The sequence below is a fragment of the Moraxella sp. K1664 genome (genome assembly GCF_039693965.1).
In the GTDB taxonomy this organism is placed as follows: Bacteria; Pseudomonadota; Gammaproteobacteria; order Pseudomonadales; family Moraxellaceae; genus Moraxella.
In genome coordinates, this window is sequence record NZ_CP155576.1 from 574,680 (window position 1) to 632,350 (window position 57,671).

Sequence of the window (57,671 nt, forward strand, 5' to 3'; positions counted from 1 at the left end):
CAGACTTTCACGATGAACAAGGTAATTTTCAAGCTCTTTTTGCCATTTGATTTTCATCTGCTCTGGCACTTGGGCATAGCCATACCCCGGCAAATCCACGATACGGCTATGCTCTGAGCCGACATTAAAAAAGTTAATCATCTGCGTGCGTCCAGGGGTTTTGGACGAGCGGGCGAGCTGTTTTTGGTGGGTAATGGTGTTAATGGCGGACGATTTGCCTGCGTTAGACCGCCCTGCAAACGCCACTTCAAAGCCTGTATCAGGCGGGCAGAGTTTCAATGTGGGGGCAGAGAGCGAAAAGGCGGTTTGGCGAATGATTTTTTGGTAGTCGGTGGTGGTCATGATGTCAAATATAATTGCTAAAATGATAAAATAGTGTATCATGAAAACCATAAAATAGCGATAATAAAGGCGTAGATGTGTCTTTAAAACCCATAATTAAAGGCTTGCAAATCATCATTGGGCTAGTTGTTGCTAGCCTATTCTGGTGGCAGATGTGGCAAGGCAGTCCCTACAAAATACCTTATACTTATAAGAATTGGGACGAGTTGCAACAACGTTATATGATATTGATGACGGATATTTTGGCGGACGAGATGCAACCTGACGACATACAGATTTATAACCGTCGAGGCGGTACTGTTTACCGTCAAGCCATTTATCATCATTATGACCAAGCAATGATTGACCGCATGGCACAAAATGCCATTAAGCAAGGGTGGGAGCCTATGCCGAGCGATTTTTATCAAAATGCAGTATTTCATGCGTGCAAAGATGAAATTGGTTTGGTGATGTTATCAGATACCAAACTTTATGTTCAGACGTATTGGTATAAGACAGGAATTTGTGAACGATTATTCATAAAAACCCAGTACGATAATAACTCTCAATCCCAATAGTTACCAAATATCCCTTGCAACTTGGCAAAAAACTTGCATAATAAAAGCATCAGAGAAAACAGTTATTCTCACATTTATCCCAAATTATCCTTAATGGGAGTTATTATGTCAAAATTATTACAAATAGCCATTGCCAGCCTTGCCCTAGTCGCCACAGGTGTAAGCCATGCCGATGTCGCCACCACTTATCAAAAAACCTGTGCCACCTGCCATGATAGCGGTGCCTTAAACGCCCCCAAAAAAGGCGACAAAGCCACATGGGACAAGCTAAAAGCCCAAAAAGGCATGGACACCTTGGTCAAAAACACCAAAAAAGGCATGCCCCAAATGCCTGCCAAGGGCTTGTGCCAGTCGTGTAGCGATGATGAGTTTCGGGCATTGATTGAGTATATGGCAAAATAATGGCGTATGGCAAATCCAAAATGTGGTAGTGATTGGCATGGGCTTGCTTAAAAAACAAACAATTTTTACCCAAAACAGACAAATATTGCCAAAATTTTTATCTTTTTAAAAAAAATATTGCCAAAACCACAATTTTTGTAGGAAAATTTAGCGAAGTCTTGCTATAATAAGCAAGATTTACCAATTTGACTTTTAAAAGCCAAATAAAAATATACAAAACCCAAGACACGGGGACTGCCCCGAAGTTAGTAGGAAATTGTTATGAAAGCCATGAATTTGTCAGCCAAAGCCATGCTAGCTAAAACGTTGCTTGCCACAGGGTTTGGTTTTATCGCCCTAAATGCCCATGCCGTGGCTGTTCCTGAGTTTAATATTGAAGCAGGTAAAGCCATTGTTGAAGCCAACTGTGCCGCTTGCCACGGTGCGGACGGCGTTTCGGTTGCCCCTGCTCAGCCAAACTTAGGCGGTCAAAATATCAAATATCTATACAAGCAATTGGTGGATTTTAAAACAGGTGCCAGAAAAAATGGCATCATGGAAGCACAGTTGGTTGGTTTTACCCAACAAGACCTAGCCAACGTGGCAGGCTACTATGCCAGTCAAGCTCCGTGGCTACCCGGCTATGGCAACAAAGCCACAAATGCTGCCGCCCAAAAGCTCTATCTAGGTGGCGATAAGAGCCGTGGCATTATCCCTTGTGCAGGGTGCCATGACCCTAAGGGTGCAGGCAATGATTGGGCGGCATTCCCACGCATTGGCGGTCAGCACGCAACTTATATCTCAACTCAGCTAAAACTGTTCCGTGCCGCCGGTCGTGAAGACGAAGGGCTACTTGCCGAGCAAGTGCGTACCAACGACTCTGCCAAAAAAGACGAAAAAGGCATGATGCAAATCGTGGCAGCCAAGCTGTCTGACAAAGACATCAAAATGTTGTCCGAATTTATCAGTGCCGTTCACTGATTTGTCGGTTTTAGACCTGTATTTTACAAAACCCCTTGATTGGGGTTTTGTCGTTCATTAAATTTTTATCACACCCCAACCGTCCAGAGTTTACTATGTTATCTCGTTATACTGTGTTTTTTGTGGCATCTGCCCTGCCACTGTTGTTCGCTCATCAGATTGCCCCGAGCATGGCTCATGAGTTGGACTTTTGGCTGTTGTGGGTGGTGGCGATGCTTGTGGTGGGCTTGCCGGTGTTATTTGCCGAATTTGCCTTATCTGCTCGCAGTGGCGATAATGTATGGCTTGGCATGCAAAAGCTCACTCGTGAAGCTGATGCCAAGATGACATGGCGAGCCTTTGCAGGGTTGTCGGTATTGGTGGCACTGCTTATTAGTGCAACGATGACCGCACGCATTGGGGCAGGACTTCATCAGCACCTACCCCAACTTAATCTTAGTGTGCCAAGCATTGGGCTTAGTGCAGGGGCGATGATTATTGCCTTGATTTTAAGTCTGTTAAAGACTCGTCCACTCATGATTGGCGTGGCATTGGTGATTGTCGGTGGGCTTATCTCGCTCTTTGATGGTGGTCTAGCTAGCGGTGTGAGCGTGCCGACCATGACCGCTGTGTCATTGTCCGAGTGGGCAAGAGCGGTGTCTTTGGCACTGCTCTCGGTGGGCGTGGGTACAGGGTTATATTGGTTTACCGGTGGTAGGCTTGCCGAGCAGACGATGAGCCAAACCCACAAAAAACCCCTAACAGGACTGATATTACCGATTTGGCTTACCCAACTTATCTTTGGGGCGTTTGCCCTGCTGGTGGGTAGTGCTTTTGTTACACCCAACGCCTTTGTGGTGTCTAGTATCGGTATGCTCCTGATTTCGGCGTTTTTGTTGTATTATGCCATTGGACAATTAAAAGTGCGGTTTGGGCTAATTAATGGCGTGGCAATGGGGGTATCACTGGCGATGATACTCTCTGCCCTGCCTGTGGGTGTGGGGCTAAACATATTGCTACTGGTGAGCTTGGTGGCGGTGGTCGTGCTGTCAGCATTTTCAGGTTTTGCCATGAAAATCAGTCATTTACGCAAAACCTTTAATTTTAAAAGTGAAGGGCGTTATAACATCTGGCGAGTGCTGGTGCGTATCGGCGTACCACTTGCCATTCTCCTAGCGGTCATCGGTTGGGTGATGTCATGGCTATCCTAAGGATAAGTTTGGCATATGCCGACAAGGACAATCAGTATTATCAAGAATTAGAAGTACCCACGCACACCACGATATATCAAGCCTTACAATCATCAGGGTGGCTAGATTTACCCCATTTGGCAGAATTTGCCCTGTGGTGTCATGCCAACCGTGAGCATGAACCCAATCATAAAGCGTGGTATGTGGGTATTTATAGCCAAAAAAAACGCCTAGATACGGTGTTATCAGACGGCGATAGGATTGAGATTTATCGCCCTTTATCCTATGACCCGATGTCCAGACGCAAAACCAAATCCAAAGTCCGCCTAAAAAAGCTCGGCTATCGTCCGTTATAGCATTGTTGAATGACGATATTTTAAAAACCACACCAAAAATCAGGCAAAACACCCTGCTTTGCCTGATTTTTATCTGATGGTACAATAATTAATTACTGATTTCTTCTTGGCAGTGATTCACGCCCTGCGATACGCACCACACGCCCATTTTCAAAAAAGATAGACAGGTAATGACTGGCGTTTTTGATGTCTTTTTTGTCGGCACGCTTGCCGTCTGTGCCTGCGGTGTAGTCATACAGATAGTCAAAGCGGTTCGGGTTTAGCGTGTCTCTCATGGCAGGGCTACCCAGCAGATAAGTCACTTGGTCAGCGGTCATGCCCACTTGCACCTGCGATGCCTGAGCGGACGTGATGGGCGTGCCTTGGGGCAAATCAATGGTATACACACGAAACACCGAACAGCCTGACAATGCCAATGTGCCAATCAGTGCCAACGCCATGAATTTAGGGACAAATGTTTGCGATAGGGTCATCATATACTCTCATCTTTATAAATAATCGCCATATTAAACGCAAGTGCAAAAATATGCAAGTTTTTTATGACGCCCTACCCCCAAAAGCCGACTACCCAAAGTTTACAAAATATGCTATGCTCACGATGATTTTACCGCCTGTTGATGTCATCATGTCCGACTTTTTACACGATTTTGCCACCATTGACCCGTCCACCCCTTGGTTTGCCCCTTATGTGTCCATTCATCAGGCATTTGCTGGCCACCCTGCCCTGCCCCTTTTTGAGTGGTTAAACGGCTATTTTGCCGACAATGATATTCGCCTAAAAAATCACCAAGGCTACCCCCTAGCCTTTACCCACCAAAACGACCTAGAACACGGCACAGCATACGAAACCCACATCGGGCAACACCACAAAATCCCAACCCGTGATAATCTACACGACTGGTTTGGGGCGTGCGTGTGGTCGGTTTTTCCCCATACCAAATCGCTATTGAACGCCAAACATCTCGCCCACATGGACGACAACCACACCGCCAACGGACGTAACCGTGTGCGAGATACCATTACCGTATTTGATGAAAATGGGGCGATACTGGTGGTCGCCGATGATGAGATTGGCACCGCCATTGGGCAAGCCTTGGTGGGTTTTGATTGGCAAACGTGCTTGGTGGATAACCGTGAATATTGGGCGGATTGTCATCATGACAATAACAAAAAAGCCAAAGTTTTTATATTCGGTCATGCGTTATTAGAACAATTGATTAATCCCTTTAAATCCTTATGTAGCCATACCGTGATTATCAAAGTCCATTCATCATTTTTTACAAAACCGCTCAATGAACAATTAGCCATGTTGGATAATCAATTATCACATTATTTAAATGACTTTTTAAAAGATGATATTACCCCACGCCAATTAAATCCCTTACCGATATTGGGCGTGCCGTATTTTTGGGATAATGCCGACCCTGCCTTTTATGATGACCCTTTTGTATTTAGAAAAGGGCGGAGAAAATAGTTTTTTAAAATAAATTTAAAATAAAATCACTCCATAAAACCCAATCATTTATCACACTCATATAACCATATTGGAAAAACCATGTATAAAATTGCCTTGATTTTACATTTATTCGGAGCCAGCATTTGGGTGGGTGGGCATTTATACCTGCTTATCCGCCTAATGCCTAATTTTATCCGTCACAATGACGTGGCAGGATTTTTAGCCTTTGAAAAAAGCTATGAACCTTTGGGCATGACCGCCCTAGCTGTGCAAGTGGTGACAGGCTTTTATATGCTAACGACCCTGCTACCCCCAGCACTTTGGGGGCAAAACATGGGCATGCTGACCGCACTCATTCATGGCAAATTAACATGGCTTGGTTTGACGATATTGACCGCCTTGCACGCCCGTTTTAGAGTGGTTAAAAAGCTAGAAAATGGCACGCACGATAATAATACCCTAAAAGTTATGGGTATTCATGTGGGGCTGATTTGTCTGTGGAGCGTGGCATTTGTCATCAATGGGGCATTTTTCCGTTTTGGATGATATTTTTATAAACAATAATCATTTATAAAATCACGCCCCGTCTTATCTCACATCTTTTTGACATAATCATGACAATCAACCAGTTATCCTTATATTTCCTTAATATTTCTCAAAAATTTCTGTAAATTTATCAAAGTTTAGCGTATAATAGATAAGATTTTCATGCCTAATTTGGGCAAGAGAACGATTGTTAGGACGTGTTAAACGTGATGATGTTACGGTCATGAACAGTGATTTGTTTTGATTTGTCAAGTCTTATTCATCCACATTTTAATTAACACGCCCTAAACGTTCATCAAAACAGGTAGCCAGTCGCCACTGTAACTACAAGCATTAACGTGTTGTTAAGGAGTTTAAGGTCAGCGTTAAAGCTCTCGTGTGTACCAACAGGAGTCTGGTATGGTCATTTCACTCAGAGTGAGTATCCGCTTATGATTACCATAAAAAAGGGGTTGGATTTGCCTATCACGGGCGAGCCAACCAAAGAGATTAGCGAACACACACCTACTCATGTCGCCCTTATCGGTTATGATTACATCGGTATGCGTCCGACCATGCACGTCAAGGAAGGCGATACGGTCGCCAAAGGACAGGTGGTGTTTGAAGACAAAAAGCGTCTGGGGGTCAAATATACCGCCCCTGCATCGGGCAAGGTCATCGCCATCAACCGTGGCGAGCGACGTGTGTTTGAGAGCCTGGTCATCGAAGTCGCCCAAGGCGATGAGATTGGCTTTAAAGCCCACGCCAAAGACAGCCTTGCCAAGCTATCTCGTGAAGAAGTGGTCGCCCAGCTTAACGACGCTGGCGAATGGACAGCGTTTCGCACCCGTCCGTTTAGCCGTACCCCCGAGCTTGACAGCACGCCGTCAGCGATTTTTGTCACCGCAACCGACACCAACCCCTTATGTGCCGACCCTGCCGATATCATCAATGCCAATATTGATGATTTTAACAGCGGTCTTGTCGTCATCTCTATCCTATCGCCAAAGACGCTTGTCTGTCATGGCAAAACCGCCCCAACCAAAGCCACCAATGTCGCAGGCAGTGTTGAATACCACGGTTTTGACGGCGTTCACCCTGCTGGCAACGCAGGCACGCACATTCACTTTTTGCACCCCTTGGCTCGTGGCGTAACCGTGTGGACGATTGGCTATCAAGACGTGATTGCCATCGGCAAGCTCTTTACCACAGGTAAAATTCACACCGAACGCACCATCAGCCTAGCTGGCACGGTCGTCAAAAACCCACGCCTTATCAAGACTCATCGTGGGGCGGATTTGAACGCCTTGACCAATGGCGAGCTTAACGGCAATGACAACCGCATCATCTCAGGGTCGGTGCTGTCAGGTCGCAAGGCAAGCGGTGCGGTGGCGTATCTGGGTCGTTTTCACAATCAAGTCTCGGTGCTAGTCGAAGGTCGTGAACGCCCTGCCATGCACTTTTTTACCTTAGGTGCGAACCGTTTTTCAACGTTACCGATTTATATCTCTCAGTTTGTCAAAGGCAAAAAATACGCCTTTACCACCACAACCAACGGCTCACCCCGTGCCATGGTGCCAATCGGTTCATTTGAAACCGTCATGCCCCAAGACTACCTACCCACTCAGCTACTTCGCTCACTCATCGTTGGCGACATTGTAGAAGCGGTGGAGCTTGGTGCGTTGGAGCTTGACGAAGAAGATTTGGCACTTTGCACCTTTGTATCGCCCGGTAAATATGAGTTTGGCGATATTTTGCGTGATAACTTGACCCGTATTGAGCAGGAAGGCTAAACGATGAAATTTATTCACAATATCTTTGACCGTATGGAGCCGTCCTTTACCAAAGGTGGCAAATACGAAAAATATTATGCTGTTTTTGAGATGTTTGACACATTTTTTCGTCAGCCAAGCTCACAAACATACAGTGCGTCCCATGTCCGTGACGGTATCGACCTAAAACGCATGATGATTACCGTGTGGCTCTGTACTTTCCCTGCCATGTTTTGGGGGATGTACAATGTCGGCTTTCAAGCCCTAAATGCCATACAGCATTTTGGCATTGACCCGACAGGCTGGCGTACTGTCATCACAGGCATGGTAGGCTATGACCCGAACAGCATCCTAGCATGTATGGTCTATGGTGCCATGCAGTTTTTGCCCATTTATATCGTCACCTTTGCGGTCGGTATCTTGTGGGAGATTATCTTTGCCGTGGTGCGTGGACACGAAGTAAACGAAGGTTTCTTTGTAACGTCTGTGCTGTTCGCTCTATCGCTACCACCTGATATTCCACTGTGGCAAGTTGCCCTAGGTATCAGCTTTGGTGTGGTCGTGGCAAAAGAAGTCTTTGGCGGTACAGGCAAGAACTTTCTCAACCCCGCCTTGGCAGGTCGTGCGTTCTTGTACTTTGCCTACCCTGCCTACATCTCAGGCGATGCGGTGTGGACGGCTGTCAAAGGTCTAAATAACGTGGACGGTTATAGCGGTGCTACCCCACTAGGTCAAGCTGCCGCAGGTGTGCCGTCTAATGCCTTTGCAGACGCTTATGGTCAGACCATCTCTTGGGGTCAAGCCTTTTTGGGCAACATGCAAGGCTCTATCGGCGAAGTCTCAACCCTTGCCATCCTTATCGGTGGTGCGGTACTGATGTACACCAGAATCGCCAGCTGGCGTGTGGTTGCCGGTGCTGTCATCGGTCTTGTGGTGACTGCCTTTATCTTTAACATGATTGGCTCTGAGACCAACCCAATGATGAGCCTAGCTCCACATTGGCATTTGGTCATCGGTGGCTTTATGTTCGGTGCGGTCTTTATGGCAACTGACCCTGTCTCTGCCGCCCACACCAATACAGGTCGCTGGTGCTATGGTCTGCTTATCGGCTTCATGACGGTGGTTATCCGTGTGATAAACCCTGCCTTCCCAGAAGGTATCATGCTTGCCATCTTGTTTGCCAACCTATTTGCACCGCTATTTGACTACTTTGTCAAACAAGCCAACATCAAACGTCAAACAGCACGGAGACTAGCTCATGTCAGCCAAAAATAGTAATGTTACAACCCTTGTAACCGCTTTGGTGCTGTGCCTTGTCTGTTCGGTCATGGTGTCAGCCGTTGCGGTGGGTCTAAAACCCAAACAAATCGCCAACAGCACGCTTGATTTTAACAAAAACGTGCTCATCGCCACAGGTAAATTCAACCCTGCTACCGACAATAACAGTGTGGTGGCAGAGCGTTTTTCTGATTTTGAAGTTAGGATGGTCAATCTTGATACGGGCACTTTTGCCACCGATGAAGAACTGACAGAGGCAGGCATCACAGACATCGCAAGCTATGATGTCGCCAAAGCCGCTCGCACCCCCGCCCTTAGCACGCCCCTAGCAGATGACATCGCTGCCATCGGTGGCAAGCCTAAGTTTGGCAAAGTGTATCTGTCCAAAGATGCCAGCGGTCAGATTGACATGATTGTCCTGCCGTTTCATGGGGCGGGTCTGTGGGGTCAAATCTATGGACTGCTTACCCTAGACAGCGACTTTAACACCATCAAAGGCGTGAACTTCTACGAGCATAAAGAAACCCCCGGTCTGGGTTCTCGCATCACCGAAGAGCCATGGCGTGCTCAATGGGTGGACAAAAAAGTTCACAACGACAACGGCGATGTCATCATGGGTGTTGCCAAGGCAGGTACTGCCAGACCTGAGCAAGTGGACGGCATCAGTGGTGCAACCCTAACAGGTCGTGGCGTGCATAACATGGTTCAGTTTTGGCTGGGCAAAGATGGCTATCAGCCGTTTTTGGAAAACCTAAAAGCTGGCAAAGCTGACGGTACAGGAGCATAATCATGGCGGATACTCAGAAAATTTTAACCACGCCGATTTTTAATAACAACCCCATCGCACTACAAATCTTGGGCATTTGTTCGGCATTGGCGGTAACGACCAATGTCAAAAACGCCCTTGTCATGTGTATTGCTTTGACCTTGGTTACGGCGTTTTCTAGCTTTTTTATCTCAACCATTCGTAACAAAATCCCATCATCGATTCGTATCATCGTACAGATGGTGGTGATTGCATCACTGGTTATCGTGGTGGATCAAGTCCTAAAAGCCGTCGCTTATGACACCGCCAAATCGTTAGGTGCGTTCATCGGACTCATCATCACCAACTGTATCGTCATGGGTCGTGCCGAAGCCTACGCCATGAGCAACCCACCCATTCCGAGCTTTATCGATGGTATCGGTAACGGTCTGGGCTACTCTGCGGTATTGATTTTTGTGGCAAGTATCCGTGAGATTATCGGTAACGGCAGTTGGTTTGATATCCAAATCCTAGAAAAAGCCACTGATGGTGGTTGGTACATCCCGAACGGCTTGTTACTACTGCCCCCGTCATCATTCTTTGTCATCGCTCTGTTCATCGCCATCGTGCGTTTTTGGAAGCCCGAGCAACAAGAGCCTGCGGAGTTTGTCATCGCACAAAATTCCAAGGGGGAATCACACTAATGGAACATTACATCAGTTTATTCATCACGTCCGTATTCATCGAAAACATGGCACTTGCCTTTTTCTTGGGTATGTGTACGTTCATCGCCGTTTCCAAAAAAGTCTCAACATCCATCGGGCTGGGCATTGCGGTTATCGTTGTGATGACCATCTGTGTCCCGCTAAACAACCTACTCTACCAATTCCTGCTAAAAGACGGGGCATTGGCGTGGGCAGGCATGCCAAACACCGATTTGTCTTTCTTGGGGCTACTTAGCTACATCGCTCTGATTGCGGCAACTGTCCAAATCTTGGAGATGTTTTTGGACAAATTCGTCCCTGCCCTATATAACGCCCTAGGCGTATTCTTGCCACTCATCACCGTAAACTGTGCCATCCTAGGTGGCGTACTGTTCATGGTAGAGCGTGACTACAACTTTGGCGAATCCATCGTCTATGGTGTGGGTTCTGGCTTTGGCTGGGCGTTGGCGATTACGGCACTGGCAGGTATCCGTGAAAAACTCAAATACTCAGACGTACCCGGCCCGCTTCGTGGTCTTGGCATCACGTTTGTTACCGTCGGTCTAATGTCGCTTGGCTTTATGTCATTCGGCGGTATGAGCTTATAAGGAGAAAGTATGTTTGGTACAGCTATTGGTGGCGTTGCCATGTTTACCGCCATCATCATGAGCCTTGTGGTAGTTATCCTTATCGCACGCTCACGATTGGTAAGCTCTGGCAACGTAACCATCAACATCAATGATGACCCCGATAACAGCGTCAGCACCGCCGCTGGGGGCAAACTCTTGCAGACATTGGCAGGCGAAGGCATTTTCCTGTCATCAGCCTGTGGTGGCGGTGGCACATGTGGTCAGTGTCGCTGTAAAGTGCTAGACGGTGGTGGCTCTATCCTACCCACCGAAGAAGGTCATTTTACCCAAGGCGAGATTCGTGAAGGCATGCGTTTGGCGTGTCAAGTTGCCGTCAAACAAGACATGAAAATCGAGATTGACCCTGAATTCTTTGGTGTCAAAAAATGGGAATGTGAAGTCATCTCTAATGACAACGTCGCAACGTTCATCAAAGAGCTGACCCTAAAAATCCCCGAAGGCGAAGTCGTGCCGTTTCGTGCTGGTGGCTATGTACAGCTAGAAGCCCCACCGCACGAAGTCCACTACAAAGACTTTGACATCGCCAAAGAATACCACGAAGACTGGGATAACTTTAACCTATGGCGTTATACATCCAAGGTTGATGAGCCTGTCATTCGTGCCTACTCTATGGCAAACTACCCCGAAGAAAAGGGCATCATCAAGTTCAACATCCGTATCGCAAGCCCACCACCACGGGGGCCTGACAACATCCCACCGGGCAAAATGTCGTCCTATGTGTTTAGTCTAAAACCAGGGGATAAGATTACCGTATCAGGTCCTTATGGCGAGTTCTTTGCCAAAGACACCAAAGCCGAGATGGTATTCATCGGGGGTGGTGCAGGTATGGCACCCATGCGTTCGCACATCTTTGACCAGCTAAAACGCCTAAAATCTGACCGCAAAATCAGCTTTTGGTATGGTGCTCGCTCTAAGCGTGAGATGTTCTATGTCGAAGACTATGACGGTCTGGCTGCCGAGTTCCCAAATTTCACTTGGAACGTGGCTTTGTCTGACCCACAGCCCGAAGACAACTGGGAAGGCTATACAGGCTTTATTCACAACGTCCTGTACGAAAACTACCTAAAAGACCACCCTGCCCCAGAAGATTGTGAATTCTACATGTGTGGTCCACCGGTAATGAACGCTGCCGTCATCAAAATGCTCAAAGACTTGGGCGTCGAAGATGAAAACATCTTGCTTGATGACTTCGGTGGTTGATTACCAACCTTGACAAAATCCGCTCTGTATGGGGCGGATTTTTTGGTGCATGGCAAATCGCCAATCTCAACTTAAAATGGCAACTTTTTGATTAGGGCGTGTTGAACATTGATAACATTTTTATAAAACAAGATGAAAATTTAACACTTTTATCAATTTTTGCATGAAAAATGGCTAAATCTTGTTTTTCGTCGTCAAAAACTTGTCTGATAGAATGACTATCAACCTGCGTTTTTTCCTTGAAAAACGTGCGATTTTTCTCATTTTTCATTGCAAATACCAAAGTTCAACACGCCCTATTTCATAATTATTTTTGGGTTGTGGGGAAAAATTGCAATTCGCCCTTAACAAATCAATCACTCATATAAAGTTGGAAATGGGACTGAGCCATTTTTTTATAGGTCATGGGACAAATCACAAATCGCCCTTTTTCTTTGTTCATATTTGTTTTATAATCCACTCATCAACTAGGAGCATGCCATGTCATTTAACCAAACCCACTTTTATGAACAATTAGAACAACTGGGCAAAGACCCAAACCCCGACACCTTCTTTTTTGAGCTACTGACCCTAACAGGCACATCCAAAAGCACCATCACCAACCTAAAAAATGGCACCAACCCCATCGCAGGCAGTGGGCTAAACGGCATGGCACGAAAAAGCCACTTATACTTTGAGCAGGTGGACAAAGCGACCAGCTTTGACGAGCTGTACGCCCTACTTGACACCATCAAAGCCAATCCCGCCATCAAACGCCACAAAATCCGTATCATCTTTTTGACCGACTTTGACAAGATTTTGGCGTATGATACCAAACTAGATGACACGCTTAGCATCGAGCGGTTTGATGAGATAAACTCCGACTTCACGTTCTTTTTGCCCTTGGTTGGCATTGAAAAAAGCCAAACATACAGCGAACACCCTGCCGATGTCAAAGCATCTGAGAAAATGGGGCGACTGTTTGACCAGCTCAAAAAACACAACGATTTTAAACAGAACAAAGACGACATTCATGCCCTAAACTTATTTTTGACACGGCTGTTATTTTGCTTTTTTGCCGATGATACGGGCATTTTTGACAAAGACAGCTTTGCCCACACCTTACAAAACGTCACTCAGACAGACGGTAGCGACCTTGCGGTATTTTTTGAAAACCTATTTAGCGTGCTAAACCTGCCAGAAGACAGCCCCGAACGCACCGAATACCCATCCTATTTACACGGTTTTCCTTATGTCAATGGCGGGATTTTTAAGGATTTTTATGCCATTCCCATCTTTACCAGTCGCTCTCGGCGTGTCTTGATTGAGTGTGCTCGCTTGGATTGGAGTCAGATTAACCCTGACATCTTTGGCTCCATGTTCCAAGCGGTCATTGACCCTGCCCAGAGAAGTCAGCTAGGACAGCACTACACGTCCGTGAGCAACATCAAAAAAGTGATAGAACCCCTGTTCATCGCACCCCTACGCCAAGAGCTGAACACACTACTGGCACTAAGCGATGACAACAAATCCAAAAACAACAAACAAGCACGCCTAGAACATTTTCTCACCCGCCTGCGTGGCATCAAAGTCTTTGACCCTGCCTGTGGTTCGGGCAACTTTTTGATTACCGCTTATAAAGCCCTACGCCATTTGGAGATGGACACCATCCATGCCTTGCAGTTACTCATCGGTGGCAAGCCTGAGTTTGATGACAAACACTTGGAGCTGGGGTTGGGGCTTGGGTATGACAGTCAGATACCCCTTGGTCATTTTTATGGCATTGATTATGATGATTTTCCAGTACAAATCGCCCATTTGTCGCTGTATCTGGCAGACCATCAGATGAATGCGATTTTTCGGTCAAAATTCGGGCATTGTCGTGACACCTTGCCATTACAACAAGGCGGGCATATCGTTCAGGGCAACAGCCTACGCACCGATTGGCAAAAAGTCTGCCCCAATAACGGCACCGATGAGATTTATATCGTGGGCAATCCCCCATTTAACGGAAAAGCCAAACGCAATGAAGAACAAAAAGCAGACATGGAACTTGTTTTTAAAAAAATAAAGGGAGCAAACACCTTAGATTATGTGGCGTGTTGGTTTTATAAAGCTGGACAATACATTCAAAATAGCCATGCGAAAATGGCATTGGTTGCCACCAACTCTATCGTACAAGGCGAACAAGTTTCATTGCTGTTTAAACCCTTGTTTGACATGGGTCTAACCATCGGTTTTGCTTACCCAAGTTTCATTTGGAGAAATAACGCCCGTGATAATGCCACCGTACATGTGGTCATCATTGGTCTAACCAACAAAAACAACCCTTTAAATATTGACAAAGCTCTTTATCATTATAACGAGAAAACCGACATCAGCGTAACCGAACATGCACAAAATATCAGCCCCTATCTAATCAAAGGGTCGGACATTATTGTGGAAAAACGCTCAAATCCAATTACCAACCAATCGCCGATGGAATTTGGCAGTATGCCAAATGATGGGGGACATCTATTATTAACCGCTGATGAAAAAGACGCACTGACTGCCAAAGAACCGCAAGCCCAAAAATGGATAAAAAAACTGCTGGGTGCTGATGAATTTTTAAATGGCAAACAACGTTTTTGCTTATGGCTTGCTGGCATTAATGATGATGAGCTTGCAAAAATGCCCTTTGTCTTAGAGCGAGTGCAAGCAGTTCAAGCCATTCGTCAAAAAAGCACCCGTAAAGAAACCCGAGAATTGGCAGATACGCCACATTTATTTGGGGAAATCCGTCAGCCCACATCGGGTAAATACATTCTTGTGCCAAGCGTGTCATCAGAACGTCGCCCTTATATTCCCATTGATTTTTTAAATCATGATATTATTTCCACCAACGCCAATCAAATCATTCCCAATGCCACCATGTTTGATTTTGGCATATTAACATCACAGGCACATAACGACTGGATGAGATTGGTGGCGGGCAGACTAAAAAGTGACTACCGCTACTCAGGCACGATTGTCTATAACACCTTTGCATTTCCTGATGTCAGCGATGATGATAAGGCAACGATAGAACAGCTTGCCAAAGACATCCTAAGAGCCAGAGCCATGCACCAAGGCAAGACACTTGCCGAGCTGTACAACCCTGAGACCATGCCCGACAACCTAAAACAGGCACATCACAGGCTTGATGTTGCGGTGGATAAGCTGTATCGTGAACAGGGTTTTGCCGATACTGCCGAGCGACTGGCGTTTTTGTTGGCACGCTACGAAAAACTCATCCAACAAGAAGCCACCAAAAAGACAGACAAAGCCCATAAAAAATAAAACCATCTAAGGCGTGCTAGGATGTGCCTTTGCATGCCTTTGTATTTGCCATGATAATGGATGCACCATGACCGAAATCTCCCTACTTACCAAAACCTACACCCAAACAGGCGACAGCCAAGCCGAAAACCACATGGGCATGCGACAAATGCAATCCCGTGCCTTTGCCAAACGCAACTGCCAATACCTGCTCATCAAATCGCCCCCAGCATCGGGCAAATCCCGTGCCATGATGTACATCGCTCTGGACAAACTAAGAAATCAAGGCATCAACAAAGTAGTCATCATCGTGCCTGAGATGAGCATCGGGCGGTCTTTTGCCAGTACTGATTTGACATCATCGGGATTTTTTGCCGATTGGCAGGTGGCACATCGCTATAATCTTTGTCTCAATACTTTGTCCAGCGACACCGCCAAGACTCAGATTTTTGCGGAGTTTATGGCAGATGACAACCCCGCACAGGTCTTGGTCTGCACCCATCACAGCTTTCGTTTTGGCTATGACAAGCTGGACAACCCTAAGCTGTTTGACAAGGTACTACTGGGCATTGATGAATTTCATCACGTCTCAGCATCGGACAACAGCCGATTGGGGGCTATCTTAGATGAGATAATGAGCGTATCGGATGCTCACGTTGTCGCCATGACAGGCTCGTATTTTCGGGGCGATGCCATTCCCATCTTGACCCCAGAAGACGAAGAGCGGTTTGAGAAAGTCACTTATAGCTACTATGAACAGCTAAATGGCTACACCCATCTAAAATCGCTGAGCTTGGATTATAAATTCTACGGTCAGTCGTTTTTTGATGCCCTAAGTGACTGCTTTGACACCACCAAAAAAACCATCGTACACATCCCCAACGTCAATTCCCAATCCGCCGAAACGGACAAATACAACACCGTGGGCAAAATCATGGACATCATCGGCGAACCCATCGCCCAAGACCTAGACACAGGGGTGTGGTTGGTTGCCACCGCTGACGGCAGAACCCTAAAACTGGCGGATTTGGTTACAGATGATGAGCACCGCCCAAAAACCCAACAGTATCTCGCCCAAATCAGCCATCGAGACGACATGGACATCATCATCGCACTGGGCATGGCAAAAGAAGGCTTTGACTGGGTGTACTGCGAGCACGTCCTAACCATCGGCTATCGTGGCTCCATGACCGAAGTGGTGCAAATCATCGGGCGAGCAACCCGAGACTGTGTGGACAAAACCCATGCCAAATTTACCAACGTCATCGCCAAGCCTGATGCAAACCAAGATGATGTCGTCTCTGGGGTCAATGACATGCTAAAAGCCATCTCCTTGTCGCTACTCATGGAACAAGTGCTTGCCCCTAACGTCAATTTTCGCCGTAGAAGCACGCTGACAGAGAACGAAAAACTCCCCACTGGCACCATCATCATCGATGATGGCAAAGATGGCAGTCGCCTATCAAAACGTGCCGAGAAAATCCTACAACAAGACATGCCCGACCTAATCGCCACCATCGCCCAAGACACCCGTGTGTCTGCCCAATACCTGTCCAGCGACGAAGGCAGAAACGTGGTGGACTCAGAAATCATCAATGACACCATCATCCCACAGATTATCCGCACACGCTATCCTGATTTGGACGACAAAGAGACCGACCAAGTCATGCAGGGGCTACTCGCTCAGGTGTACATCAACAGCCATGGCGGTATGATTGATGGCGATGACATCAGCCCTGATGCCGTGATAGAGAACGAAGAGCTGTACATCTTTCAAGACGGCAGATACATCAACACCGAGCATCTAAGCCCAGAACAAAGGGCGGTCATCGCCGAGCATGTCCGCCACAGAGATTTGCCTGATGATGCCAAGATTTTTGACCCCCACACCCAGACCACCACCAAAAAGAGCGTGCATGGCTTTGTCAAAATCGGCGAAAAATTCATCAACGTGGATAAAATCCCCGTGGATTTGATTCATGCGGTCAACCCCTTTGCCAAGGCGTATGAAGTGCTGTCAAAAAACATAGACAGCGACACCCTAAAAACCATCAATAACGTGGTCAAAGCCACCAAATCCAACATCAGTGAAGCCGAAGCGGTACAAAGCTGGACTTTGATAGAGCGGTTTTTTAAAACCCATGGGCGAGAACCCGACCCGAACTCAACCGACCCCAGAGAAGCACGCATGGGACTGGTGCTGGCATGGGTCAGAAACAAAAAAGCAGAGCGTTTACGCCAACAACAAAACACCAAGGATAACGCATGAACATCAACGCCCTATATGAGAGCCGAAAATATCACAATCTCGATGATTTGTTCGCCAATGAGACAAGCACCCTGCTAGATGACGTCCAAATCGCACCCCAAAAAACCATCCATACCGCAGATGACATACTCACCCACCGCTTTGGTGAGATTATGGCGTTTTATGAAAAACAGGGGCGACCACCCATGATGGACAGTGATGATTTTGACGAAGAGCTGTTGGCGATAGCGTTATCATCGATACAACACAACGCCGAGCAAAGAGATGTTTTGCTGGCACATGACCGCTTTGGCTTATTATAAAAGAGCATGAGAGAGCATGAGAGAGCATGAGAGAGTATATGACAGCACATCATGAACAGACCACCCCATCCGTGCAGTCTTTGGATGACATCTTTTCATCAGACAGGCTAGGCTTGTTAGATGACATTGGCAACGTGGACATACTCGGCGACAACACCCACAGCATTCGTGCCAAAAAAAGGATACTAAATACCCCTGATGATACCGCTGACAGATACCCTTGTCCTGATTTTGACAACTTTCGCCCGATATTTTTTAAGATTGAACAGCTCATCCAACAGGGCAAATACAAAATCCAAAACAGCCGTCCCACAGACTATGTCAAAAAAAATGCCGTGTTCGTGTTGCAAGGCATGCTCTGTTTCGTCGCTGACATCTATGAAGACAGCGGTCGCCAAAACAGTCTTTTTAAAGACCGCATTCGCCTAGTTTTTGCCAACGGCACCGAATCCAACATGCTGGCACGCTCGCTGGCAACCGCCCTATCCAAGCACAGACAGACCAGTCATCATGTGCTAATGACTGATGATGAGTGGCTCATGCAGTTCCCGCTGTCAGATGATGATTTGTTCAGAACCCACGATGATGCTCGCACGGGCGTGATTTATGTCGCTCGCCTGACTCAGCCTAGGGCGGAGTTCATGCGTTATTTGCATTTGCACAAAATCGGCTTTACCAAAGGCACAGGTGATGAGCGTATCAAAAACTGCTTGGATGATGAGACTTTTTTGTACAGCGACGTAGAAATCATCGCCGAATACGAGATGAGTAACGCCAATGCCCAAAAGATTGAGTTCATCTTACATTCTTTTTTTGCCGAGCAAAAGCTCAACATGAGACTGCTGGCAAAAGACGGTCGCTACTATAAGCCTAGCGAGTGGTTCAATGTGCCGATAGAGATGATTGACCGAGCCATTGATTTGATTGGGACGGGTCAGATAAACCAATATCGTTATAATGACTATCTGATGAGTATCGAGAAAAGATAGCAAAATAAAAAGCGGGGGTAGTAAAGCAACCCCCAAATCTTGCCACCTTGTATTTATCACCTTGTCATAAACACAAAAAAGGCTTAATCCTATTATACAGACTAAGCCTTTGATTTTTAAAGGATTATTTGGTGCGAACGGAGGGACTTGAACCCTCACGCCGTGAAGCACTACCCCCTCAAGATAGCGTGTCTACCAATTCCACCACGTTCGCAAGTGGTGTGCATTATAGCCGAAGCCATCATCATTTTCAAGTATTTTTTGCAAAAGATAGCGGTGTATCTCGCCCAAAATGCACCTCAACAGTCAGTTTTGGTACGTCCCCCAGCACGTCTTGGCACACGTTCATGACATGCTCGGCAGTGAGCCACTCCACCGCACTGCTCTCTTGGGCGGTGTCCTTGACCAGCAGAGCCGACCCCAGTATCGCCACACGTCTGAGTCCTTTGTATCGCATGAGTTCATAAATGTGTGGTTTTAGGGCGGTTAGGCAGCGTGTGAGCATTCGCACGCTGATGGGCTGTTCGGGGAATTTTTGGACGACAAGGCTACCGACATATTCTGCCCCGCCCGTCTGCACGCCAAGCCCTGCGGTCTGCTTGGAGATACGAAACACCAACGCATCGCCCAGCGACAGCTCGCCCCCGATTGCCTTTTTTTGATAATGCTCGTAGTTATCGGCATACAAACCTTTGCACCTTGCGATGACAGGGTGGGCGATGTTACCGTCCGTGCTAACGGGCATGATAAGCATCTGAGCACGAGACTGCAAAAACGGCTCATGACTGGCAAAAATCACAACGCACCGCCCGATACAGGATGGGTTTGCTCGTTGTCGGGATTGTCATTATTATCTTTTTCATCAGCAGACAGTTCGGTATTGTCATGTTCATCAGCTAGGCTGTCATGAATGATAAAGGGGTTGATGTTACATAGCTCGCACATAATTTTCACATATAGATGAAGAACGTTAAAATTACCGCAAATTTATGATGTGTGGTATCATCAAGGGCGTGGAAAGCACGCCCCTACAAAGCCTGTGGTAAATATTAAGTTTGTTAAGTATAAATATCAATAGACCCTACTTATTATAATGCCAAACACCAAAAATACCAATGCCCACCGCCAATAATGATATAATGCCCATTTATGATACCCAAAAAATAGGCAATCATGACCCACCAGTTATCCAAATCCGAGCAAACCCGAACACCCATTACCCTACACATTACCGCCCTAACCCATGACGGGCGTGGTATCGCAACCTATGATGACACGCATGGCGACAAATCGGGCAAAAAAGTCTTTGTTAGCCACGCCCTACCCACCGAGACGGTAACGGCAACCCTTACCAAATCCAAAAAAAGCTATGACGAAGCCGACTGCTTGGACGTGCTAACCCCAAGTCCCCACCGCACCGCTCCCATGTGTCCGCATTTTGGGGTGTGTGGCGGTTGCACCTTACAGCATTTTGACGTGGATGAGCAGATTAAGCACAAACAGTCCGTCCTACAAAACCACCTTGCCAAATCAGGCATTACCCCTGCCACGTGGCTGTCGCCAATCGTGGGCGACAGAACGCATTATCGCACCAAAGCCCGTTTGGGCGTGCGTTACCTACCCAAGACAGACAGACTTATCGTGGGTTTTCGTGAGCGAGCGAGTAATTTTTTGACGGACATTGGCACTTGTCCGATTTTGGATAGGCGTGTGGGCGATAGATTAGATGACTTAAAACAGCTTTTAAAAACGCTAAAAATCAAAGACAGTATTACCCACTTAGAAATCGCTATGGGCGAGAATGCGAGCAAAGAAATGGGCGACTTGCCAAGCGTGGCTCTTATCGTTCGCCATACCAAGCCAATCAATAAAGCCGACACCGCCAAACTTATCCATTTTGGCAAGCCCGTTAATTGGCAAGTTTATTTACAGCCCAAAGGATATGACAGCATTTACCGCATTGATAGCACGGACAAGGCAATACTGCCCATGAGCCACGCCACGCCCCCGACAGGCGGACTGTTTTATCATTTGCCTGAGTTTGGCTTAACCTTACAAAGTAGCCCCACCGACTTTACACAGGTCAATTTATCGGTCAATCGGCAAATGGTTGAGCTTGCCTGCCGTCTTCTAGATTTAAAGCAAGGCGAGCGAGTGCTAGATTTGTTTTGTGGACTGGGTAACTTTTCGCTTGCTCTTGCCAAATGCGTGGGGGATACGGGCAAGGTCATTGGCGTGGAAGGTAGCACTGACATGGCCATGCGTGCTACGATGAATGCTAGGGACAACGGACTTGCCAACACCGAATTTTTTGCCCAAGACCTAACCCAAGATTTCTCAGATAAGCCGTGGGTCGGGCAGGTGGATGCTCTACTCATTGACCCGCCACGCACAGGAGCATGGGAAGTTATGGATTATCTGGGGCGATTTGATGCCCGCCGTATCGTCTATGTCTCATGCGACCCTGCCACGCTTGCCCGAGACAGCATTCGCCTTGCCGAGCAGGGCTATCGGGCGACTCATGCAGGGGTTATGGATATGTTTTGTCATACAGGACACGTTGAGAGCATTGTTCGCTTTGAAAAGGTGGTCTAAACCCATCAAAACAACAAACCCATCATCTATCAGATGATGGGTTTTGGGTATGATACATGCTAATTATTTGCTTAGCTTTTGGCTAATCTCACGCAGTAGCAATACCTCTTCTGATGGCTCGGCAGGAGCTTCTGGTTCTGCTTCGGCTTGTCTACGCATTTTGTTCATGCCTTTAACAAGCAAGAATACGATGAATGCTAGGATGATAAAATTAATCAAAATCGTGATAAAATTACCATACGCCAATACAGGCACGCCCGCCTCTTTTAAGGCGGCGTAAGTCATCGCTGTACCCTCTGGCACTTCGGCAAGTGGGATAAGCATGTTGCTAAAATCCACGTCGCCAATCACCGCAGAGATGACCGGCATAATCACATCATCGACCAATGACGTGGTAATCTTGCCGAACGCCCCGCCGATGATGACACCAACTGCCAAATCCATCACGTTGCCTTTGACGGCAAATTCTTTAAACTCTTGAAGCATACTCATGGTTTGTCTCAACTTTTAACAAAAATATGAAAATTATTCTTATTCTCATATTCTAACAAAATTTGGGGTAATATGCAAAGACTTGCCCCAAATCAACAAATTGACGGATAAGATACCATTTATTTCTAAAATAACAATTTAGAATATTTAAATGATGGCATCATTTTTGTCAATTAAGCATCCTTTTTACGCCCAAAACGCTTACGGTCATTTTCGGTCAGATACTTTTTGCGAATACGGATGGATTTTGGCGTGACTTCGACAAGCTCATCATCTTCGATAAACTCTAACGCCTGCTCCAAGCTATACTCCAAGGCAGGGGTCAGGATAATCGCATCGTCCGAGCCTGACGCACGGATGTTGGTCAGCTGTTTGGCTTTGGTTGGGTTGACCACCATGTCATCGCCACGAGAGTTGATACCGACAATCATACCTTCATAAACTTCAAGCTGTGGCTTGGCGAACAGTCGACCACGCTCTTGCAAGCTAAACAGAGCATAGCCTAGGCAAGTACCTGTTACCATAGAAATGAGTACGCCATTTTGACGTTTGGCAACCGCACCCTCTTTCATCTCGCCATAATGGCTAAAACTTGATGTCATGATACCCGTGCCAGATGTCATGGTCAAAAACTCCGAGCGAAAGCCGATAAGTCCACGAGACGGCACAGTTGCCTCGATACGGATACGACCTTTGCCGTCCACCTCCATGTTGGTCAGCTCGCCTTTGCGGTTACCCATCTGCTCCATGACTGCCCCTTGATGCTGTTCTTCGACATCAAAAGTCACGTTCTCATAAGGCTCACACATCACACCATCAATCTCTTTGATGATAACTTCTGGTCGAGATACACCCAGCTCAAAGCCCTCACGTCTCATGTTTTCAATCAAAACAGACAGATGTAGCTCGCCACGACCCGATACCTTAAAGCGGTCTGGACTGTCGGTGTCTTCAACACGCAGTGCCACATTATGAATCAGTTCACGGTCTAGGCGTTCACGAATGTTGCGAGACGTGACAAATTTACCCTCTTTGCCGGCAAATGGGCTGTCATTGACCTGAAAAGTCATCGATACGGTCGGCTCATCCACCGATAACGCTGGCAAGGCTTCGACTTCTTTGGGGTCGCAAATGGTGTCTGAGATGTTAAGGTTGTCAATGCCCGTTACGCAGACGATGTCGCCTGCTTGGGCAGAGTCCACGTCCACACGTTCAAGTCCATGATAGCCCATGATTTTTAGGATACGACCGTTACGCTTGTTGCCGTCTTTATCCACAATCACCACAGGGGTATTGGTCTTGACCGAGCCACGCTGAATGCGACCCACGCCAATCACGCCAACAAAGCTGTTGTAGTCAAGGCTTGAAATTTGCATTTGGAATGCACCGTCCACGTCCACTTTTGGTGGCTCAACGATGTCCACAATGGTCTCAAACAAGGGGGTCATGTCAGGGGCAAGCTCATCAGGCGATAGTCCTGCAATGCCGTTAATGCCCGAGGCATAGACAATCGGAAAATCAAGTTGTTCGTCTGTACCACCAAGATTATCAAATAAATCAAAGACTTGGTCAATCACCCAATCAGCACGGGCGGCAGGTTTGTCGATTTTATTGATAATCACAATCGGCTTTAAGCCACGGGCAAACGCCTTTTGGGTCACAAAGCGAGTCTGTGGCATCGGGCCTTCTTGGCTATCGACCAGCAGTAGCACACAGTCCACCATAGACAGCACACGCTCCACTTCACCGCCAAAGTCGGCGTGTCCGGGGGTGTCCACGATGTTAATGCGGTATTCGGTATCGGTGCGTTTGTCCGTCCACTTGATGGCGGTATTTTTGGCAAGAATGGTAATGCCACGCTCGCTCTCTAGGGCGTTTGAGTCCATGACTCGTTCAATCTCACCCGCACGCTCGCCTAAGGCACCAGATTGTTGTAAAAGTTTATCAACCAAGGTTGTTTTACCGTGGTCAACGTGAGCAATAATGGCAATATTGCGTAGATGTTGGATATTGTTTGACATAAAATCTCAAAAAATGTAGAAAAATAGGTGTGTAAGCCAATAACTCACACAAAAGCTGTCTATTATAGCACGGTTTTGGACAAATACAGCATTCAAATCCTATATTTTGATAAATAAAAAACCACCCAAATTGCTTTGGATGGTTTTTGAATAATCAAAAGATTATCTGGTTTCTACAACGTTAGTTACTTTGTTACCTTGGATAACTGCATAAACACGACGGTTAAGTGCTTTGTTTTCAGCAGTATCGTTAGGCACCGCAGGACGGTCAAAGCCATAACCTACCGCAGAAACACGGTTAGGAGCGATACCAAACTCGTTAGATAGCATAGACTTCACAGCGTTTGCACGAGCTTCTGATAGGCGTTGGTTGTAGCGAGCACTTGAACGCTTGCTGTCTTTAGATGCGTGACCTTCGATGGCAGCAGTAGCGTTCGGGAATTCACGCATTTTTTCTGCAACTTTGGCAACTTCTTCACGGAACTGTGGCTTGATGTTTGACTTGTCACGGTCAAAGAATACACGAAGTTCCATGCGTAGGTCTTCTTGTACTGCACGCTCAACTGGACAGCCGTTAGCATCTACCACAACGTTACGTGGGGTATTTGGGCATAGATCTAGATGGTCAGCCACACCGTCGCCATCACTATCAACAACTTCTGGTGCTTCAATCACAATCACTGGTGGTGTAGTTACCACTGGTGGTGTAGTTACCACAGGCTCATGAATAGGTGCTACAGGTACGGTAGGTGCCAAACGACCACCTAGGGTTACTTCAAGACCTGCTAGGGCTTGACCTTCCCACCATGCGTTGTCAAAGTTGTGAACGGCACGAGCTTCGCCACGTAGAGCTAAGGCATCGTTGATTAGGTAGCGAGCACCTAGACCTAGGTTACCGATGGTGTCTTTTGATTCAGATACTTCTGTGCCAGCTGGTGTGCCATCAAGAAGTTGTTCACGGCTTTCTACTTTATATTTGGCTTGACCTGCACCGATAAGCACATAAGGCTTGAACTTATTGTTGGTGTAGCCTGAAAACTGCTCAGTACCAATTAGGAAGTTACCAGAGATGATTTCTTCTTTGGCATCAAATACGTTTCTAGGATGAGCATTAGCAGAAGCTTTTGAAGCTCTTGCATCAGTGTCAGTTACGCCATATTCTACTTGGAACTGAGTAGATGGGGTTAGTTCCACACCTAGGGCTACGCCAGTATATAGGTCGCTTTCAAGAGCAACACCGCCATTTGTTGGGTTGGTAGGTGCATTGGTGTTAGCACCGTTAAGTTGCTGACCAGTTTTAAAAATCTCACGTTGCTTTTTGTGAGCTTCGTCTTGATATTGGTAACCAACTAGTGGGGTTACGGTTACGCCAGCAGATGCAGCGGTAGCAGCAGTAGCAACCAATGCCAAAGCGATTTTATTAAGTTTCATAAATTCCTCCAAAGGATGGTTTTGATAAAGTCAAACACACTTAGACTATCACTGTCTATTCTAACATTAAGCGGAAATATTTTTCAATACAAATTACAAAAATAATTCAGCTTTCTGACAGATAGTTATAGCTTAACGGCAAAATTAAAATTTGACAACCTTTTTTTGATGAAAAATACAGTTTATTACATAAAAGGTGCCAACTTTTACAATAAAATGGGGATTTTTTACCGATAAATGGTAATAGACTTCTTTCCAAACCCTGATTTTTATGGATTTTTAAAAACTTCAACCCCAATACTTATAAGGGTTTATTTTTAGTTTGGAAAGAGATTTAATAAAGGTTAATCAGAGAATGCTTGTCTCATGTTTTTCACCGCTTTATCTAGTCCCACAAACACGCTATCGGCAATGATACTATGCCCGATGTTTAATTCATGAACGCCGTCAATTTGGGCAATGGGAGCAACATTATCCACCGTCAAGCCATGCCCTGCATTCACCAAAAAGCTCGGATGCTTGGATAAGGCAAACGCCACCGCCATTTTGACACGGTCTAACTCATGGCTGATTTTTTCTTTATCATTTTCAAGACAGCGTTCAGCATACGCCCCTGTATGAATCTCAATGGCATCTGCTCCAAGCTCTATCGCCCTTTCAATTTGGGCGGTATCAGGGTCAATAAAGAGCGATACTTTGATACCGACATTCTGTAAGTCTTTGATAAAGCTGGGTAATTTATCATTATTGATAACATCAAGCCCACCTTCGGTCGTCACCTCTTGGCGTTTTTCGGGGACAAGGCACACCCACTGGGGACGGACATCACGGGCAATGGCGAGCATCTCATCTGTTACCGCCATTTCTAGGTTCATCGGAATGCCAATCGCCTCTTTCATGGCATAGACATCGACATCCTTGATATGACGGCGGTCTTCACGCAGGTGCAGGGTAATGCCGTCCGCTCCTGCCTGCTCACACACCACCGCCCCTTTGACAGGACACGGATAATCCACGCCACGGGCGTTACGAAGCGTGGCGATGTGGTCAATATTGACACCAAGTCGGGGAGTTTTCATGGTTTTTCCTTAATAATATGTCGCATGTGTTAGGGCTTGTTATTGTTAAGGCTTGCCATCTGCTGGCATGGTCGGCTCTTGACTGTTGTCAAAAAGCGTTTGTTCCAACTCAGGCAGTGCCGTTTTCATGAGACTACCAACATACATCTGCGGCTGTGATGGCGTAAAGCCCATGAGTGCTTCTAGCTCGCCCACCCGCTTTTTGGCGTAGGCGTAGGCATTATCAAAAGTGTTTTTATCGCCACGCAAACCTTCGGCAAAAAACGCCCGTCCAAAATAACTCAAATCGGCGTTATGACTGCACCCAAAAGACGCTCTATCGGCAGCCGATGCGGTGATAATAAGCGTGGTCGGTGATGCCAAACTCTCAATAAACGCACCCGAGTAGCACGATGAGATGACAATCACCCGCCAACGAATGCCCGATGCATCCAGTGTCTCTTTTAGCCACACAGGGTCAATGTCATCCAAATCCAGTGGCGGGTTATCCAGCACCAAATCCCCTAAAATCTGACCACTCTCATCCACCGCTCCGTGTGAGCTTAACGTCAAAAACAGCACATCTTCATCAGCATTCATCTGCTTACCGATGGTTTGGAGTGTCTCGTGAATGCTGGTCTTGGTGGCGATGGGGTCAGACTGCCATGTGTTTGGGTTATTGATGAGTGCAATCGATTTGCCCTTTGTACCAAAACGCACATCAAACAGCTGTTTTGCCTGCTCTATTTCATTGGTAAAGACATCCAACTCACTATATCCTGCCACACCCATAAAGTACCAGTCGGTCTCGCCCGTCTCCGACTTTTCAATGCCTGCCAAATGGTCTGCCAAAATCATCGGCTGGGCATAAAAAGCGGTCTCGCTGATGGTCGGGTTTTGGTTTTTTACCTTAAAAATGGGTTGGTCTGCCACGTTTTTTTGCCATACTACCAACAGGGCAATCGCCCCGATCATCATGATGACTCGCTCCCACCACTGCCAGTGCAAACGTTTGGCAAAAATCAGAAGCAGTGCTGCCGTCTGCCACACAAACAGTGCCACGAACAAATCTGGCAAAATGCGATACATCCAGTTTGGTAGCCAGTTTTGCAAGCTCAAAAACTGCATGCCACTTTGCACCAAAATCAGTAGCGTATCCGCCACAAGCCACAAAATCACAGGCACAAACAGCAGTGAATAGTTGAGCGTACGCTTGGCAAGCAAAATCCCTGCAATGAGCATGATGGTCGGCCAAATCAGATAACTGATGAGTCCTTGCTCGTTAAAATCACTGCCAAAATGTGCTGTCAGCCATGCCAGCAAAATATTGACCGCCAACGCCAATAAAGCAAATAGCACAAACTGCCCAAACGTGGGCTTAACCCAATTAAAGGCACGTACTGACCCCACCAACATCCACAAGGCAGCGACGATATTGGCGGCAAAGTTTAGGGAAAATCTTGGTAAAGACTGTATTTTTAGGGATTGTAGTGACAAATGGCGACTCTTTATCAGATATAAAACAAAAAGCTAATTTGGCTTATTTTCGCAAAAATTTACAGCTGTGGCAAGTGATTTTGTAAAAAATCAGTGTATGGCTGTTCATATGGCTGTTCATATGGCTGTTCATATGACCATTTATCCATGCTATTTATCCATGCTAAACGTTTGGCATCACCTACCAAATATTAAATCGGCTCGGTCGGCTTTTAAGAAACTTTTAAGAAATTTAAGAAACTTTTAAGAAAAAAGTTATGTTTATCCAAAAACCATAAATTTTTTATGGGCTTTTAAAAATTTGCTGTCAAAACTGATAAATGTGTTAAAATGTGGATTATTTGCAAACACAATTTACCTAATGTCATGAATAAGATATGATTATTTGGTTGCACATAACATGACCACATAACGCATTTTATAAAAATGCCATGAGTATGGGCATGCCCCAATCAATGACCAATATAAAAGATGAGTGAAAAGATAAAAAACCCTGATTTGGGTAAACTAGCAAAGAACTTGTGCTTTTGGAACAGATGACATGACCAGTATCTACCTACTCATTCCGCTAAGTCTTATGTTGTTCGTTGTGGCGATTTGGGCGATTGCTTATGCGGTCAAGTCCAACCAGTTTGAAGATTTAGACAATGCCCCCGACCAAATCATCTTAGATGACCGTCAAGCTCGCCGTGATGCCTTAAATCACGCCAGCAAGGCAACCCAAAACAACCAACGTAATAAGGATGACGCATGAGTATCGTATTATTAGCGCCCGCCCTTGCCATGGGCTTTTTGGGATCACCACACTGCATGGGGATGTGTGGTGGTATCGTAACTGCTTTTGGCATCTCCATGAAGAACCTAAGCCCACAAAAACGTGGCATGCTCATCGCAACCTATCACACTGGACGTTTGATGAGTTATATGGCTCTTGGGCTGATTGCAACCATCTTTGGCGAGACGGTGCTTGCCCCCTTCATGACGGGCAACGCCCTGCCCCGCATCGTGCTGGGTCTGGCGATTGTGTTTGCCGCCCTGCTCATGCTTGGCGTGCCATTTCTAAATCGCCTTGAAAAAGTGGGACTGGGTCTTTGGAATCGCCTTGCTCCCATCCGTCAAAAGGTACTGCCCATGGACAGCCTGCCTAAGGCTCTTGGGGCAGGACTGCTGTGGGGACTGCTGCCTTGTGGTCTGGTCTATGGGGCTTTGGTGATGGCGATGAGTGTGGCGGCGACAGGACATGAACCCATCATGGGCGTACTGTTCATGCTTGTCTTTGGACTGGGTACTCTGCCCATGCTTATCATGACCGGGGCAACGCTATCATGGTTACAACAAAAGGTCAAGACCTTTAACCTGCGTAAATTTAGCGGTGCTGTCATGCTCATCTCAGGGCTGTTTGTCATGCTCTCGCCTACCGTCATGCACCTCATGCACGGTCATCATCATGGCGGGCATGCCCATCACAATCATGAACATAGCCATGAGCATGGTCATGCACATAGTCATGAACACAGCCATTAAATGAGCCAAGACGCTCATGCAGGGCATGAACATCATCATGGACATGGTGAACATCAGCACAGTCATGAACACAGCTCTCATGGACACAGCCACGACCACCATCATTAAATGCCATCATCAAAGCCCCGTCATGGGGCTTTGACATGATTGGGCGGATGTTTTTATGGACACGCAAAGCCAACCCCCAAAACCTATGGCAAATATCGAATTCATTGGGTGTACAACAAACCACACCCCATTATCAATCACTACTTATTCTCATTGCTAGCCTTTTTAACCTGAAAAATTTTTGATTTTATGATAAAATACTGAAAAATTTTTAACCCAAAACCGCCATGCTAGAAATCCGCCATTTGCAAATGCTCTCCGCCCTTGACCGCCTCGGTTCGCTTGCCATGACTGCCGATGAGCTCAATTTGACCGCATCCGCCATTTCTCACCAGTTAAAAGAGCTAGAAAGCTATTATGACATTACGCTGGTCAATCGCCGTACTCGCCCTGTAACCTTTACGCCAGCAGGTCGCTTGGTTTTGCAGCTTGCCGATAATGTCCTGCCGCAAGTCGCTCGCACCAAAGCCGACATAAGACGTTTGGCACACGGACAAGCAGGGCAACTAAGACTGGCAAGCGAGTGCCATAGCTGTTTTGATTGGCTCATGCCGATTTTAAATGTCTATCGTAACGAGTATAGCGATGTGGAGTTGGATTTTGCCTCTGGCTTTGAACCCGAACCACACCAAATGCTCCTAGACGGCGACATTGACCTACTCATCACGGCAAGCGATTTGCCGATAGATGGGATTTATTATGAGCCACTGTTTACCTACGAAAGTCGCCTTGTGATGTCGCCCACGCACCGCTTGGCAAGCCATAGCGTGATAACTCCTACCGACCTAGCGGACGAGACACTCATCGCCTATCCTGTGGAGCAGACTCGCCTTGATGTCATTGCTAAATTTTTAGAGCCAAATGGCGTTACCCCCAAACATATTCGCACGACCGAGCTTACCGCCATGCTCATTCAGCTGGTGGCAAGCGAGCGGGGTGTGTCGGCACTGCCCGACTGGGTGGCGAGCGAATATGAGAAAAAAGGCTGGGTGGTAACACGTCCGCTCGGGGCGGGGGTATATTGTCAGCTGTATGCAGGGGTGCGTGCAAGTAGTATGGATATGGCGTATGTGAAGGGGTTTTTGGGGTTACTTGAAGGGATTAAAAAGCCGTAATCGGACAGTAAAAGATGATGGCAAATATAGTGATTTTGACGGATTGGCATTTGATGTGGATAAATTTGGATAATATGTTTGATTTATCTTAGGCAGTTTTTATTTTATTTTGCCTTGTCAAATAAAATCTTTCTATTTTAATCTTGCCACCTTTAACCCCATCAAACTTAACCCTGTTAAACCACGCCTAAAAATGGGACAACCATCATTTACGCTATTTACCCCCTGCCACCCACAACAAATTTTTATTGCAAAATCCCACCTATTTCACTTAAAATAATCAATTTGCCTTTATAAAATGGGGATTGCCCCCATAAATATAAATTCATCACATCTTTACCGAGCGTTAAATTTTTATGAGCGTATTTGCCATTGGTCAGCGTTATTTGTCCGATTCTGAGAGTAATTTGGGGTTGGGCGTGGTCATCGAAGTGGACGACCGCTGTGTTCACATCTTATTCCCCCAAAGCGAAGAAAAACGAGTATATGCCAAAGCGTCCGCTCAACTGTCACGGGTGGTCTTTGGCAGTGGCGACACCATTTTTGACCAAGACGGGCAAGAGTTCGTGGTGGCAAGCTGTGAAGAGATAGCCGATGTCATGCGTTATCACTTGACCTGTGGCAAAAGTCTCATGGAAACTCGCCTATCGGCAAACATCACGCTCGCCAAGCCCTTGGAGCGACTGTTGGCAGGACGCATTGAGCATAATGAGCATTATGAAGTCCGCCAAGACGCCTTGAAACTCAACGCCATGCTCACCCGTCACCCCTTGCGTGGACTCATCGGGGCAAGAGTGGATATCATCAACCATCAGCTCTACATCGCCCACGAAGTCGGCAAACGCCTAGCCCCCCGAGTACTGTTGGCGGATGAAGTGGGACTGGGCAAGACGATAGAAGCAGGGCTTATCGTTCATCAACAGCTCATCACAGGACGGGCAAATCGAGTGCTTATCCTTGTTCCTGACAGCTTACAATATCAGTGGATGATAGAGTTAAAACGCCGATTTAACTTAGACTTTGCCATTTTTGACCTAGTACGGACAGCGTCCATCAAAGAGCATAACCCTGATGAAAACGTCTTTGGCACCGAACAGCTCATCATTGCTAGCATTGATTTATTGCTTGACCATCACGACCTATATGAGCAGGCGTATGCGTCGGGCTTTGATTTACTTGTGGTGGATGAAGCCCATCATCTGCATTGGGACAGCGAACAAGGCGGTAATGACAAATACGAGCTGGTGGCGGATTTTGCCAATCACATCGCAGGGGTATTATTACTCACTGCAACCCCTGAACAGCTTGGCGTGGAGAGTCATTTTGCCCGCCTGCGACTGCTTGACCCACACCGATTTGATGACCTAGATGATTTTATCGCGTCCCAAGACGCCTTTGCGGACGTGGCAATGGTGGCAACCTTGCTGATAGACGGTAAAGATTTGACCGACAAACAAATCACGGCAGTGGCAGGACTGCTCGGCTTTGATGTCAGTGAGATTGCCGACATCAACACCAATGACAAGCTCCGTCAGCACATCATTAACGAGCTACTAGACCGTCACGGCACAGGGCGAGTGCTATTTCGTAACACCCGAGACAGCGTACAGGGCTTTTATGGGCGTACCAGTATCGCCTATCCACTCCCCCTACCAACAGCGTGGCAAAATACCCCTTATACTCATGGCAAACTGCGTGAACAGCTGTGGGGCGAAGAGAGTTTTCCTGACGGCTCGTGGCTAGAAGCTGACCCCCGAGTGCCGTGGCTCATTGAGCTATTAAAAAATGACCTAAAACACAACAAAGTCCTACTCATCGCCCGTTCAGGGGCAACCATTGAAAGTTTAGAGGCGGTACTGCGTCTGCATGCTGGCATTAAGACCGCCATTTTTACCGAGCAGATGAGCCTGCTAGAACGTGATCAAGCGGCAGCCTATTTTGCTGATACACATGGGGCTCAGATACTGCTGTGTAGCGAGATTGGCTCAGAGGGGCGTAATTTTCAATTTGCCCAAGATTTGGTGCTGTTTGATTTGCCTGCCAACCCTGACACGTTAGAGCAACGTATCGGACGACTTGACCGTATCGGACAAATCGCCCAAATCCGCCTGCACGTCCCCTTTGTCGTTGGCACTGCCCAAGAACGCTTGTATCATTGGTATGACCACGCCCTAAATATTTTTAACCACATCAGTCCGACCGCCCAAACAGTGCAAGAGCATTTCATCGCTGATCTAAAACCCATGCTAGAAGGACAAAACAGCTTTGATGACTTTAATAGACTTGTAGCAAATGCAACCGCTCTACGCATACAACTTGAAAAAGAACTACAAGCAGGACGAGATCGCCTGTTAGAGTATAACTCATGCCGCCCCAGCGTATCAGGGCGTATCGTACAAGCCATGCACGAGATGGATAATGCACAAGTATTGCCAGTATTTCTTGACCGCTATCTGGACGCACTCAACGTCGATTATAGCATTAGCCGTGATGATTCGTGGGTCATTCATCCCATTGACAGCACCGAAGTGCAGGACATCTCGGGACTGCCCCTTGACGAAGACGGTATGACCCTAACTTTTGACCGCACCCAAGCCCTGACCCGTGAAGACATGGCGTACATGACCTTAGAACATCCGCTCATGACGGGCGTGTTGGAGTCCATCAAGTCAGGCACCTTTGGCAACACCAGCGTGGTGCTGTTAAAGTCATCCGCCATGCCACAGGGTCTGATGCTCATCGAAAACCACTTTCGAGTCGAAGCCATCGCCCCCAAGCACCTAAACCTATCTGCCTATCTCTCAGGGCAAATCATCCGTGTGCTACTTGCCGAAAATGGCAACGACCTAACCAAAGTGGCAACCCCCGACAAACTTCTGCCCATCATTGACAGACTGGACAAAGCCAAAGCCCGTCAAGTCGTCAAGGCAAGACATGAAGTCATCGGCAACATCACCGCCCTAGCCAAAACCAAGGCAACCGATGAGCTGTCCGCCATCAGTACATCCGCCCAAAGCCAATTTGCCGACCATCTGGACAAAGAGATAGGACGATTGCAACGCTTACAAGCCATCAATCCCAACGTGCGAGATGATGAAATTGCACAGCTCATTGAGATGAAAGAGCAGGGCCTGACGGCATTGGCAAATCTATCGCTCGTGCCTGACAGCATTCGTGTGCTGATTTGTGTCAAACCTGATTAACCTAAAAGGGAAGTTTTATGCCCCATCTTACCCTAGAATTATCCAAAAACCTAAAAATCGCCGATGAAGCCGACTTATTGTTAAAAATAAATACTGCCCTATTTGAAAGCGGTCAATTTGCCAAGTCCAAAGACATCAAAAGCCGTGTGTATCATGCGACAGACAGTCTTATCGGACTGGCATTTGATGACGGTGAGCATTTTGTCGTGGCACATTTGGCGATTATGGCAGGTCGCAGTGATGAGATAAAGGCGGATTTGGTTGGGCGTGTGATGAGCGTACTACAAAGCGAGATTGGTAAGACTTATCAAAACGTGCAATATGCGGTCAATTTAACCGAATTGTCCGATGTTTATCAAAAGGCGATTGTTTAATTCATGGCTTAAACCACAAGGAAACATCATGAATTATCTACAATACTTGGATTATTTAGAAAAGACTTATGAAGTTACTTTGCCAAGTTTATACAAACAGCTTGCCAAAGATGATATGCTGGATATGCAAACTGGCGTGCCAAATTGGTATCAAGATGTATTCCCAAAACTTGTGCAAAATCCGCCTTTTTTACTCGTGTCTTATGAATATGAGCTGTATTCGCCTGATGAGATGATTGCCTGTACCAAAGACCATCTGCCAAGCCAAGATGACGGCGATTGGTTTTATCTAAAACCAGAGTACGAAAACCGCTTGGTGATGTTTGCCCAGTGTGGCAACGGCGACTGTTATGCCTTTTATTATGAACACGACAAGCACAGCGAGCCACAGATTGTCAGAATTTGCCATGACTGTGAAAGCGAATATGTGGCAAAAAATCTGCAAGAATTTATGGTATATAAAATGCTTGAAGTGGCTTTGGTGGGGCAGGATAGCCCAAACATCAAAGAATATTTACTGGCTCAATTACGCACGCACAGTCCTTATTTAACACCTGTCCAAATTGAGCGTTTAAATGACGTGTATCAAAAAGAACCTGTCAAAAACAATCATGGTGATTGGGTTTTATTAAATAATGACGAGTTTGATACGTTGGTTGATGAGCTAATCCCTTTTGATAAAAGAGATGAGACCTTTGAGCTTTATGAATATGAATAACCGTGGTTTAACTGATGTTTTAGGGATTGTAGGGAAAATTGCAATTCGCCCAATGATTAAAATTTGATAAATTTTAATAAAAGGTAAATTGTAATTTTCCCTACAAATTTATTTGCAAGCATTATCTATTAACCACACCAACCATTACCAATCCTAAAATTTAAGATTATAAACCCATGTCCTTCGCCCAAATCCACACCCGTTCTGTCATCGGTCTGACCGCACCGCCTGTTACGGTGGAAGTCCACATCTCCCAAGGCTTGCCTGCTCTAACCATGGTCGGCTTGCCCGAAGCGTCTGTGCGTGAAAGCAAAGACCGTGTCCGCTCGGCGATTATCAACAGTGGCTTTGACTTTCCCAATCGCCGTATCACGATTAACCTTGCCCCTGCTGACCTACCCAAGGACGGGGCTAGGCTTGATTTGCCCATTGCCATTGGGATTTTGACGGCAAGCGGACAGATTGATGAGACGGTGCTGGATAATTTTGAATTTGTGGGTGAGCTTGCCCTAAATGGCGATTTGCGTGGGGTAACAGGCTCGCTGTCGGTGGCTCGCACCCTAAAAAGCGGTGGGCGAACACTAATGTTGCCAAGTGCCAATGCGTCCGAAGCGGTGCAAGTGGCGGATATTTGTGTGCTGGGGGCGAATAATCTTGCCCAAGTCTGCCGTCATCTAAACGCTATCAATGGCGGCAATACAGACGATAGGCTGACCCCAACCGCCATACCGACCACCAAAACGGTGGCGACTTATCCGCTTGATTTGTCCGATGTCAAAGGGCAACACCACGCCCGCAGAGCGTTGGAGATTTGTGCCACAGGCGGGCATTCTATGCTGTTTAAAGGTTCGCCTGGTTCGGGCAAAACCTTAATGGCAAGCCGTCTGCCGAGCATTTTACCGCCCTTGACCGATGATGAAGCCCTAGAAGTGGCAAGCGTGTATTCGGTGGCAGGACTGCCTTATGAATTTGGTGTACGTCCGTTTCGCTCTTGTCATCATACCATGAGTGCGGTGGCGTTGTCGGGCGGTGGTTCACGCCCCAAACCAGGGGAGATTAGTTTAGCTCATCAGGGCGTTTTGTTTCTTGATGAATTGCCCGAATTTGACCGCAAGACCTTAGAAGTCATGCGACAGCCGTTAGAGTCCAAAGAGATTATCATCAGCCGAGCCAACGCCCAAGTGGCTTATCCTGCCAATTTTCAGCTTATCGGAGCAATGAATCCGTGTCCGTGTGGCTATCATGGCGACCCGTCCAATCGTTGTCGCTGTACGCCCGACCAAGTCCGCCGTTATCAGGACAAAATCTCAGGCCCCTTGCTTGACCGCATTGACCTGCATATCCACGTCCCTGCCATGCCGATAGACGACCTGCAAAACGCCCCGCAAGGCGAGCCGTCCGCTGTGGTGCGTGAGCGAGTTGCCAAAGCTCGTCAAATCGCCCTAGACCGTCAAGGCAAAGCCAACAGCGAGCTGACCCCAAGCGAGATTGATACACACATACCGCTCGGCACGGCAGAAAAACAGCTTCTAGCGACCGCCCAATCACGGCTCAATCTCTCCGCTCGTAGCTATCATCGGGTGCTAAGAGTAGCTCGCACCATTGCTGACCTGGCAGGGGCGGATAGGGTGGGCGTGGCTCATTTGGCGGAAGCGGTGAGTTATCGCTAACTTATTTTTATATCAAGCGACCCATCATGAAAAACGAGCCACTGACCGGCTATCTGCTACACGCCCGAGCCTACCAAGAAAAACGGGCGATTTATCAGTTTTTTAGTGCCGAACATGGCGTGGTGCATGGCGTGGGCGTGCGTGGTATGCCGTCCTTTGCGGTCATTGAGCTGTTTGCCAGTGGGCAAAACGCCCTAAAAAACTTCACCCAAATTCACATCACGACCACATCGCCCCCACGCCCTTTGGGGCAAAATCAGTACGCCCTGCTCTATCTTAATGAACTCATCTGCCGACTCATCGCCCCCGAAAACCCCTGCCCTGCCCTATGGCAACACTATCATGACAGCATAACACAGCTCCAAGCTGTCAGTCATGACATGAGCGATGGCACAGCTCATGAGATGGATAACATGAAACAGATACTACGGCAGTTTGAGAGAGCGTTGTTTGATGAGCTGGGCGTAGGCATTGACTGGGGTGCAGATGAGACAGGACGGGCGATTGACGTGCAGGCATATTATGACTTTATCCCCACACGGGGCTTTGTCAGCACCGATGGCACTGGCACATCAGGGGCGGTGATTAGGGCGGTCAGTGAGTCAGACCATCATCAGCCAAGCCCCACTGCCTTGGCACTACTCGGACAAGTACATCGAGCGATGATAGACTACCTGCTTGACTACAAACCCCTAAACAGCCGTAAGCTATGGGCAGAGCAGGTCAGATATCGCCAGTTGTCTTAACCGCCTGCCCTGCGTTTGTTATACAGTCAAAGAATTTTAAAATTACCACAAATTTATGTCATGTAGACGTAGGGACGTGCTGAGCACGTCCTTTGATAACGCCAATTTTAGGGTGCAAAGTCAGCCCGATAAACCTATGGCAGTCAATTACAACTCACCATCCGCCACAAGCATACGAATTACCTTTTTGTCGTGCTTGCCCACGCTGGTTTTGGGAATGTCGGCGACAAAACGTAGCTCGTTGGGTATGCCGTATTTGGGGATAATCTCACGTTCATAGGCTTGGTGTGCCAATGCCAAAATATCATCAGGCGTAATGTCGTCATGATTTGGCTTTTTGACCACCAGTGCCAAAGGTCGCTCGCCCCATTTGTCATCAGGCACACCGATGACGGCAATGTCTGCCACAGACGGGTGCAACGACAAAATCGTCTCAATCTCCAATGACGACACCCACTCGCCCCCTGATTTGATGACATCTTTTAGGCGGTCGGTAACTCGCACCACGCCTTTATCGTCCATGTGGGCAATGTCTTGGGTGTGCAGATAGCCACCCGTCCACAGCCCATCGCCTGCGTCTTGGTTTTTAAAATAACTCTGGGTCAGCCATGGTGTACGCACCACCACCTCGCCTGCCGTTTTGCCGTCTTGGGGTAGGATTTGCCCGTGTTCATTCCAGATTTGCAAATCCACCAGTGGCACAGGCACGCCCGTACTCACCCGAGTGGCAAGTGAGTTCTCAGGCGTTAAAGGCTATTTTTTGTCAAAAGTTGCCACCGTAATCACAGGGCAAGTCTCACTCATGCCATAGGCGGTATAAACCTGTATGCCATGGACTAGGGCGGATTTGGCAAGCCCTTCGGTCAGACGGGAGCCACCGATAATCATCTTTAAGCCGTCAAAGGCAATATCACGCTCGCTTGCTTCTTTTAACATCATTTGCAAAATGGTCGGCACGCAGTGGGTAAAGCTAACCTTGTGTTTGATTGCCAAATCCACCAACAGGCTTGGTACATAACGGCTCGGATAGATTTGTTTTAACCCAATCATGGTCGCCACATAGGGAATGCCCCAGCCATTGACATGAAACATCGGCGTAATCGGCATATACACGTCCGAGTATCTCAGTCCGACTTCATCGGGGTTTAGGCTTGCCCCCATTGTCACCGCCATGGCGTGCAGGACGATTTGGCGGTGGCTAAAAAATACGCCCTTGGGGTCGCCTGTCGTGCCAGACGTATAAAAAGTCGTGGCAATGGTGTTCTCATCAAAATCTTCAAATTCAAATGTGTCATCAGCACGGCTTAGTAGCTCTTCGTATTCACCTACCACAAAATCAGGGGCAGGCGTGGCGTGGTCGTCAAGCCAAATGATTTTCTCAACGCTTGGCACGTCATGGACATGATTACCAATCATCGGCATAAATTCAGAATTTAACAGTAACGCCTTGGGTTTGGCGTGGTTTAGGGTGTATAGGATTTTTTCTGGCGATAGGCGGATATTGACCGTTTGCAAAATTAGCCCAAGCATGGGAATGGCAAAATACGCTTCTAGGTAGCGATGACTGTCCCAGTCCATGACCGCCACGACATCGCCTCGTTTTAGCCCCAAATCGGTCAAAACATTGGCAAAACGCTGTATCCGCCCCAAAAACTCCCGATAAGTAAATCGGGCTTTGTCAGCATAAAAAATCTCTTGGTCAAGCGAGACGGTTTTGGCTCGGTTTAACAGCTGTTTGATGATGAGTGGAAAAGGATAGGCGTGGGGGCTGGCTTCATAGCCGTGAATGTGGTCGTGCATGGTGTGTCCTTACAAATGAAAACAAAAAAATCATCAATCCTAAAATTATCAATCCTAAGACTGATGACCTAGCATAACTCATTTAAAAACACTTGTAAAGATTTTTATAAACAAAAATCCCCAACCAACGGTCAGGGATTTGATGTCTAACTGATATACAGATTAGAATTTATGGCTAACACCTAGGGCATAGACCACAGGGTTTACTTCTAGCTCACCGATTTTGGCACCATCAACTTCCAAATCAGTTTTTAGGTCTACATAACGTACGTCAGCAAACAGACCCCATGGTGATGATGGCTTAGAGTAGGTCACACCGATTTGAGCGGCAGGGGCGACCACAGTGTCTGCTTCTAGTTTAGCATTGCTACCAAGAAGTTCTTCTTCATAAGGAACAAGTACAGTGGCACCAAGACCAATGTTAGCACCAAAGCCATTAACTTCTGGAGTATTGTATTTAAAGGTTAAAGTTGGTGGCAAGTGCTTGAATTTAGCCACATCACTTCTGTTGGCATCATTGGCACCAACGCTGACAGTGTGCTCAAATGGGCTGGCTAATAGCAACTCTGCTGAAAATGGGCTGTTGGCAAAGCGATAGTCAAAAGAAGGCAATACTGCCATTTCGCTACTTACTTTAGCATTTGGAAGACCTGTGGCAATGTCTTTTTCCGCGGTTGGATCAAGATAACCTAGACCTGCTTTAAAAGTTAAGTTGGCAGACGCTGTGGCAGACAACGCCAGTACACTGGTCGCTAAAAGAATGTGTTTTAACATTGGGGATTACCTATTGTTAACAAAAAAGAAGTGCAAAATGGTTTTACACTTCCATTATAACGTATTTTTAATCATTTTGTCACAAAGTTTGGCATAATTATGACTAATTTTTATAAAAATTATCAAAAATGATAAAAATTGGTATGGCTAGGGCGTGCCTGCCTTTTGTATTTGCAATGAAAAATGCCTGTTTAAAAAAGCAGGGAAATCGCACGTTTTTCAAGGAAAAAGTGAAGTTTGATAGTCGTTCTATCAAACGAGCTTTTGACGATGAAAAACAATCCGACCACTTAATTTAAAAAATTGAGTTAAAATCTTGAAAATTTACCCGATTAAGTGGTCGGATAGCCATTTTTCATGCAAAAACGATTAGTTTTTTCTAAAATATTTCTATATTAGACTTCTTTCCAAACCCCGATTTTTGTGGATTTTTAAAAACCTCAACCCCAATACTTATAAGGGTTTATTTTTAGTTTGGAAAGAGATTTATTGTAAATAGTGTTATAAAGGGCAGGCACGCCCTAACCATCAGTCATTGGTATGGAACAACAAAAACAGCTCAGTGACATTGCCTTCTAGGCTGTTGGCAAGCTGTACCATCATGTCAATGTCGCCTCTCATCATGCCAAGTTCTTCACTCTCTTCATCCATGCCTGATAAGATGACCATCGGCAAGGTCAGCTCCGCCACATCTTCTTCGGTGTCGGCATCATCAAACCAGTCCACAGACTCGTCGCCATACATCGCCTCAATAAAGCCGATACACCACGCCACCACATCTGAGTCTTCGCCAAAGTCTTCTTCGTCGTCATCGGCATCAAAGGGTAGCTCAACAGGCTCTTCGTCTTTTAGGGTTTGATAAATCTCATCTCGCCATGCCGTCAGGGCGGTTTTGACATCAACACTCACGTCATTTTCATGCCCATCAAAATAGACAGACAGCCAATTTGGCAACGGCTTGCCGACAATACTGGCGGTCAAAAACCCATGCGTGGCAACAGGGTCAAAGCCATAAGGGTTCGTCTCTTCGCTGTATAGTAGCGTTATTAATTCATCACGGGTCATGGGTGTACTCTTGGGGTTTGGATTAAAATAGCATGGCTAAAAGTAACATGATTAGATGACAGACAGATGACAACAACAACTTAGCCTAAGGTAAGTTTAGGCATCAAAATCATCATCGTCCAAATCATCAAATTCGGCAAAATCATCGTCATCTTCTAAGGCACGCATGAGTTTATTTAGGCGTTGCTCTTCGAGCATGGCGTCGATTTTAAGGCGTTTTTCTAAGGGCTTGGCTTTGGTGTCGTCTGCCAGTTGGGCATCGGCATCTTCTTCAAAATTATCATCATCAAAATCATCATCAAGACCGCTCATGATAACTCCTTTTGGATAAATGGGTTGGGGTAAATAAATAATGGGCAAGATGAGTAAATTTGTTTTTATTTTTAAACTAATTTAGCAAAAACAAACTGACCCAATTTCAAAATCCTTATAAAGGTAAAATCATCTTTTGTCAAGTAATTTTTAAAAATATTAGGGCGTGCTGAACCTTTATAGCACTATTTACAATAAATCTCTTTCCAAACTAAAAATAAACCCTTATAAGTATTGGGGTTGAAGTTTTTAAAAATCCACAAAAATCGGGGTTTGGAAAGAAGTCTAATATAGAAATATTTTAGAAAAAACTAATCGTTTTTGCATGAAAAATGGCTATCCGACCACTTAATCGGGTAAATTTTCAAGATTTTAACTCAATTTTTTAAATTAAGTGGTCGGATTGTTTTTCATCGTCAAAAGCTCGTTTGATAGAATGACTATCAAACTTCACTTTTTCCTTGAAAAACGTGCGATTTCCCTGCTTTTTTAAACAGGCATTTTTCATTGCAAATACAAAGATTCAACACGCCCTACCATCCCCCATTTTTATCCATTAGCCAGACAGCAATACTTTGTCTCGCACTCGCTCCAATGTCTCGGCATGAGAGATACTCACATGTCTTAGATGACGGCATTCACGCTCGGCAACACTAATCGGATCGGCAAGTTTTAGAAAATTACCATGGGGCGACAGACCCGTGACGACACGGTTTGGCAGTAGTACCAATGGCGTTTTACGGTGTTTTATCCCCACGCCCACCACTTCATCTTGACGGGCGATGTCGCTAACATAAGTACGCATGGGCAGGGCAAAGCGTTTGAGTTCACGGTGCTTGTCATAGATGGTTTGATTAAGCATGAGTGCCAGCCGTGCCAGCAGGATGGATGCTAGGGCGGATTTGCTATATTTATCCTTACCTGACAGCACGATACGACAGCCTTGGTCATCAAAGGGCAAAATACTCTCTACGCTGACCCCATGAAACACTGGCAAGGCAAGCAGTTCTGTGGTCGCCTTACTCAGTAGCTGATGACACAGTGAAAAATAGACGTTTTTGGTCTGATTGCCCACCGTGGCAAGCAGGTCATTGGGGTCGTCAAAGCGGGCTTGGATGACATAAGTATGCTCGCTTTGCGTTTGATGTGACGGCTCAGATTGGGCAGGGGGCGTGTCATGCTTGGCGTGAGGTGTGCCAGATGAGCCTGTTTGAGTGCCGATGGGGTCGCCACTGCTGTGGGCGTGGTTCTTTTGATTGACATCATACAGCAGTCCCTTGGCAAGCAGGCGGTTACGCACGTCATGGGAAATCTCAATGCGAATGGCGTCGGTCGGGCGTGCCACATAGCCATAAATGAGCAATAGCAGTGCATGTAAAAACGCCACCCCCACCAGATACATCCAGTTATCAGAGATAATCTTGGCTCGATTAATCTCATGCGTCTGTACCGTCACATAGCCCAGTACGCTTTGACTGCCTGTCACCACTTCTTTGACCGCATGCCCCTGTGTCTCTTTACCCACAGGCACGAGCAGATTGTCATTCACATCATACACCCCCACAAATGCCACGTCATCGCCCCGAATGTAGCGATTTGCCACCACGCTCATGCTAATGCGGTCGTTAATGCTAAGCGGTGCAGACAACTCTTCGGCAATCGCCACCGCTTCCGCCTGTATGCTACGCTCATAACGCTCTTTTTGCTGTCGCTCGTTACTGATGACAAAAAACAGCAAATTTAGGGTTAAACTTACCAAAATAAAAACAGCAAATAAGCCGTGACGGGGGGCAGGATAGGTCATGATGAATCGTTCATTGGGCATGTGGACAAATAGGGTGTAGATTTTATCATTTTTTTTGTGAAATTTTAAGCACTTAAACTCATGCCGGCATGATTTGGATAAAATTTTACATAATATTGACCAAATTGTTATAAAATCTGAGTAATTAACACTCATGCCATTTTTAACTTTTCATTGCCTAGCTAAAAATGTTACAATAAAACGCAACATCAACAATAACGAGTACTAACGATGAATACTTACGCACTTCCCAAAGATTCTAAGGCATGGCAAAATGCCATTGACCGTGTGGCACATCTTTTGCCTGAGGGTACAACAGGCAGTATTCAGGCTCTAAAACAGTTGCCTGTGTTTGCCATCATCTTGGTCGTGGCAAAGACAGCAGTTGATGAGCTGACGGACAGCGGTCGGCAGATGGATGAGGTGGTGCAAGCATGGAGCAGTGAGCAAAGGGGTTGGCAAGCGGTGGCGGTTTTTGATGATGAGACGGCAGTCGCCAACGCACACCTGATAGGCACACATGAGCATCTCTCGGACGTGGCAGTGTATCGCTATCTGCTCATCCCAACTGACCACAAAGAGATGAGTGCCGACAAGCGTGAGGCGGTCGCCCATATCATTGACGAACAGCTGACGGCTTATCTAAGAAAGGTGTTAAAACCCAAGCCTAATTATCAATTTCAAGTTGATGAGACAGGACAAATATCCGAACTCACGCCCGAGCAGTTGACTCAGTTTAAAAAAGGCTATATTGACGTTCACATCCTTTCTATCGCCCAAACGCTCCGTCGTCATAAACTTGTCTGCTTTGACATGGATTCAACGCTCATTCATCAAGAGGTTATCGTTGAGTTGGCACGCATTGCTGGCGTGGCGGACAAGGTTGCAGAGATTACCGAATCTGCCATGCGTGGTGAGATAGATTTTAATGAAAGTTTTGCCAAACGTGTGGCACTCTTAGAGGGAGTGGATGTCTCGGTGGTTGATGAGATTATCAAAGACCACATCAGCTTCTCAGAGGGAGCATTTGCCACCATCAAAGCTCTAAAAAGCAAAGGCTGTCGCACGGTGCTGATATCGGGAGGCTTTACCCCATTTGCCAAATACGTTGCCGAGACGTTGGGCATGGATGAATATCATGCCAACCCCCTACTGGCAACAGGCGGTAAGCTGACAGGTGGGGTCGAGCGTGGCATCATTGATGGCAAAGCCAAAGCCCGCATCGTCGCTCATGTCGCTGACAAGATGGCGATAGACATGGAAGAAGTGGTGTGCGTGGGCGATGGGGCAAACGATTTGCCGATGATGGCGATTAGTGACATTGGTGTTGCTTATAAAGCCAAGCCCATCGTACGTGTTAAAGCCGATGCATCAGTCAATATCACAGGACTAGAAGGCGTGCTGTATGCCATGGGTCATCGCTTTGATAAACGATAAGCCCGAGCGACACCCCGAGCGATACATCAAAGACAAGTTACCAAAAAACACTTTATAAACGCTCGGATTTGCGTTAGAGTATTATTTTTTGCTATTTTGAGAACATCATGCCAACTTTACCCATCATTGACGTAAAAACCGACCCTTTGGACGCCCTGCTATATGGCTTGGGACTGCGACTGTCATCCCTATCCAAGGGCGATAACGAAACTTATCACAACCTAGTCAAAGACAAAGAACTTGCCATTCAATTTAAAAGTGGCGATGACGTGGCACGCTACTACCGCTTTGTTGATGGGCATTTTGGGCAGGCATTGGGGACTGCCAGACATGCCGATTTGACCATTGATTTTAAAGACTCCATGACGGGCGTGCGACTACTCACCAAAGGCGACATCGCAAGTTTTATGAGTGCCGTCCAAGATGGTGATGTGGTTATCTCGGGTGACTATAAGCTCGTGCTGTGGTTTGCAGGTGTTGCCAAACAAGGGGCGAGCTTGCCTGAACCTTATGCTGATTATGTCAAACAAGCCAAGCCGTATTTTGAGCAGGCTCGTCCTTATCTAAATAAAGCGGTTGATTTTACCAATAAGACATTTGGCAAAAAGTTTGGTAAGTCTGGTAAATAACATCTCATTTATCAAATACACACCAAAAAAGACTGTGGGGCGTGGCATACACGCCCTTTTTTTAAAATGGGTGCAACAAATTACCCCAAGTTATCCTCCAATTTTACTCGCCACACCCATTACCCTACCCATACACCAATTTCTTACCGCTTACCAGTCCTGCCAACAGCTCCTTAATGCCGTCCACGTCCAGCACATCCCTGCCCCGAGTGCAGGCGACATAGAGCAGGCGTAGCTCTTCGGGGCTGATTTTGACCGTTTGGCGATTGACATCGTACAAAAAATCATCATCTATCTGCACCCGACCCCATTCTAGCCCTTTGGATTTGTGGGCGGTAGAGACAACATAGTCAGCGTGCGAGTGCGTGGTTAGGTTATTGATGGCGGATGTGATGGTCTTGGTGCCATGCTCTTCGATGAGTCGCACCCATGTTTTTAGGTCACTGCCTTCGCCTGTCTCGCTAAATTCTTGGACTTCGCCCCAATGACTAAAAAAAGCAAGCTCGGGCGTGCCATAGGCGGATTTGCCATGTTTTAAGCTGTCCGCCCCTTGGCAAAATCGTAGCATCCTTGCACTGTCAGCTTGCAAGGCGACTTTATGCCCCATCTTTTGCCCTGCCAACAGACGTGCCATGGCGTTGGCATTGGTGCGACACAGGATGGCATCTTTTTGTCCATTTGCCAACAGGCGTGCGGTCATCGAATGTTTGGCAGGGTTGCCTTTTAGGGGAATCTCTTCTTGTAATGCCTTTAAAAAAATATTGGCAACTTTGGCAATCTCATCGCCAAAGCGAAACGACTGCGTGAGCAAGGTGGCAGGATAGGGCAAGCGTTTCATCGCATTGGTCGCCCCCCGCCATTCATAAATCTGCTGATGAGCATCCCCGACATAGATGGTCTGCTTATTTTGTTGTAATAACGCCCCCATCATGAGTGGGTCGGCATCTTGGGCTTCATCAAACAGGATGAAGTCGGCAGGAATGATGGGACTTGAGAGTGTCCACAGTTTTAGATAGACATCATGCCCTATCCCTGCACTGTGGCGTGGGTCGATGGACGACAGCCAGCGATATTCAAAGGCAGGATAGAGTAGCTCTTGCAAGCGTGCCTTGTCAGCATCCGACAGCCAAGATGGGGGCGTGATGTGGCGTGGGGCAGGATAGGCAGATGACGTCTTACAAAACGTGATGATGGCTTCGCTGATGATATTAGCAAGTTTGGCAGGGGTCAGCACCACGGATTTTTTGACCCCGTCAAAACTTCGCTCTACTTCGATGGCGGTCAAGCCAAGCTCCGTTGCCAGCCTAGCAGGGGTCAGCCGTGGCAGGCTCACTTTGGCGGTAATACCCCGTGGCACATGGCGATAGGCGAGCGAGTGAAAGGTTTGGCATTTGACATTGGGGGGAAATTTGCCTTGGGCTTCGCTGGCGATGGATTTGTTAAATGCCAAATACAGCCCACGCCCACGCAAATTCTCACTGATGAGTTTGAGCGTCGTGGTCTTGCCTGCCCCTGCATACGCCACGATTTTAAAGGAATCGCCTGTCATCGCCATATTTAGGGCGGATAATTGCTCATCGGTGGGGGCGTATGCGGTCATGGCGGTCGGTCTGGATAAAACGTGGTATTATAGCAAATTTTGCCCGTGTTGTGGGTAGGACAATAATAAACCGCCCTTTTTGGCGGTTTTGCGGACATCACAATCACAGCGAAATTTTAGAATTAAATTTCATCAAACGCTCATACCGCCCAGACAACAGCTCATTTTTGCCCAGCATTTCAAGCTCGTTAAGCTGATGATTTAACAAATTTTTTAAATTTGTCATCACCACATCAGGCTCAATGTGTCCGCCAGCCCCTTCGTCCACGACTTCGTCAATCAGCCCCAACTGGTGCAAATTATTTGCTGACAGTTTCAAGGCTTCGGACGCATCAGGGGCTTTTTCGGCGGTTTTCCATAGAATAGATGCACAGCCTTCGGGGGAAATGACCGAATAAATGCTGTTTTGGAGCATATTGACCTTATCCGCCACGCCAATGGCTAACGCCCCGCCCGAACCGCCTTCGCCGATGACGGTAGCGATGATTGGGGTGTTGAGACTACTAAATACCGCAATCGCTTTGGCAATGGCTTCTGCTTGCCCACGCTCTTCTGCTCCGACACCAGGGTACGCCCCTGGGGTGTCAATGAACGTCAAAACAGGCAAACCAAAACGCTCCGCCATTTGCACAAGGCGAATGACCTTGCGATAGCCTTCGGGGCTTGCCATGCCAAAATTGTGGGTAATCCGCTCACGAGTAGAACGCCCACGGTGCTGACCGATGACCATGACAGGCTTGCCGTCAAAACGAGCAAGACCGCCCAAAATCGCACGGTCGTCTGCAAATGCACGGTCGCCATGCAACTCATCAAACTCGGTAAACAGCGTCTTGACATAATCCAAAAATAGTGGACGGTCGGCATGGCGGGCAAGTTTGACACTTTCCCAAACGCTCACAGGTTGGCTCATAATTTTGTCCTTGATAAATATTACAAATGTAAACTTATATAGTTTAGCATACTTTTTGGGGTTTGGGAAATGGTTTAGGGGTCGTCCCACGCTCGCCCATTGGTGTAGTTTTTCTTAACAAAAGGGAAATGGCTGGCGATTGGGTCTTGTTGGAGCATTTTTACCATGTTGCTAATTATCCAAACGCAACTTTTGAGACTTTCGGGAATGTATTTTTCATTTTGATGTTCAAAATAAAAAGTCGCCCCCATTTCATTGGAACTGATTACATAAGAAAAATCATGCCACAATGACTTTTTATAACTTATCGCAAACGACAGATTGCCCTTAGAAATATAAACACTTCCTATCTTATCAATCGGCATAGCCACAAGCTCTTCACCAAAAGGGTCATACACACGCACGTCTTGATGATTAATGGCAATAAAAGGAGTGATTTTTGGTAGATTCTTAATTACTTTTAATTGCTTTTTATATTGGTATTTGTCAATCATTGAAATGACCGCAAACATCACGATGAGTAGAAGCCAAAACCAAATAATATCCAGTATCGAATTACCCAAAGATAACAAAAGACCCAACACAAACAGTTGCCCTATCACCACCAAAGCACAAAACAACCAACCATGCAGATTGTCTTTTTTATAATACTCTGCAAATCGCTCTTTGGTAGCATTCTCACGCATGATGACAAACGGCAAGGGAATGCTCATACGGCTCGGAATATCATCATTGCTCTTGTATACGGTCATGGATTTACCCCACCACCGACAATTTCACGCCCCATTTGGCAAACTGAGCAATGTCGGCGGTAAGCTGACTGCTGATAAGCTCTTTGTGCAAGCCGTCGCCTAGCGTGATTTTCCAATGGTCTTTGTCTTTATCCATGACCGACAGATAAATGGGGGCGGATTTTATGGTGCGTGAGTGGTTGGCGGTAACGGCAAGGCGTAAAATCAGGCACAGATAGGCAAGTTTGCGACCGCCTAGGTTTTCAATAATATCTAGGTTTTCGGATTTAAGTTTTCGTCTGTGGTTTAGGGCAATTTGAGCCATGCTCGCCTGCCCTGATTGAGCAAAGCCTGCAATGTCTGAGAATTCCAACAAATACGCACTATGACGCTGATAGTTGCTATGACCCACGGCAAGCCCAACCTCATGCAAATTGGACGCACGGCGGAGCAAGTCCCTGTCTTCATCATCAAAGCCCAAATCTGCCTTGACCATGTCAAACAGTCGCCCACAAGTCGTCATGACCCGCCCCGCCTGCTTAAAATCCACCGAATACCGCTCGGCAAGGGCAGACACCGAACGGTCTCGCACGTCTTCGTTGTCAAGTCGCCCGAGCATATCGTACATCACGCCTTCACGCAACGCCCCGTCCGAATAATAAAGCTCTTTAATATCAAGCGTTTGCATGATTGCCAACAGCTCTGCCACTCCTGCTGGAAATACCGCTTGGCGATGAGCTTTTACCCCTTCAAAGGCGATTTTATCAATGTTGCCAAGTTTGATTAGGTGTTTTTTTAATTTTATCATGCCGTCCAGCGTGATGACGTCTTTGGCAAACCCTAGCTCTTCTAGCACAAGTTTACACGCCTTTGCCGTACCCGATGACGCAATGGCATTATCCCAGCCTGTTTTTTTGTAGCGTTTGGCAATGCTCAAAAGCTCGGTTTGGGTTGCCGTCATCGCCCCGTCAAACGCACGCTCGCTGATACGTCCGTCTGCAAAAAATTTACGGGTAAAAGACACACAGCCCATTTGCAAACTTTCCATTTCAATGGGTTCAAACCCTTGTCCGATGATAAATTCGGTACTGCCCCCACCGATGTCAATGACAAGGCGTTTGTCGGTACTGGCGTTGGAGTGCGACACGCCAAGATAGATAAGGCGAGCTTCTTCACGCCCTGCGATGACTTCAATGGGCTTTGGCAAAAAGGCATTGGCACGGCGGATAAATTCTTGGGCGTTCACCGCCTTTCTTAGGGCGTTGGTTGCCACCACCCTTAGGCGGTCGGGGCTGATTTCGCTAACATGGGGCAAAAAGCGTTTTAGGCAGTCAATGCCACGCTCCATGGCTTCTTCGGATAAGACGTTGTTTTCATCAAGCCCTGCCCCCAGTTGCACTTTTTCAGAAATGCTGGCGATACGGCGGACTTCGCCATGGTCAAGCCGAGCGATTGCCAAGTGAAAACTGTTTGACCCCAAGTCTATCGCCCCCAAAAGCTCATCACGGGACAGTCCTGTGTCGTGAATGGATTTGGCAATGGCTTCATGGCGGGCGGTGGTGTCTATCATTACAGGTTTCATGGCGGTTTTTCCAAAAAATATAAATGACTACTGTAAAATAAAATTGGCAAATTGTCTAGGGCTTTTTGGGGAAATTGGGTTGATTTGGGGTGGTGGGTGTTTTACAATAGGGTTATGTAAATCAACATCAAAGAGTAGCATTATGGTTATAGAAATCAGCCTATTGCCCCAAGTGGTTCAACAGCAAATCCTAGCGGTAGAACAAGGGCAAACGGTAGCATTTACCAATCACGGTAAAGTCATCGGCACATTGAGTGGAGAGAAACCGAAAGATAGCCTTATGGCGGTTGCAGGGATTTTGCAAGGTAAGAACATTGACGGTTTGGAATATGAACGTCAAATTCGCAGTGAATGGGTGCGAGAGTATGAAATTAACCGTTTTAATTATCAGTCTTTTGGTTGATATCTAAAGTCCATTACCATATGTCTAATTGTATAATCCAATCCCGATGAAGGATGTTTATGATTGCTATAAAACACTAAAGGATTCTTTGAGTCATAGACAATATCAATAACATTAACATAAGGCATTTCATCATTATCATCGCTGACAGTTTCATTTTTATTTGATAAAAACTTTTGCCAATCATTAAGTATATCTAACTGACTCTTAGAGCTTTGATTTATATAAATCAACACACCCCCTGCATTTTCGTTATGCAGACCAGTAGAGTATCGGTACATTAACTGTTTAAAACCATCATAAATTTTACTATTACTCCCTTTTATTTTACCCTCGCCAATCCATTGATAGTCTTCACCCGACAGCTCCACAACAATATCCGCATGACCATTAACAGAAGTGTCATGCCTTGCCATCCAGCCACACATTTCCAGCATATCACAAATGATTGTATTTATTAAATCCTCACCATTTCTAGAATTATCCCTCATGCCTTGAGCGTATTTATCTTTGGATTTAGCAAACTTCTTGATAATAAAATCAATATCGTTATACAATAATTCCAAAAATTCTTCGTAATTTTTAGGATTAAGAATACTAAGATTTCTGATAGCAGGATTAGATAATGTAGGGTTTTTTAATATTTTAGACATAATTAACAGCTTGCATCATTTTCTGAGTTGGGGAAAAAAAAGTTAACACCTGCTCTCCAAACTCCTGCTCAGACAGCTCCTTACCCGTAAAAGGATTAAAAAATTCTTTTTCTTTAATATCATCAATAATTTGTTGCTTATCTGGAACAATTTGGTAATCACCACGACAGTTTATTGCCTCAAAGTTCTGCTCCAACACTCCAAATTTATGTCTGGTTAATAAAAATACTGCATTATAAAACGTATTTTCATCAACTTTTGGACTAATATCATAAAGACGTGCAAAAGTTAGATGAGTTTTTTTGTCAGGTTCAGTAGAAAGATAATCAATAATCGCAAAACAAACTTTAGCCATATCATCACTGATACGACTTTCTTTTATTTTATCTTTAACATCAGATAAAAAATCTATGCTCTGCATAATAATACCCACTATTTTATTTTTTCAGCAGTTTGTCTAAAACAAAATCAAACTGTTCCAAACTTCTTGCACCATAGGTTAAAGCCTCATAGAGATGAGAGCCATTACTTGTGTTGATAGCCACATAGCTACTTTTTAGAGCGATTTGCAATTCACTGTATTCTTGATAAAATTTAGATGTAATACGGCATGCACTAATATCAGCATTAAGCATTTCATTCAAAGATTTTATCTTTCTTAAACCTTGAACGCCTGATGAGTGATAGGTCGCTGTACGCAAATCTCTTGTATTGCCCCGAGCTGTTTCATGGTGAGCCGTCCCTTCATCCGTCATAAAGTATATTTCGATAACACCATTGGAATCATCTTTTGGTAGATTATAGAAATATTTTATTTTTGGAAACAAATCAATTTTTTGATTATTCTCAATCTTGATATTTAATTCTTTATTTAAGAAATTTGCAAAGTTTAGATTGGCGATATTTACTTCGTTTGCACCCAAAATCTGTGCAAGATCAACACCCAAAACAGCAATATCTCTTTCAAAATCCAAAAGAACAAAATCATAACAGTGCAATTTCATCTTTTTAACACCTATCAATTCTTGATAGTCTTCCACTATTTCTTCTCTTAGACTGCTTACACTAAGCGATTCTCTAACATTAATTTCCCGAACGGTACTAAACTGATAAAGCTTTTTATGTTCTGACAATTGTTCAATCTTATAGGCTAAATAAGCATACTGTTCGGGTTCAAAATCTGTACCAAACGCTTGTTGCAACTTACTTTCCACATCAATTAAACTGATATTTCTTATAAGTGTAATCATCTTATCATCAAATTTTATATGAGACTGCACAAGCTCTTCAAGGTCATTTTTCAGGTTATTAAGCAATTTTACATCGTAAAACTCATTTAAGCGTTTTTTAAGCCCAAAAAAGTTACGAGCAGATACATTACTAATATTTCTAAAAATATTTTGAACTTGAGAAAGGGGGATTTCTCTTTCATCAGCAATGTCAATCAAATCGGCAATATCACCATAAAATTCGTCAAGTTCCATACATAACCCTGAATTAAAAGTTTCTAAGTTATCTCATTTTACATTATTTTTTCTCTATTATGCGATAAATATATACATAATTTTAAACCCTATCCCCCACAATCCCCCTGATATCATCAGGCAACTCCGCTTCAAACACCTGCACACCGTCATCACTCGGCACGGCAATCCGCCAAGCGTGTAGGCACAGCCGTTTTATGCCTTTTTGGGTGGCAAGGCTTGCCTGCGTGGGCGACTGATACTTGTCATCGCCAAGCAAGGCATGACCGATACTTGCCATATGCACACGGATTTGGTGCGTGCGTCCTGTGAGTGGACTTGCCTTGACAAGGCTTACCGCCATGCCGTCTATCTCAAAGCTCGCCAGCACGTCTATCACGGTTTGGGACGGTTTGCCGTCTTTATCTACCTTGACCCGTCTTTCGCCATTTTTTAGGGTGTATTTGAGTAGCGGTTTGTCTATTTTTTGACCGCTCTTGACCGCCCCATGCACCACGCACAGATAGTCTTTTTGTATGGTTTTTTCTCTAAAATGGACTTGTAAGTCTTTTAAAGTACTGCGTTTTTTGGCAATCAGCAGTAGCCCTGACGTGTCTTTGTCAATCCTATGGATGAGTTCTAAATATTTTTTGCCCGTTGCCACTCGCATGGCTTCAATCACCCCAAAACTCTCGCCACTTCCGCCATGCACCGCCAAGCCATGCGGTTTGTTTAGCACAATCAAGCCGTCATTTTCAAACACCACCCGTCCAAGCAAACCCTTGGCAAAGTCGTCCGACACCACAGGCTCATCACGCACCGACAGGCGAATGGGAGCGACACGCACGACATCGCCCACGCTTAGGCGGTCATGGGGCTTACAGCGTTTTTTGTTGATGCGGATTTCATCATCTCTGATGAGCTTATACAGGTGCGAGCGTGGCAAGCCTTTTAGGCGAGCGAGCAAAAAATTATCAATGCGTTGTCCGTCTTGGTTGGCGGTTACGGTCAAAAAATTGACACGGCTAAAATCGCTAATCACATCATCAGCCGATTGGGGCATTTTGGGGGAATTTTGGGTCATATTGTTAAATTTTTAAAATTTTGATAGGAAAATTTGGGTAAATCTGATATAGTTTAGCACGTTACCAAATAAAGTGATGACAAAAGTGAAATTTTTGCCAAAAATGGCGTATTGATTAAAAATACCAAACATAATCTTGGTATTGATTATTTATATTCATCACAGGTAGCCCATAATTTTTTCGGTAATGATTTGAAAAAATGATAGGTTTTCCGTTCGCCCTGAGCTTGTCGAAGGGTGGCAGAAAACCGTTATGGTTCGACAAGCTCACCGCGAACGGTTTTCTTGTTGACACACCTTTAAATCAAAACCTATTTTTTATTTTGCACATCAAGGTGCGTAAGATTTTTTGCCAAACACACACAAAAACACAAGACAAACACTGTTTTTGTAGAATTTGCTGTTTGGTTTCATCGGTGCAAGCGATGACTGTATGATAAGGGTTAATCCCAACCAATTTTTTAGGCGTTGAACTGATTTGGTAATGATTTACCAAATGGGTTTTTAGTTTTGTAGATTTTTATTGTAAAAAGCCAAAACAAGGGTGCTGATGTATCCGATTTTTGCAAACCTAACACACCATAAAGCCCAACCATTTGTCTAATAGGCAACGCCCTATCTTACCGCCTTGATGTTTACTTTTTAAGGAACATCATGAAACGCATTCTTATCAACGCCACCCACAACGAAGAAATTCGTGTGGCACTGTGCAAAGACCACCACCTTTACGATTTTGACCTAGAAAATCGCACTCGTGAACAAAAAAAAGCCAACATCTACAAGGGACATATCACCCGTGTTGAGCCGTCATTAGAAGCGGTATTTGTTGAATACGGCTCGGCTCGTCAGGGCTTTTTGCCCCTGCGTGAGATTGCCCCCGAGTATCTCAAAGGCAACCCCCGCACCGACAATATCCGAGACATCATCAAAGAAGGCGACAGCGTCATCGTTCAAGTCGAAAAAGAAGAACGTGGCAATAAAGGGGCTGCCTTGTCCACCTACATCTCGCTGGCTGGGCGGTATTTGGTACTCATGCCAAACAACGCCAAAGGGGGCGGTATCAGCCGTCAAATCTCAGGCAAAGTGCGTGATGAAATGAAGCAAATCATCGCCAGTCTATCAATACCCCGTGGCATGAGTGTGATTGTACGCACGGCAGGGATTGGCAAGGGCTTTGATGACCTACAAAACGACCTAAACCACCTGCTGGATGCGTGGTCATCTATCCTAGAACAAAACCGCACTCGCCCAAGCCCCTGCCTTGTTCACCAAGAAGCAGGCGTGGTTACTCGTGCCGTGCGTGATTATCTGCGTGATGACATCGGCGAAGTGTGGATTGACTCTGAGAACGCCTATAACGAAGCGGCTCACTTTATTGCGTCTGTCATGCCAACCCAAATGGGCAAATTGCGTAAATATACCGATTATGAACCCCTATTTACCCGCTTTGGCATTGAGCGTCAGATTGAAACCGCCTATCAGCGTGAAGTGCGTCTGCCGTCTGGTGGCTCTATCGTCATCGACCAAACCGAAGCAATGGTGGCAATCGACATCAACTCCGCCAAGTCCACCAAAGGCTCGGACGTCTCCGAGACCGCTTACCACACCAACCTAGAAGCCGCCGATGAGATTGCCCGTCAGCTACGCCTAAGAGACATGGGCGGTCTGATTGTCATTGACTTTATTGACATGAACGACCCACAGCACCAAAAGGACGTGGAAAAACGCTTAATTGATGCCACACGCTACGACCGTGCCAGAGTGCAGTTTGCCGAGATTAGCAAATTTGGACTGATGGAGATGAGCCGTCAGCGTCTGCGTCCGTCCCTAGAAGAAGCCACAGGCTATCTGTGCCCACGTTGTCATGGCAATGGCATGATACGGGATTTGCGTTCTTTGGCTCTGTCTATCATGCGACAAATCGAGCAGATTGCCCTAAAAGAGCGTATGGGCGAGATTCAAGCCGAAGTGCCGACCGAGATTGCCGCCTTTTTGCTTAATGAAAAACGTGAAAGCCTTGTGTATCTAGAACAAGACTCAGGCACACGCATTACCATTTTGCCCCATGCTCATTTAGAAAGTCCTAATTTTAGCCTGCACTTCAACCCAGACGGCTTTGCCCCGTCAAGCTATGAGCGGATTGTTGATGTTGAAGAACGTGAAAACATTGACCGTGGTTATGAAGTGAATTGGCAAACCAAAACCGATGAACCGACCACAGTGGCAAACCGTTGGCAAAAGGCGGATAATGCCACCACCAAAGCCAAAGACCAAAAAGGCGACAACAAACGAGACAAAGCCCCCCAAGAGACCCCCAAACAGTCCCAAGAAGTCAAAGCCGTGGCATGGCTGTCCAACCTATTCGCTCCCAAGCCACAGGCACGCCTTACTCATGCCTTAAATAACGCAGACGCTGCCGCCGCCATCGAATCCATCGTCAATGGTGGGGCAAGTAGCTTGGGTGCATTTGGACAAATCAGCCTACCCACCGCTAGCGAGAGTACCCCAGACAAAGCCCCCCAAAAGTCTGACAGAACCGACAAAGCCGAGCGTGGCACCCGCACCGAGCGTGATGACAAATACAAGAAAAAAACCAAACCTGCCAATGATGACAAAAACGACAAGGCAGAAAAGCGTGAAGCCGTCCGTGATACCCAAAGCGACAAGGACAAAAACAGAGCCGACCGCCGTAAAAAAGAACAGGACTACCCCAAGCGTGAGCCACACTCTCAGCGTGAACCTCGTGGCGAGACGGTGCGTGGCGAGACACTACAACCTGCCGACAAAACAGACGTGGTAAATACCAACAGCCATCAGTCAGGCAAAGCCCACGACAAAGCAGACAAAGGGGCGGATAAAGGCACAGACAAGGGCATGGACAAATCAACAGCCAAGCCCCAAGCCCATGAGCCAAAGCCAGAATCAAAACATGAGCCAAGAGCAGATAAAGGTGCTGACAAACCTGCCAAAGCTGACCGTAGCACACGCAAATCTACCAACCCTGATGAAGTGGTGCTACACGTCAGCCCCATCACCGAGCCCGAGATGACAGGCGATGTGGTGCATGTCTCGCTAGACAACAGCAAACCCAAGCCAAAACGCACCAGAGCTGAAAAAGCCGAACCTGCCGATAAACCTAGCAAAGACAGCGACGTGGCAAACTTGGCGGTGCCAACAGAAGTGCAAGCAGAAGTGGCGGCAGAGACCATCGGTGTGGATGGTGATGTTACTGCACCTGACGATGATATAGGAGCAAATCAAACAGGGCAAGCCACATCCGCCCAAGCAGATGAAGTGAGTACCCATGCTCCTGACATGACACAGCAGACAGATACGCCAACCGCTGATGTCGTGAGTGCAGAACGCCTAACCACACTCGCCCAAGAGATGAACAAGGCAATCAACGACCCCCGAGTCGTGGCAGTCGCCCTGCGTGAGAAGCTCGGTCTGACCAAAGCACAGCCAGCCCCCACCACAACTCGCCCAACCATCACAGGCACGGCAGGTGAGTTTATCCAAAGCGTGTTGGGCGACACCCTGCCCCAAGCATGGCGTGACGACTTTGTGGCACACTTTTTGCGTGCGGTAGATACCATTCACGCTGACAAACCCACAGAGACCCACTCTGCGACAGACGGCGAGCAGGCGTTCGAACAGGCGTTTGCCGAGCAGTTCGCCAACTATGGCTATGCCCCACTCTCAGACGAGTATTTGGCAGACTTTGCCGAGCATACCACCGCACAGCGTGCATGGCACATCGGACAAGGCAAAACCGAAGCCATACCACGTCCCATCGCTCAGCGTGCCAGCAACGACCCCCGTGGTCAGCACCCTGACTTAGGCACACCACCCATCTCTGATGAGACGGTAGGCAAATCTGTCCCGAATGTAGTAGCAGATGAGACGGCAGCCCCTGCCAC

At 46.4% G+C, this 57,671-nt stretch carries 51 protein-coding genes, 1 tRNA gene and 1 pseudogene (2 of these 53 cut by a window edge); 30 read left to right on the top strand and 23 right to left on the bottom strand.

What is annotated here, in order from left to right; genetic code table 11:
• On the bottom strand, positions 1-342 hold the start of the coding sequence (gene yihA / locus AAHK14_RS03090) for a ribosome biogenesis GTP-binding protein YihA/YsxC (RefSeq protein ID WP_065256638.1). It extends 378 nt beyond the left edge of the window; 342 of the gene's 720 nt are visible here — the first part of the coding sequence; the start codon lies at positions 340-342; its stop codon lies beyond the left edge, outside the window.
• 77 nt (positions 343-419) lie between these two features.
• Between yihA and AAHK14_RS03095 the strand changes: the two genes are divergently transcribed.
• The 5 genes from AAHK14_RS03095 (at position 420) to AAHK14_RS03115 (ending at position 3,786) form a co-directional block, all read left to right on the top strand.
• On the top strand, positions 420-899 hold the full coding sequence (locus tag AAHK14_RS03095) for a hypothetical protein (RefSeq protein ID WP_065256588.1): 480 nt from the start codon (positions 420-422) through the stop codon (positions 897-899).
• 105 nt (positions 900-1,004) lie between these two features.
• Positions 1,005-1,301 carry a c-type cytochrome gene (locus AAHK14_RS03100; protein WP_083108115.1) on the top strand — a complete coding sequence of 99 codons (297 nt, stop codon included), beginning with the start codon at positions 1,005-1,007 and terminating at the stop codon, positions 1,299-1,301.
• A gap of 270 nt (positions 1,302-1,571) precedes the next feature.
• Entirely contained in the window at positions 1,572-2,261 is a 690-nt protein-coding gene (locus tag AAHK14_RS03105) for a c-type cytochrome (protein WP_083108121.1), read from the top strand.
• Between the two features lie 95 nt (positions 2,262-2,356).
• Positions 2,357-3,451, top strand: a complete 1,095-nt coding sequence (locus AAHK14_RS03110) for a hypothetical protein (protein ID WP_065256589.1) — start codon at positions 2,357-2,359, stop codon at positions 3,449-3,451.
• The gene (locus tag AAHK14_RS03115; protein ID WP_065256590.1) at positions 3,439-3,786 is read left to right on the top strand and encodes an RnfH family protein; all 348 of its coding nucleotides are present in this window, start codon (positions 3,439-3,441) and stop codon (positions 3,784-3,786) included. The genes AAHK14_RS03110 and AAHK14_RS03115 overlap by 13 nt, the downstream gene beginning before the upstream one ends.
• 92 nt (positions 3,787-3,878) lie before the next feature.
• Here the strand turns inward: AAHK14_RS03115 and bamE are convergent, their stop codons facing one another.
• On the bottom strand, positions 3,879-4,262 hold the full coding sequence (gene bamE, locus AAHK14_RS03120) for an outer membrane protein assembly factor BamE (RefSeq protein WP_065256591.1): 384 nt from the start codon (positions 4,260-4,262) through the stop codon (positions 3,879-3,881).
• Positions 4,263-4,312: 50 nt separating this feature from the next.
• On the opposite strand from bamE, the gene AAHK14_RS03125 reads away from it, so the two are divergent.
• From AAHK14_RS03125 to AAHK14_RS03180, 12 genes are all read left to right on the top strand, one after another.
• Positions 4,313-5,260, top strand: coding sequence for a DUF3025 domain-containing protein (locus AAHK14_RS03125; protein WP_227514753.1), 948 nt, complete (start codon positions 4,313-4,315; stop codon positions 5,258-5,260).
• An 81-nt stretch (positions 5,261-5,341) separates the two neighbouring features.
• Positions 5,342-5,788, top strand: a complete 447-nt coding sequence (locus AAHK14_RS03130) for a CopD family protein (protein WP_065256592.1) — start codon at positions 5,342-5,344, stop codon at positions 5,786-5,788.
• Between the two features lie 431 nt (positions 5,789-6,219).
• The gene (locus AAHK14_RS03135; RefSeq protein WP_065256593.1) at positions 6,220-7,560 is read left to right on the top strand and encodes a Na(+)-translocating NADH-quinone reductase subunit A; all 1,341 of its coding nucleotides are present in this window, start codon (positions 6,220-6,222) and stop codon (positions 7,558-7,560) included.
• A 3-nt stretch (positions 7,561-7,563) separates the two neighbouring features.
• Entirely contained in the window at positions 7,564-8,814 is a 1,251-nt protein-coding gene (locus AAHK14_RS03140; protein WP_065256594.1) for an NADH:ubiquinone reductase (Na(+)-transporting) subunit B, read from the top strand.
• Positions 8,798-9,604, top strand: coding sequence for a Na(+)-translocating NADH-quinone reductase subunit C (locus AAHK14_RS03145; protein WP_065256595.1), 807 nt, complete (start codon positions 8,798-8,800; stop codon positions 9,602-9,604). The genes AAHK14_RS03140 and AAHK14_RS03145 overlap by 17 nt, the downstream gene beginning before the upstream one ends.
• Positions 9,605-9,606: 2 nt before the next feature.
• The gene (locus AAHK14_RS03150) at positions 9,607-10,266 is read left to right on the top strand and encodes an NADH:ubiquinone reductase (Na(+)-transporting) subunit D (protein WP_065256596.1); all 660 of its coding nucleotides are present in this window, start codon (positions 9,607-9,609) and stop codon (positions 10,264-10,266) included.
• Entirely contained in the window at positions 10,266-10,874 is a 609-nt protein-coding gene (gene nqrE / locus AAHK14_RS03155; protein WP_065256597.1) for an NADH:ubiquinone reductase (Na(+)-transporting) subunit E, read from the top strand. Before AAHK14_RS03150 ends, nqrE begins: the two co-directional genes overlap by 1 nt.
• A 9-nt stretch (positions 10,875-10,883) precedes the next feature.
• Complete coding sequence (nqrF, locus tag AAHK14_RS03160) at positions 10,884-12,116, top strand: NADH:ubiquinone reductase (Na(+)-transporting) subunit F (RefSeq protein ID WP_065256598.1); 1,233 nt, start codon at positions 10,884-10,886, stop codon at positions 12,114-12,116.
• 480 nt (positions 12,117-12,596) lie between these two features.
• On the top strand, positions 12,597-15,413 hold the full coding sequence (locus tag AAHK14_RS03165) for a DNA methyltransferase (protein ID WP_065256600.1): 2,817 nt from the start codon (positions 12,597-12,599) through the stop codon (positions 15,411-15,413).
• A 67-nt stretch (positions 15,414-15,480) separates the two neighbouring features.
• On the top strand, positions 15,481-17,661 hold the full coding sequence (locus tag AAHK14_RS03170; RefSeq protein ID WP_194092527.1) for a DEAD/DEAH box helicase family protein: 2,181 nt from the start codon (positions 15,481-15,483) through the stop codon (positions 17,659-17,661).
• Positions 17,658-17,963: a hypothetical protein gene (locus tag AAHK14_RS03175; RefSeq protein WP_065256601.1), complete on the top strand. Its 306-nt coding sequence runs from the start codon at positions 17,658-17,660 to the stop codon at positions 17,961-17,963. The genes AAHK14_RS03170 and AAHK14_RS03175 overlap by 4 nt, the downstream gene beginning before the upstream one ends.
• Before the next feature lie 26 nt (positions 17,964-17,989).
• A complete protein-coding gene (locus AAHK14_RS03180; RefSeq protein ID WP_083108113.1) occupies positions 17,990-18,952 on the top strand; it encodes a GIY-YIG nuclease family protein in 963 nt (320 codons plus the stop codon).
• A 129-nt stretch (positions 18,953-19,081) separates the two neighbouring features.
• Here the strand turns inward: AAHK14_RS03180 and AAHK14_RS03185 are convergent.
• The 3 genes from AAHK14_RS03185 to AAHK14_RS03195 all read right to left on the bottom strand — a co-directional run bounded on the left by AAHK14_RS03185 (position 19,082) and on the right by AAHK14_RS03195 (position 19,897).
• A tRNA-Leu gene (locus tag AAHK14_RS03185) sits at positions 19,082-19,166 on the bottom strand.
• A 36-nt stretch (positions 19,167-19,202) separates the two neighbouring features.
• Positions 19,203-19,751, bottom strand: coding sequence for a hypothetical protein (locus AAHK14_RS03190; protein WP_065256603.1), 549 nt, complete (start codon positions 19,749-19,751; stop codon positions 19,203-19,205).
• Positions 19,748-19,897, bottom strand: a complete 150-nt coding sequence (locus tag AAHK14_RS03195) for a hypothetical protein (protein WP_156065184.1) — start codon at positions 19,895-19,897, stop codon at positions 19,748-19,750. The genes AAHK14_RS03190 and AAHK14_RS03195 overlap by 4 nt, the downstream gene beginning before the upstream one ends.
• A 228-nt stretch (positions 19,898-20,125) precedes the next feature.
• On the opposite strand from AAHK14_RS03195, the gene rlmD reads away from it, so the two are divergent.
• A complete protein-coding gene (rlmD, locus tag AAHK14_RS03200) occupies positions 20,126-21,547 on the top strand; it encodes a 23S rRNA (uracil(1939)-C(5))-methyltransferase RlmD (protein ID WP_065256604.1) in 1,422 nt (473 codons plus the stop codon).
• Between the two features lie 63 nt (positions 21,548-21,610).
• Here the strand turns inward: rlmD and mscL are convergent, their stop codons facing one another.
• The 5 genes from mscL to AAHK14_RS03225 form a co-directional block, all read right to left on the bottom strand.
• Positions 21,611-22,039, bottom strand: coding sequence for a large conductance mechanosensitive channel protein MscL (gene mscL, locus AAHK14_RS03205; protein ID WP_065256605.1), 429 nt, complete (start codon positions 22,037-22,039; stop codon positions 21,611-21,613).
• A gap of 173 nt (positions 22,040-22,212) precedes the next feature.
• Positions 22,213-24,060 (bottom strand): translational GTPase TypA, encoded by a 1,848-nt coding sequence (gene typA / locus AAHK14_RS03210; RefSeq protein ID WP_062498605.1) that lies wholly within the window; start codon positions 24,058-24,060, stop codon positions 22,213-22,215.
• A gap of 162 nt (positions 24,061-24,222) precedes the next feature.
• Positions 24,223-25,491 (bottom strand): OmpA family protein, encoded by a 1,269-nt coding sequence (locus tag AAHK14_RS03215; RefSeq protein ID WP_062498604.1) that lies wholly within the window; start codon positions 25,489-25,491, stop codon positions 24,223-24,225.
• Between the two features lie 344 nt (positions 25,492-25,835).
• The gene (locus AAHK14_RS03220) at positions 25,836-26,570 is read right to left on the bottom strand and encodes a pyridoxine 5'-phosphate synthase (RefSeq protein WP_062498603.1); all 735 of its coding nucleotides are present in this window, start codon (positions 26,568-26,570) and stop codon (positions 25,836-25,838) included.
• A gap of 45 nt (positions 26,571-26,615) precedes the next feature.
• Complete coding sequence (locus tag AAHK14_RS03225) at positions 26,616-28,046, bottom strand: C13 family peptidase (RefSeq protein ID WP_065256606.1); 1,431 nt, start codon at positions 28,044-28,046, stop codon at positions 26,616-26,618.
• Positions 28,047-28,587: 541 nt separating this feature from the next.
• Here AAHK14_RS03225 and ccoS point away from each other — a divergent pair.
• The 8 genes from ccoS (at position 28,588) to AAHK14_RS03265 (ending at position 37,504) form a co-directional block, all read left to right on the top strand.
• Complete coding sequence (ccoS, locus tag AAHK14_RS03230; protein ID WP_062498601.1) at positions 28,588-28,800, top strand: cbb3-type cytochrome oxidase assembly protein CcoS; 213 nt, start codon at positions 28,588-28,590, stop codon at positions 28,798-28,800.
• Entirely contained in the window at positions 28,797-29,570 is a 774-nt protein-coding gene (locus AAHK14_RS03235; RefSeq protein ID WP_156065186.1) for a sulfite exporter TauE/SafE family protein, read from the top strand. The genes ccoS and AAHK14_RS03235 overlap by 4 nt, the downstream gene beginning before the upstream one ends.
• A gap of 335 nt (positions 29,571-29,905) precedes the next feature.
• Positions 29,906-30,793 carry a LysR family transcriptional regulator gene (locus tag AAHK14_RS03240; RefSeq protein WP_065256607.1) on the top strand — a complete coding sequence of 296 codons (888 nt, stop codon included), beginning with the start codon at positions 29,906-29,908 and terminating at the stop codon, positions 30,791-30,793.
• Between the two features lie 356 nt (positions 30,794-31,149).
• A complete protein-coding gene (gene rapA, locus AAHK14_RS03245; protein WP_194092528.1) occupies positions 31,150-33,996 on the top strand; it encodes an RNA polymerase-associated protein RapA in 2,847 nt (948 codons plus the stop codon).
• A gap of 17 nt (positions 33,997-34,013) precedes the next feature.
• Positions 34,014-34,370 (top strand): hypothetical protein, encoded by a 357-nt coding sequence (locus AAHK14_RS03250; protein ID WP_065256609.1) that lies wholly within the window; start codon positions 34,014-34,016, stop codon positions 34,368-34,370.
• A 28-nt stretch (positions 34,371-34,398) separates the two neighbouring features.
• The gene (locus tag AAHK14_RS03255; protein ID WP_065256610.1) at positions 34,399-35,088 is read left to right on the top strand and encodes an SMI1/KNR4 family protein; all 690 of its coding nucleotides are present in this window, start codon (positions 34,399-34,401) and stop codon (positions 35,086-35,088) included.
• Between the two features lie 176 nt (positions 35,089-35,264).
• Positions 35,265-36,758 carry a YifB family Mg chelatase-like AAA ATPase gene (locus AAHK14_RS03260; protein ID WP_065256611.1) on the top strand — a complete coding sequence of 498 codons (1,494 nt, stop codon included), beginning with the start codon at positions 35,265-35,267 and terminating at the stop codon, positions 36,756-36,758.
• A gap of 26 nt (positions 36,759-36,784) precedes the next feature.
• Positions 36,785-37,504, top strand: a complete 720-nt coding sequence (locus AAHK14_RS03265) for a DNA repair protein RecO C-terminal domain-containing protein (protein ID WP_065256612.1) — start codon at positions 36,785-36,787, stop codon at positions 37,502-37,504.
• Between the two features lie 147 nt (positions 37,505-37,651).
• Here AAHK14_RS03265 and AAHK14_RS03270 read toward each other — a convergent pair.
• The 5 genes and pseudogenes from AAHK14_RS03270 to AAHK14_RS03290 form a co-directional block, all read right to left on the bottom strand.
• A pseudogene (locus tag AAHK14_RS03270) lies at positions 37,652-39,304 on the bottom strand (fatty acid--CoA ligase).
• Positions 39,305-39,466: 162 nt separating this feature from the next.
• Positions 39,467-40,078, bottom strand: coding sequence for an OmpW family outer membrane protein (locus tag AAHK14_RS03275; protein WP_065256613.1), 612 nt, complete (start codon positions 40,076-40,078; stop codon positions 39,467-39,469).
• Between the two features lie 528 nt (positions 40,079-40,606).
• Positions 40,607-41,143 carry a YecA family protein gene (locus AAHK14_RS03280; protein WP_062501706.1) on the bottom strand — a complete coding sequence of 179 codons (537 nt, stop codon included), beginning with the start codon at positions 41,141-41,143 and terminating at the stop codon, positions 40,607-40,609.
• 96 nt (positions 41,144-41,239) lie between these two features.
• On the bottom strand, positions 41,240-41,455 hold the full coding sequence (locus AAHK14_RS03285; RefSeq protein ID WP_029102430.1) for a hypothetical protein: 216 nt from the start codon (positions 41,453-41,455) through the stop codon (positions 41,240-41,242).
• A 556-nt stretch (positions 41,456-42,011) separates the two neighbouring features.
• The gene (locus tag AAHK14_RS03290) at positions 42,012-43,259 is read right to left on the bottom strand and encodes a hypothetical protein (RefSeq protein WP_156065192.1); all 1,248 of its coding nucleotides are present in this window, start codon (positions 43,257-43,259) and stop codon (positions 42,012-42,014) included.
• A 231-nt stretch (positions 43,260-43,490) separates the two neighbouring features.
• Here AAHK14_RS03290 and serB point away from each other — a divergent pair, with 231 nt between their 5' ends.
• On the top strand, positions 43,491-44,696 hold the full coding sequence (gene serB / locus AAHK14_RS03295) for a phosphoserine phosphatase SerB (protein WP_065256615.1): 1,206 nt from the start codon (positions 43,491-43,493) through the stop codon (positions 44,694-44,696).
• A gap of 107 nt (positions 44,697-44,803) precedes the next feature.
• The gene (locus AAHK14_RS03300) at positions 44,804-45,325 is read left to right on the top strand and encodes a hypothetical protein (RefSeq protein WP_062500574.1); all 522 of its coding nucleotides are present in this window, start codon (positions 44,804-44,806) and stop codon (positions 45,323-45,325) included.
• A gap of 124 nt (positions 45,326-45,449) precedes the next feature.
• Here AAHK14_RS03300 and AAHK14_RS03305 read toward each other — a convergent pair whose 3' ends face one another.
• From AAHK14_RS03305 to ppx, 4 genes are all read right to left on the bottom strand, one after another.
• Complete coding sequence (locus AAHK14_RS03305) at positions 45,450-46,925, bottom strand: UvrD-helicase domain-containing protein (RefSeq protein WP_065256616.1); 1,476 nt, start codon at positions 46,923-46,925, stop codon at positions 45,450-45,452.
• Between the two features lie 103 nt (positions 46,926-47,028).
• Complete coding sequence (locus AAHK14_RS03310; protein WP_065256617.1) at positions 47,029-47,835, bottom strand: acetyl-CoA carboxylase carboxyltransferase subunit alpha; 807 nt, start codon at positions 47,833-47,835, stop codon at positions 47,029-47,031.
• Between the two features lie 74 nt (positions 47,836-47,909).
• Positions 47,910-48,587 (bottom strand): hypothetical protein, encoded by a 678-nt coding sequence (locus tag AAHK14_RS03315; RefSeq protein ID WP_065256618.1) that lies wholly within the window; start codon positions 48,585-48,587, stop codon positions 47,910-47,912.
• 4 nt (positions 48,588-48,591) lie between these two features.
• Entirely contained in the window at positions 48,592-50,148 is a 1,557-nt protein-coding gene (gene ppx, locus AAHK14_RS03320; RefSeq protein WP_065256619.1) for an exopolyphosphatase, read from the bottom strand.
• 142 nt (positions 50,149-50,290) lie between these two features.
• Between ppx and AAHK14_RS03325 the strand changes: the two genes are divergently transcribed.
• On the top strand, positions 50,291-50,551 hold the full coding sequence (locus AAHK14_RS03325; RefSeq protein WP_156065195.1) for a hypothetical protein: 261 nt from the start codon (positions 50,291-50,293) through the stop codon (positions 50,549-50,551).
• On the opposite strand, the gene AAHK14_RS03330 is transcribed toward AAHK14_RS03325, so the two are convergent.
• The 4 genes from AAHK14_RS03330 to AAHK14_RS03345 form a co-directional block, all read right to left on the bottom strand.
• Positions 50,536-51,204: a hypothetical protein gene (locus tag AAHK14_RS03330; protein ID WP_065256621.1), complete on the bottom strand. Its 669-nt coding sequence runs from the start codon at positions 51,202-51,204 to the stop codon at positions 50,536-50,538. The genes AAHK14_RS03325 and AAHK14_RS03330 overlap by 16 nt on opposite strands.
• Positions 51,197-51,625 carry a hypothetical protein gene (locus AAHK14_RS03335; protein ID WP_065256622.1) on the bottom strand — a complete coding sequence of 143 codons (429 nt, stop codon included), beginning with the start codon at positions 51,623-51,625 and terminating at the stop codon, positions 51,197-51,199. Before AAHK14_RS03335 ends, AAHK14_RS03330 begins: the two co-directional genes overlap by 8 nt.
• A 16-nt stretch (positions 51,626-51,641) precedes the next feature.
• On the bottom strand, positions 51,642-52,688 hold the full coding sequence (locus tag AAHK14_RS03340; RefSeq protein ID WP_065256623.1) for a hypothetical protein: 1,047 nt from the start codon (positions 52,686-52,688) through the stop codon (positions 51,642-51,644).
• Between the two features lie 82 nt (positions 52,689-52,770).
• Positions 52,771-53,751 (bottom strand): RluA family pseudouridine synthase, encoded by a 981-nt coding sequence (locus AAHK14_RS03345; RefSeq protein ID WP_065256624.1) that lies wholly within the window; start codon positions 53,749-53,751, stop codon positions 52,771-52,773.
• Between the two features lie 654 nt (positions 53,752-54,405).
• On the opposite strand from AAHK14_RS03345, the gene AAHK14_RS03350 reads away from it, so the two are divergent.
• On the top strand, positions 54,406-57,671 hold the 5' portion of the coding sequence (locus AAHK14_RS03350; protein ID WP_065256625.1) for an Rne/Rng family ribonuclease. 553 nt of this gene lie beyond the right edge of the window; only the first 3,266 of its 3,819 coding nucleotides appear in the window; the start codon lies at positions 54,406-54,408; its stop codon lies beyond the right edge, outside the window.

What these genes read in the sequence shown, in the direction of transcription:
- AAHK14_RS03100 (WP_083108115.1), top strand. Translation starts at nt 1,005, where the DNA reads ATGTCAAAATTATTACAAATAGCCATTGCCAGCCTTGCCCTAGTCGCC.
- AAHK14_RS03300 (WP_062500574.1), top strand. Translation starts at nt 44,804, where the DNA reads ATGCCAACTTTACCCATCATTGACGTAAAAACCGACCCTTTGGACGCC.
- AAHK14_RS03325 (WP_156065195.1), top strand. Translation starts at nt 50,291, where the DNA reads ATGGTTATAGAAATCAGCCTATTGCCCCAAGTGGTTCAACAGCAAATC.
- AAHK14_RS03105 (WP_083108121.1), top strand. Translation starts at nt 1,572, where the DNA reads ATGAATTTGTCAGCCAAAGCCATGCTAGCTAAAACGTTGCTTGCCACA.
- AAHK14_RS03135 (WP_065256593.1), top strand. Translation starts at nt 6,220, where the DNA reads ATGATTACCATAAAAAAGGGGTTGGATTTGCCTATCACGGGCGAGCCA.
- AAHK14_RS03330 (WP_065256621.1), bottom strand. Translation starts at nt 51,204, where the DNA reads ATGTCTAAAATATTAAAAAACCCTACATTATCTAATCCTGCTATCAGA.
- AAHK14_RS03310 (WP_065256617.1), bottom strand. Translation starts at nt 47,835, where the DNA reads ATGAGCCAACCTGTGAGCGTTTGGGAAAGTGTCAAACTTGCCCGCCAT.
- ppx (WP_065256619.1), bottom strand. Translation starts at nt 50,148, where the DNA reads ATGAAACCTGTAATGATAGACACCACCGCCCGCCATGAAGCCATTGCC.
- AAHK14_RS03280 (WP_062501706.1), bottom strand. Translation starts at nt 41,143, where the DNA reads ATGACCCGTGATGAATTAATAACGCTACTATACAGCGAAGAGACGAAC.
- ccoS (WP_062498601.1), top strand. Translation starts at nt 28,588, where the DNA reads ATGACCAGTATCTACCTACTCATTCCGCTAAGTCTTATGTTGTTCGTT.
- AAHK14_RS03215 (WP_062498604.1), bottom strand. Translation starts at nt 25,491, where the DNA reads ATGAAACTTAATAAAATCGCTTTGGCATTGGTTGCTACTGCTGCTACC.
- AAHK14_RS03315 (WP_065256618.1), bottom strand. Translation starts at nt 48,587, where the DNA reads ATGACCGTATACAAGAGCAATGATGATATTCCGAGCCGTATGAGCATT.
- AAHK14_RS03335 (WP_065256622.1), bottom strand. Translation starts at nt 51,625, where the DNA reads ATGCAGAGCATAGATTTTTTATCTGATGTTAAAGATAAAATAAAAGAA.
- bamE (WP_065256591.1), bottom strand. Translation starts at nt 4,262, where the DNA reads ATGATGACCCTATCGCAAACATTTGTCCCTAAATTCATGGCGTTGGCA.
- AAHK14_RS03340 (WP_065256623.1), bottom strand. Translation starts at nt 52,688, where the DNA reads ATGGAACTTGACGAATTTTATGGTGATATTGCCGATTTGATTGACATT.
- AAHK14_RS03180 (WP_083108113.1), top strand. Translation starts at nt 17,990, where the DNA reads ATGAGAGAGTATATGACAGCACATCATGAACAGACCACCCCATCCGTG.
- AAHK14_RS03170 (WP_194092527.1), top strand. Translation starts at nt 15,481, where the DNA reads ATGACCGAAATCTCCCTACTTACCAAAACCTACACCCAAACAGGCGAC.
- nqrF (WP_065256598.1), top strand. Translation starts at nt 10,884, where the DNA reads ATGTTTGGTACAGCTATTGGTGGCGTTGCCATGTTTACCGCCATCATC.
- AAHK14_RS03145 (WP_065256595.1), top strand. Translation starts at nt 8,798, where the DNA reads ATGTCAGCCAAAAATAGTAATGTTACAACCCTTGTAACCGCTTTGGTG.
- AAHK14_RS03240 (WP_065256607.1), top strand. Translation starts at nt 29,906, where the DNA reads ATGCTAGAAATCCGCCATTTGCAAATGCTCTCCGCCCTTGACCGCCTC.
- AAHK14_RS03125 (WP_227514753.1), top strand. Translation starts at nt 4,313, where the DNA reads ATGCAAGTTTTTTATGACGCCCTACCCCCAAAAGCCGACTACCCAAAG.
- AAHK14_RS03235 (WP_156065186.1), top strand. Translation starts at nt 28,797, where the DNA reads ATGAGTATCGTATTATTAGCGCCCGCCCTTGCCATGGGCTTTTTGGGA.
- AAHK14_RS03165 (WP_065256600.1), top strand. Translation starts at nt 12,597, where the DNA reads ATGTCATTTAACCAAACCCACTTTTATGAACAATTAGAACAACTGGGC.
- AAHK14_RS03195 (WP_156065184.1), bottom strand. Translation starts at nt 19,897, where the DNA reads ATGTGCGAGCTATGTAACATCAACCCCTTTATCATTCATGACAGCCTA.
- AAHK14_RS03285 (WP_029102430.1), bottom strand. Translation starts at nt 41,455, where the DNA reads ATGAGCGGTCTTGATGATGATTTTGATGATGATAATTTTGAAGAAGAT.
- AAHK14_RS03220 (WP_062498603.1), bottom strand. Translation starts at nt 26,570, where the DNA reads ATGAAAACTCCCCGACTTGGTGTCAATATTGACCACATCGCCACGCTT.
- AAHK14_RS03140 (WP_065256594.1), top strand. Translation starts at nt 7,564, where the DNA reads ATGAAATTTATTCACAATATCTTTGACCGTATGGAGCCGTCCTTTACC.
- nqrE (WP_065256597.1), top strand. Translation starts at nt 10,266, where the DNA reads ATGGAACATTACATCAGTTTATTCATCACGTCCGTATTCATCGAAAAC.
- AAHK14_RS03250 (WP_065256609.1), top strand. Translation starts at nt 34,014, where the DNA reads ATGCCCCATCTTACCCTAGAATTATCCAAAAACCTAAAAATCGCCGAT.
- AAHK14_RS03305 (WP_065256616.1), bottom strand. Translation starts at nt 46,925, where the DNA reads ATGACCGCATACGCCCCCACCGATGAGCAATTATCCGCCCTAAATATG.
- AAHK14_RS03115 (WP_065256590.1), top strand. Translation starts at nt 3,439, where the DNA reads ATGGCTATCCTAAGGATAAGTTTGGCATATGCCGACAAGGACAATCAG.
- AAHK14_RS03265 (WP_065256612.1), top strand. Translation starts at nt 36,785, where the DNA reads ATGAAAAACGAGCCACTGACCGGCTATCTGCTACACGCCCGAGCCTAC.
- rlmD (WP_065256604.1), top strand. Translation starts at nt 20,126, where the DNA reads ATGACCCACCAGTTATCCAAATCCGAGCAAACCCGAACACCCATTACC.
- AAHK14_RS03110 (WP_065256589.1), top strand. Translation starts at nt 2,357, where the DNA reads ATGTTATCTCGTTATACTGTGTTTTTTGTGGCATCTGCCCTGCCACTG.
- AAHK14_RS03260 (WP_065256611.1), top strand. Translation starts at nt 35,265, where the DNA reads ATGTCCTTCGCCCAAATCCACACCCGTTCTGTCATCGGTCTGACCGCA.
- AAHK14_RS03345 (WP_065256624.1), bottom strand. Translation starts at nt 53,751, where the DNA reads ATGACCCAAAATTCCCCCAAAATGCCCCAATCGGCTGATGATGTGATT.
- AAHK14_RS03275 (WP_065256613.1), bottom strand. Translation starts at nt 40,078, where the DNA reads ATGTTAAAACACATTCTTTTAGCGACCAGTGTACTGGCGTTGTCTGCC.
- rapA (WP_194092528.1), top strand. Translation starts at nt 31,150, where the DNA reads ATGAGCGTATTTGCCATTGGTCAGCGTTATTTGTCCGATTCTGAGAGT.
- AAHK14_RS03150 (WP_065256596.1), top strand. Translation starts at nt 9,607, where the DNA reads ATGGCGGATACTCAGAAAATTTTAACCACGCCGATTTTTAATAACAAC.
- AAHK14_RS03290 (WP_156065192.1), bottom strand. Translation starts at nt 43,259, where the DNA reads ATGACCTATCCTGCCCCCCGTCACGGCTTATTTGCTGTTTTTATTTTG.
- AAHK14_RS03175 (WP_065256601.1), top strand. Translation starts at nt 17,658, where the DNA reads ATGAACATCAACGCCCTATATGAGAGCCGAAAATATCACAATCTCGAT.
- typA (WP_062498605.1), bottom strand. Translation starts at nt 24,060, where the DNA reads ATGTCAAACAATATCCAACATCTACGCAATATTGCCATTATTGCTCAC.
- AAHK14_RS03255 (WP_065256610.1), top strand. Translation starts at nt 34,399, where the DNA reads ATGAATTATCTACAATACTTGGATTATTTAGAAAAGACTTATGAAGTT.
- serB (WP_065256615.1), top strand. Translation starts at nt 43,491, where the DNA reads ATGAATACTTACGCACTTCCCAAAGATTCTAAGGCATGGCAAAATGCC.
- AAHK14_RS03130 (WP_065256592.1), top strand. Translation starts at nt 5,342, where the DNA reads ATGTATAAAATTGCCTTGATTTTACATTTATTCGGAGCCAGCATTTGG.
- mscL (WP_065256605.1), bottom strand. Translation starts at nt 22,039, where the DNA reads ATGAGTATGCTTCAAGAGTTTAAAGAATTTGCCGTCAAAGGCAACGTG.